A 54,803-nucleotide genomic window follows, 5' to 3' on the forward strand; every position below is an offset into this window, starting at 1 on the left:
ACCTGGCCACCCGCGACCAGGCCAACCCCGGCTCCACGCACGCCATCGGCGACCGCCTGGCCGCCCTCGTCTCCTCGAACACCCGCACCGGCTGACCTCGGCGGGTTCGGTGGGTTCGGCGGGTTCGGTGGGTTCCAGTATGTGGGAGATTTCGCTCGCGTACTGGAACCCCGGTGGGAGCTGTGGCACTATCGGCGCCGTGACTTCTTCCGCCATCATTATCGGCAGGCGCGCCGGGTAGCTGTTCTCGCGAACACCCGGCGCGCGACCTCTCGCATTTTCCTGCGGGAGGTTTTTTGCTGTTCTGGGGCCTTTCACCCCACCACGATCCGAGGAGATCCCGTGAGTCGCACCGAACCGGCCGGAACCGCGCTGGGCGACGAGTTCCACCTCTACGACACCACCCTCCGCGACGGTGCTCAGCGTGAAGGAATTTCGTATTCGGTGACCGACAAGCTCGCCGTGGCGCGGCTGCTGGACGAACTCGGGGTGGGTTTCATCGAAGGCGGCTGGCCGGGAGCGCTGCCGAAGGACACCGAGTTCTTCGCCAAGGCGGCGGCCGAACTCAGCCTCAAGCACGCGGTGCTGGTCGCCTTCGGCGCCACGCGGAAAGCCGGTGCCACCGCGGAAAAGGACCCCCAGGTGCGGGCGCTGCTCGACGCGCAGGCACCCGTGGTGACCCTGGTCGCCAAGTCGGATCTGCGGCACATCGAACGCGCGCTCAAGGTCGAAGTCGCCGAGGCGTGCGAGATGGTCCGCGACACGGTCGCCTTCCTGGTGCGCGAAGGCCGCCGCGTTTTCGTCGACCTGGAGCACTTCTTCGACGGTTACGCGTTCAGCGAGGACACCGCGCTGCGGGTGGCCGACGCCGCGGCCGGGGCCGGCGCCGACGTGGTGGTGCTCTGCGACACCAACGGCGGCCAGTTGCCGCTCGGCCTCGCCGAAACCGTGCGCGAAGTCGGGGACCGCACCGGTTTCCGCCTCGGCATCCACTGCCAGGACGACACTTCCTGCGCGGTGGCGAACAGCATCGCCGCCGTGCAGGCCGGCGCGACGCACGTCCAGTGCACCGCCAACGGTTACGGGGAACGGGCCGGCAACGCCGACCTGTTCGCCGTGACGGGGAACCTGGTGGCCAAGCTCGGCATGGAGGTGCTCCCCACCGGGAACGCCGCCGAGCTGACCCGCGTCTCCCATGCCCTTGCCGAAATCGCGAACATCGCCCCCCACGCCCACCAGGCGTACGTGGGAGCTTCGGCCTTCGCCCACAAGGCGGGGCTGCACGCGAGCGCGATCAAGGTGGATCCGTTGTTGTACAACCACATCGATCCCCCTTCCGTCGGCAACGACATGCGGGTCCTGGTCACCGAGATGGCCGGCAGGGCCAGCCTCGAACTCAAGGGACGTGAGTTGGGGGTCGACCTTGCCGGCCGGCCCGAAGCGCTGACCAGCGCGGTGCGCGAGGTGAAGCGGCTGGAGGCGCTGGGCTGGTCCTTCGAAGCCGCCGACGCCTCACTGGAACTGCTGCTGCGCCGGGAGGCGGGGGAGGACCTCGCCGATCCGCCGTTCGTGCTGGAGTCCTACCGCGTGGTGCTGGACCACCGCGCGGACGGCGAGATCGTCTCGGAGGCCACGGTGAAGGTGCACGTCGGCGGGCAGCGGGTGATCGCCACCGCCGAGGGCAACGGCCCGGTGCACGCGCTCGACGCCGCCCTGCGCGAGGCGCTCACCCCGCACCTGTCCTGGTTGGACAGCGTCGAGCTGGCCGACTACAAGGTGCGCATCCTGCCCGGGCACCCCGGCACCGACGCGGTGACCAGGGTGCTGGTGGAGACCAGCGACGGCGAGCGGGAGTGGACCACGGTCGGGGTGCACGGCAACATCGTCGAAGCCAGCTGGCTCGCGCTGTGCGACGCCCTGGTCCACAAGAGCCTGCGCCGGACCACGTAGGATCGGGGTCGTGCGCCTAGCCCGAATCGCTCATCCCGGTGGTGTCGCCTTCGCTTCGATCGAGGGGGATGGTGAGGACGCCCAGGTCCGGGAGATCGCCGAGCACCCGTTCGGCGACCCGAACTTCACCGGCAAGCGCTGGCCGCTGGCCGACGTGCGGCTGCTCGCGCCGATCCTGCCGTCCAAGATCATCGCCGTCGGCCGCAACTACGCCAAGCACGCCGCCGAGTTCGGCAACGAGGTGCCGCAGGCGCCGATGCTCTTCCTCAAGCCGTCCACCAGCGTGATCGGCCCGAACGCGGCGATCAAGCTGCCACCGGGGGCCGGCCGGGTGGACTTCGAGGGCGAGCTGGCGGTGGTGATCGGCCAGCCGGTCAAGAACGTGCCCGCCGCCCGCGCGGCGAGCGTGGTGCTCGGCTACACCGTGGCCAACGACGTCAGCGCCCGCGACCTGCAGAAGGCCGACGGGCAGTGGGGTCGCGCCAAGGGCTACGACACCTTCTGCCCGCTCGGCCCGTGGATCGAGACCAAGCTGCCCGAACCGGGCAACCTGGCGCTGAAGTCCGAGGTGGACGGTCAGCTCAAGCAGGACGGCAGCACCGCGGACCTGGTCCACAAGATCCCGGAGCTGGTGGAGTTCGTCTCCTCGGTGATGACGCTGCTGCCCGGCGACGTGATCCTCACCGGCACCCCGGAGGGCGTCGGCCCGATCACCGACGGGCAGCAGGTGTCGATCACCGTCGAGGGCATCGGCACGCTCACGAACCCCGTGGTCCAGGGCTGACTCCCGCCCGCCGGCCCACCACCACCCTCAACGGTGGCGCTGCGCGCCCCTGTCTTGTCGGCGGGCGAACCCCGGAGCGTGCTCGGGCCGCAGGCCGATCCCGATCAGGTAGGCCGGGACCACCGACAGCGCCGGGAACCGGCTGAGCAGCGCGATCACCGGCTTCGGCGGCCCGTCGCGGCGGCCCTCCATCACCGGCCGCATCACCGCGCGGTGCAGCAGCCGCTGCAGCAGCTGCACCGCCACGGTCGGCAGCCAGCGCCGGCGCCGCACCCCGGCCAGCTCCTTCGGCCCCGGCCTGCCCCGGCGCAGCGAGCCGGCCAGCAGTTCCGCGGTGGCCACCGCGTCCTGCACGGCCAGGTTGATGCCGACACCGCCGATCGGTGACATCGCGTGCGCGGCGTCACCGATGCACAGCAGGCCGTCGGTGTGCCAGCGGTGCAGCCGGTTCAGCTTCACGTCGAGGAACTTGACGTCGTCCATCGTCCGCAGCGCGCCGAGCCGGTCGGTGAAGTCCGGGTAGACGTCGGCGACGTCGGCCCGGAACCGCTCGATGCCCGCCTGCCGCACGTCCCCGTCCGAACCCTTCGGCGCCAGGTAGGCGACCTGGAAGTAACCCTCGCGGGGCAGTGCCGCGGCGAACTTCCGGTTGCGCATCTGCGGGCTGATGGTGTCCCCGCGCTCGCCGTCGTGCCGCGGCAGCCGGAACCACCAGGCGTCGAACGGCACGCCGAACTCCTTCGGCCGCAAGCCCGCCTGCCGCCGCGCCAGTGACCAGCGGCCGTCGGCGGCCACGGTCAGGTCGGCGCGGAGTTCGCCGGTGGTGCCGTCGGCGGTGCGGTAGCGGACCCCGTCGACGCGGTCGCCCTCGGCGATCAGCCCGGTGACCTCGGTGTTCATCCGCAGGTCGAACGCCGGTTCGTCGCGACCGGCGTCGGCGAGCAGGTCGAGGAAGTCCCACTGCGGCACCATCGCGATGTACGGGTAGCGGGCGTTCAGCCGCGACAGGTCGGCGAAGGTGAGCATCCGGTCGCGGCCCACCGGGAAGCCGATCTGGCGGATCTCGCTGTGCGGCAGGGCGTGGAAGCGCTCGCCGAGCCCCAGTTCGTCGAGCAGTTGCAGGGTCGACGGGTGCACCGTGTCCCCGCGGAAGTCACGCAGGAAGTCGGCGTGCTTCTCCAGCACGGTCACCTCGACGCCGGCCCTGGCCAGCAGCAGTCCCAGCACCATGCCCGCCGGGCCGCCGCCGATGACCGCGCAGGTCGTGCGCTCGGTCATCACCACCACCTCTTTTCATCACCTGTTGAATAAATCGAGCATGCACCCGGGACCACCGGTGCGTCAAGGCTTCGGGCACTGGATACGCTGGTCGGGCTATGACTGAGACCACGCCTGTACGCGCCCGCTTCTGCCCGTCGCCCACCGGCACCCCGCACGTGGGGTTGATCAGGACGGCGCTGTTCAACTGGGCCTTCGCCCGGCACCACGGCGGCAAGCTGGTGTTCCGCATCGAGGACACCGACGCCGCCCGCGACTCCGAGGAGTCCTACGAAGCGCTGCTCGACGGGCTGCGCTGGCTGGGGCTGGACTGGGACGAGGGGCCCGAGGTCGGCGGCGAGCACGGCCCGTACCGGCAGAGCCTGCGGCGGGAGATCTACGCCGACGTGGCGGCGAAGCTGCTCGAAGCCGGTGAGCTGTACGAGGCGTTCTCGACCAACGAGGAGGTCGAGCAGCGGCGCAAGGCGGCCGGTCAGGACCCGAAGCTCGGCTACGACAACTTCGACCGCGACCTGACCGGCGAGCAGCGCGAGGCGTTCCGCGCCGAGGGCCGCAAGCCGGTGCTGCGGCTGCGCATGCCCGAGCGCGACCTCGGCTGGACCGACCTGGTGCGCGGCGAGATCAGCTTCCCGGCGGGCACCATCCCCGACCCGGTGCTGGTGCGCAACAACGGCGAGCCGCTGTACACGCTGACCAACCCGGTCGACGACGCGCTGATGAAGATCACGCACGTGCTGCGCGGGGAGGACCTGCTGCCGTCGACGCCGCGCCAGATCGCGCTGTACGCGGCGCTGGAGCGCATCGGCGTGGCCGAGCGGACCCCCGAGTTCGGGCACCTCCCGTACGTGATGGGGGAGGGCAGCAAAAAACTGTCCAAACGCGACCCCTCGTCGAACCTGTTCAACTACCGCGACCGCGGGTTCATCCCGGAGGGCCTGCTCAACTACCTGGCCCTGCTCGGCTGGTCCATCGCCGACGACCGGGACATCTTCAGCGTGGCCGAACTGGTCGAGGCGTTCGAGATCGGCAAGGTCAGCGCGAACCCGGCGCGGTTCGACCTGAAGAAGGCCGAGGCGATCAACGGCACGCACGTGCGGGCGCTCGACGTGGACGACTTCACCGCGCGCGTGGTGCCGTACCTGCGGGCGGCGAACGTGCTTTCGCCGGAACCGTCCGAAAGCGAGCTGATCCGGCTGCGCACCATCGCGCCGCTGGTGCAGGAGCGGGTGACCGTGCTCTCGGACACTGTGGACATGGTTCGTTTCCTCTTTGTGTCCGAAGAGGAATTCGCGCCGGAGGAGGCCGCGGCCACCAAGGTGCTCGGCCCGGACGCCGAACCCGTACTACGGGCCGCTATCGAGGCGCTCGAGGGACTGTCCACCTGGGAGACTCCGGCCATCGAGGAGGCGTTGAAGGACGCACTCGTGGAGAAGCTGGGTCTCAAGCCCCGCAAGGCTTTCGCACCGGTTCGCGTGGGGATTACCGGTCGTACGGTTTCCCCGCCGCTGTACGAATCGATGGAGCTGCTCGGCCGTGAGGTCTCCCTCGGACGGTTGCGGCGCGCGCTCGAAGGTGCCGGGCTGTAACTGCTTGACCGTGTCAGTTTTTTCTTAGTTCACCTCGTTGGTCGAATCGGTGAAGCCGTGGCTACCCCTAGCCTCTCTGGGTGGAATTTGCTCTCGCGCCCCCGAGACAGCGGCGGACGACCCCGGCTTCACCGGCTGACCCCTGGGCGGCCCCGGCCCTGCGCCTGGTCTGCCTGGACATCGACGACACCCTGGTCGACTTCACCGCGTCCAGCAGCGGCGCGCTGGCCGCCGTGCTCGGCCGCGACGACCTCTGGCCGCTGTGGGAGTCGGTGACCGATCGGCACGTCGCCATGGTGGTCGCCGGTGACCTCGACTACGCGGCGATGCACCGCACGCGCACGCAGAGCTTCCTCGCCGAGGTCGGGCGGCCGGTGTGCGTGGAGGAGGCCGCCTCGTTCGAACGGCGGCGGCTGGAGCTGCTGCGGCGCTCCTGGCGGCTGTTCGACGACGTGCTGCCGTGCCTGGAGTGGCTGCGGGCGGCCGGGGTGCACCTCGCCGCGGTGACCAACGCCTCGGGCGCGCACCAGCGCACGAAGTTGGCCGACCTCGGCCTCGCCCGGTTCTTCGACCACATCGCCATCGCCGGCGAGATGGGCGTCGCCAAACCCGATCCGGTGATGTTTCACACAGTCTGCCTGGCACTGGGCTGCGACCCCGGTGAGGCCGTCCACGTCGGCGACAAACTGGACACCGACGCCCTCGGCGCGGCCGGCGCCGGCCTGGGTGCGGTCTGGCTCGACCGCTCGGCCTCCGGCGCCGAGGTCCCCCGCGGGGTGCACGTCGTCGAGGGTCTGGCGGAGCTCCCTGAACTGCTGGTTTGCGAGTTCGCCAGGGTCGGCGTGCCCGCCCCGAGGTGAGTGGCTGGCCCCCGCGTGCGGGCCGCCGGGAGCCGTGGTCTATATTTCTTCCCGGCGGTGCGGAGCCGGTCAAGATCGGAAACGCACCCCAATGGGGTATGGTGTAATTGGCAGCACGACTGATTCTGGTTCAGTTAGTCTAGGTTCGAGTCCTGGTACCCCAGCTGCAAGAGGGAAAAACCGGTCTGGTAAGTTCTCTCTCGCAACAAGAGAAGAAGTTCCTGGCCCCCGTCGTCTAGCGGCCTAGGACGCCGGCCTCTCACGCCGGTAGCGTGGGTTCGAATCCCATCGGGGGTACGTTTCAGATCCAGCCCGTCACCTTTCGAGGTGACGGGCTGGTTTTTTGTTGGTTCTTCTGGTGGCGCCGTGTCAGGGGTGCGTCAGGGCGGTGGCGGTCCGGTGTCCGGGCGGCAGGCGAATGTGGTTTCCGTGATCGGGGCACCGATCGCACCGGAGCCTTCGTCAGCGGGGGTTTCCGGCCGAAACCTTCAGGAGAGCGCGATGCAGGAGATCGACACCCGCGCAGGACCGTCCGGAGTTGCAGCAGGCCGTGCAGGCGTTCGCCGGTGCGGGGCTGGCGGGGGCGGAGGTGCGGGTGCACGACGAGCGGGGGTGACTGGGCCGGCCGGACCGGGGTGCGTGGGCTGGGCCAGGACGCCGAGCCGCCCGTGGACGGGCAGGCGGCGTGCTGAAGACCTTCACCGCGACCCTGGTGCTGCAGCTGGTGGCCGAGGGCCGTCTCGAGCTGGACAGCCCGGTGGCCACCCACCTGCCCGAGCTCGGGCTGGACGCGCGGATCACGGTGCGGATGCTGCTGCAGCACACCAGCGGGCCGGCCAACCACACCGGCGACCTCGGCCCCGACGGCACGTTCGAGATGGGGGCTGCCCTCGATGGGCAAGGCGTGGGTGGACCACCGCTTCCACACCCACCGGCCCGAGGAGCTGGTGCGCTACGCGCTGGCCGAGCCGGCGCTGTTCGAGCCGGGCACCGATCAGAGCTACGCCAACACCAACTACACCCTGGCCCTGCTGCTGATCGAAAAGCTCACCGGCGCCTCCTACGCCGAGCAGGCGCAGCAGCGGATCCTGGGACCGCTCGGGCTCTCGGGCACCGTGGTGGCGGCCACCGCACCGGAGCTGGCCGGGGCCGGTGACCTGATCTCCACCGCCAAGGACCTGGCCACCTTCATCCGCGCGCTGCTGGGCGCTGAGTTGCTGCCCGCTCCGCTGCTGACCGAAATGCTGGCGCCGGAGGGCAGGTTCAACCTCGGTTCGGGCCTGTGGGTGCCGGACCTCGGGCCCAGACCCTGACCGCCACGCCGACCACCGGTGAGGTCGACCCGGCGAGCGTGTTCGCCAAGGCCCTGGAGGGGCTCATCAAGGCGGTGTTCGCCGACGGGCAGACGGGCCCCACGGACTGAGCGTTCGGGGCGGCGCCGTGCTCGCGGACGGCATCGGAAGCGGGGGTCCGCCACCAGGCGAACCGCGGCATCCTCGTCGCGGACCTGGTCGACCGGATGGAACACACGCCTTCGCCCGCGGTGGCGTGGCCGCTGCGCTCGATGGTGCCGGTTGACCTCACATCAGCAGCAGCGGGAGGGTGTTGACGGCGCTGTGCACGGCGACCTGGGCCCAGAGGTTGCGGTAGCGCGACCACAGGTAGCCGAGGAACAACCCGTGCACGCCCTGGAAGGCGAGGATCGCGCCCAGCGTCAGCGGGAGTCCCGCCCAGGGTGATCCCGCCTGGCCGTGGGTCGGCAGGTGCAGCCAGGCGAACAGCAGCGCCGTCAGCAGGATTCCCGCCCAGCGACCGAAAAGCGCCTCCAGCCGGGTTTGCAGCATTCCGCGGAAGAAGACCTCTTCGAGCACGTTGGCGGTGAAGAACGTCAGCGTCGCGACGACGAGGAGGTAGACCGGGTCCGGGTAGTCGGCGGCGCTGGGGAGAGCCGAGGAGAACGGGCCCAGCACGTGGAGCCAGCCGAACACCAGTACCGCCGGGATCGGGGCGAGCCAACGCCAGCCCTCCCGCGGCCACCAAGTGGACCGCAGCCGGAACGGGTCCGGTTCTTCCCGTGGGCGCAGCACCTTCACGAGCACCAGCGGCACCACCAGGTACACCAGCGGTTTCGTGAGGCCCCAGAGGTCGCGGATCGACTGCGCCAGATCACCCACGGCGGCGACGGCGAAAAGCGTCAGTGGCCACAGGAAAGCGACGAGCGCCAGGGCCGTCGCCTGACGGCTCAGGACGCGCCGGTCGTCCACACCGGGGAGCAACGCCGGCGCACGGGGCGGGAGCACGCGGACCAGCGCGAGGCCCGCCAGCGCGGGGAGCGCCGCGCCCCAGAGGGAAAGCCGCCGGTCCGAGTCCGTGGACGGCTTGATCGCGTCGTGCCCGGTCACCAGCAGCAGAGCGGGCGCGGCCACGAAAACCACGAGCCCGCCGACGAGGATCACCCTGGCGGCACCGGGACGGGTGCGAGTCCGATTCGTCACCGGAGAAGGATCGTCGACCTGGCGCGGGATCGCGTCATCACTTCGTAGGACCCGGCACGGCGGAAGCGGTCGATCGACTACCCGCCTGCCTGCGGGCAGCCGACAGGGTGTTTCGGGCCTGGGTGAAACCGTGGGAGCGGGTCCGGGCGGCCGGTTACCGTCGCCGCATTCGGGACCTTCTGGAGGGAAGAACATGCGCAAGCGCATGCGTGCGGGTGCGGCCGTCGTCCTGCTGGGGCTGGCGGGGGCGGCACCGGCGATCGCGGAGCCGGCGCCCGGTGCGCCGGGGGTCGGTGACCCGATCTACCCGCGGGCGGGCAACGGCGGGTACGACGTCCAGCACTACGACATCAACCTGCACTACCAGCCCGCCACGGACGAACTGTCCGGGCAGACCGCCATCCACGCGGTGGCCACGCAGGACCTTTCGCAGTTCAACCTGGACTTCGCACTCAAGGTCAACTCGGTGCGGGTGGGCGGTCAGCCGGCGGGCTTCCGGGTCGACGCCCAGGACAGGACCGAGCTGATCGTGACGCCGAGCGCGCCGGTGGCCGAGGGGCAGCCGCTGCACGTGGTCGTCGACTACGCCGACATCCCGTCGCAGGTGCTGGTGGACAACATCCAGGTCTGGCACCGCACCGAAACCGGCGGCGTGTCGTTCGGCCAGCCCCGCAGCTCCGAGGTCTGGTACCCGGCCAACGACCACCCCTCGGACAAGGCCACCTACAGCGTTTCGGCGACCGTGCCCGCCGGGACCACCGCGTTGTCCAACGGGGTGCTGACCGCCCGCTCCAACCCGGTGCCCGGCTGGAGCAAGTGGAGCTGGCGCGCCGAGGAACCGATGGTCAGCTACCTGCCGTTCATCGCGCTCGGCAAGTACGAGTTGAACCAGGGCGTGGCCGGGGACCTGCCGTACTACACCGCCTACGACGAGTCGCTGCGCGAGGTGCTGCCCACGGCCAAGGCGGCCATCGAGCGCACCCCGGAGATCACCGGCTTCCTCGCCTCGAAGTTCGGCCCGTACCCGTTCAGCTCGCTCGGCGGGGTGGCCACCACCGGCTGGAACTCGGCCATCGAGAACCAGACCACCCCGGTGTACGGCACCGTGTTCGAGCCGGGGAAGGACGGCACCTGGGTGGTCGCCCACGAACTGGCCCACCAGTGGTTCGGCGATTCGGTCGCGCTCGCCGACTGGTCCAACATGTGGCTCAACGAAGGCTTCGCCACCTACGGCGAGTGGCTGTGGTCGGAACACCGCGGCAGCGCCACCGCGGCCGAACTGGCTGACGCCTTCTACGCGAAGTACCCGGCGGAGCACGCGTTCTGGCGGCTGAAGCTGTGGCCGGGTACGCGGTTGTTCGACAGCGCGGTCTACGAGCGCGGCGCGATGGCGTTGCACGCCCTGCGCACCGAGGTCGGCGACGACACGTTCTTCCGGATCCTGGAGGGCTACCACACGAAGCACCGCGGCGGGCACGCCACGACGCCGGAGTTCATCCAGTTCGCCGAACTGCTCGCCGGCCGTCAGCTCGACGCCCTGTTCACCACCTGGCTGGCCGAGCCGGTCAAGCCCGCGACCGGGCCGAACGGCACCGTGGTCACCACGGCCCGCCACCTGCCGGTGATGGACGAGATGGCCCACGCGCACGAACACCTCGCCGCGCACCCGCACTGAGCCCCCAGCCGCTCACCCCACGCGAGGGGGCTCGACCAGGTCGTCGAACCGCCCGATCGCGGCCGAGGTTCGCCGATGCGGGCACGGCCGGGTCCGGCTGGACGGTCGTACCCGGCAACTGTTCGGCGCTGGGGCACTTCCCTGACAGCTCGGGCGCTTCCGTGGTGGGCCGATTCACGGCCTGCGGTCGCGGAAGGTGCGGCGCAGGTCGCCGATCCAGGCGCCGGGGTTCTCCCACGGGATGAAGTGCCCGCCGCGGTCGTGCGCGTTGACGTTGACGTGGTTGAACCAATCGGACTGCGGGCCGGTCTTGAACGCTTCGACGCGGTCCCGGGCGGTGTGGATGCCCGGCGGGTTCTCGTAGGTGACGAAGGTGAGGCCGACCGGCGCCTGCACGACCGGGGTGCGGTCGTGGGCGGGGGTCCACGGGTAGCGGTTGGCGTTGGCGTAGTACCGCATCGAGGTGGCGATGGAGTTGTTCACCCAGTAGATCGTGGCGTGGGTGAGCAGGTCGTCCTTGGTGAACACGGATTCGACGGCACCGCCGTTGTCGCTCCAGGCGGTCCAGCGTTCCAGCAGCCAGGCGAGCAGTCCGGCGGGTGAGTCGCTCAGCCCGTGGGCCAGGGTGGCGCCGTCGAGCACGTGCACGGCCAGGTGGGCGGCCGAGCGGTGGTCCAGTTCGACGGTGCGGGCGCGGACGTCGGCGGGCTGGTCGTCGGTGAGGGGCCGGTTCCTGGCGAAGTCCCAGGCGCGGGGGCCGTTGAAGAAGTCGAGCGGCAGCCCCGAGCCGATGTGGATGCCGTACAGCTCGTCGGCGTACTTGTGGCCGAGCTGGCTGGAGACGATGCCGCCGATGTCGCAGCCACCGGCGGCGTACCGGGGATATCCCAGCGTCTCGGTCATCAGGGTGTGCCAGAGGTCGGCGACCTTCCAGAAGTTGACGTCCGGGAAACCGGTGAGCGGCCCGGGAAAGCCGAAACCGGGCAGGGACGGCACGATCACGTCGAAGGCGTCGGCGGGGTCACCGCCGTGCGCGGCCGGGTCGGCGAGCGGGTCGATCACCTTCGACCAGTGCCAGAACGTCCACGGCCAGCCGTGGGTGAGGATCAGCGGGATCGGGCGGGGACCGCGGCCGGCTTTGCGCAGGAAGTGCACCGGAACACCGTCGACGCTCACCTGGTGGTGCTCGTAGGCGTTCATGGCCGCTTCGGCCTTGCGCCAGTCGTAACCGTCCCGCCAGTGGGCGACCAGTTCGCGCAGGTAACCGGCCGGGACGCCGTAGGACCAGTCCTCGTTCCCTTCGTCCAGCGGGTGGCGGGTCAGGGCGAGCCGGGTGCGCAGGTCGTCGAGCACCTCCTCGGGCACGTCGATCGGGGTGGGCTCCAGCGGGAAGGCGGTCATGGCGGTGGGTCCTCGCTCGGCTGTGTTTTCCGCGGAAAACTGCCATCGTGGTGGGGTGATCGACATTTCTTACCGTGGTTCGGGGCCGTACTGCTACACCAATTGCCTGATCATGGTGATGGGGGAGGAGGCGCCCGAGGCGGCGGTGGTGGAAACCGTGACCGGCAGTGCGTTCGGCATGCAGTTGCTGGGTGGGACGCTGCCGTTCTTCGACGCGTACGGCTGGCACCCGGAGATCGGCGTGGAGGCCGCGCTGGCCGCGCTCGGGTGGACCGCGGACACCACCAGCCCGGAGCACCCCGTCGAAACCCTCGCGGCTCGCCTGGCTGACGGGCCGGTCATGGTCGGGCCGGTGGAAATGGGGCACCTGCGGTACCAGCCCGGCATGACCGGGCCGATCGGAGCCGACCACTACCTCGTCGTCCTCGCCGTGGACGAGGAACACGTGACGGTCCACGATCCGCAGGGGTATCCGTACGCGCGGCTCCCGCTGGCCGAATTCACCGCCGCCTGGGGAACGCGCCTCGACTACGGGCGGCCGTACACGATGCGCACGAACTTCCGCCGTCACCAGCGGATCGATCCCGAGGAAGCCATCGTCGACTCCCTGCCGAAGGCGATCGGCCGGCTCGGCGGCGAGGAAGCCGACGGCCTGCCGCCGGGCAGCCTCGGCAACGGGGACGCGGCGCTGGCGCTGGCGGAACTGGTCGAAGCCGGAGTCGGTTCGCAGCTCCGCGAGCACCTCGTCCACTTCGCCGTCCGGGTCGGCGCACGACGGCTGGCCGACGCCGCGGTGTGCCTGCGCCGGGTGGGCCACCGCGCCGCGGCGGATCTCGCCTCCAAGCAGGCGCGGCTGGTCGGCTCGCTGCAGCACCCGCTGGTCACCGGCGACGACGCCGCCGCCGGTGCCCTCCTCCGCGCGCTGGCCCCGACCTACGACGGGCTGCGAGCGGCCCTGCGCCACCGGTCATAGCGCCAGGTCGAACCGGGCGAGCCGGTCGGGGTCGGCCAGGATGTCGATGGCGGCGATCCGCTCGTTGACGATGGTGAAGCTGATGATCGAGAACAGGGCGCCGTCGACGGTGTTGACCAGCCCGGCGTTGCCGTTGACCAGTGCGGTCCGGGTGGTCGTGGTGGTGGCCATGCGCTGGAAGGTGGCGAGCTGACCGGCCACCGCCTCGGCCCCGCGGAGGGTCCGCATCCCGCCGGGCAGGGTGCCGCTGTCGGCGCGCAGCACGATGCCGGGGTCGAGGATGGCCAGCAGGCCATCGAGGTCGCCACCGCGGGCGGCGGTGAGGAAGGCGTCGACCACCCGGCGCTGGGTGTGCCGGTCCGGGTCCGGCTTCGGCGCGGTGCCCCGGACCTGCCGCCGGGCGCGGCTGGCGAGCTTCCTGGCCGCGGCCGGGGTGCGGTCGACGATCGGCGCGATCTCGTCGAACGGCATGCCGAACAGGTCGTGCAGCACGAAGGCGAGCCGTTCGGCCGGGTTGAGCGATTCCAGCACCACCAGCAGCGCCAGGCCGACGGAGTCGGCGATCAGCGCCTCCGCCTCCGGGTCGGTGCCGTCCTCGGGGCTGACCACGGGGTCGGGCAGGCGGGACTCCAGCGGGTCCTCGCGACGCTGCCGCCGTGAGCGGAGCTGGTCCAGGCACACCCGCCCGACGACGGTGGTGAGCCAGCCGCCGAGGTTGTCGATCTCGTCGGCCTCGGACCGGGCGAGCCGGAGCCAGGCCTCCTGCACGGCGTCGTCGGCCTCGGCCAGGGAGCCGAGCATCCGGTAGGCCACCGCCTTCAGGTGGGGGCGGTGCTCCTCGAACCGCTGGGCCAGGAAGTCGTTCATGGTCGTCCTCTCGCGTGGGTGGTCCACCGGCTTGACGCACCCACCTCCCGGAATGTGACCGCGCGAGCCCCGGTCACATCCTCGCCGATCCGCGCGTCAAGCCCTCGCAGCTGACGGAAACGGAGCGGAGCGGATGAACGAGATCGACGTACACGGCACGGTGGCGAGCGGGTTCGAAGCGGTGCGCGAGGTGTTCGCCACCGCGGCGCCGGGGGACGGGGCCCGGGTCACGGCGTATGTGCACGGCAGGCAGGTGGTCGACCTGTGGACCGCGGGCGGTGACGGGCTGACCGGCGTCTACTCCTCGACCAAGGGGGCCGCCACCCTGGTGGTGGCGCTGCTGGTGCAGGACGGGCGGCTGGCGCTGGACGAGCCCGTCGCGCGGCACTGGCCGGAGTTCGCCGCGGCCGGCAAGGACGGGATCACCCTGCGGGAGGTGCTCACCCACCGCTCGGGTGTGATCGGGGTCGACGGCGGGTTCAGCGCCGCCGAACTGGCCGACGACCGGGTGATCGCCGCTCGCCTCGCCGGGCAGCGGCCGTACTGGCGACCGGGTTCGGCCTACGGCTACGGCGGATTCGTGACCTTCGCGATCGTGGCCGAAGTGGTCCGCCGGGTCACCGGCCGTTCGCTCCAGGAACTGTTCGAGGAGCGCATCCGGGCGCCGTACGGATTGGACCTCCACCTGGGGTTGCCCGCGGAACTGGAGGACCGCTACCGGGAGGTCCTGCCGGGCTTGGCCGCTCCCGAAGAACTCGCGGCGTTCTGGGCGTCGGTGCCCGGACCGCACAGCCTGACCGGGATCGGGTACGGCCTGAACTCCACGCCACCCCTGGACCAGGTGGCCTTCGCCAACACCCGGCGGGTGCGGGCGCTCGGCCAGGCGTCCGCCGGAGGCGTGGGCAACGCCCGCGGCCTCGCGGGGATGTACGCGGCTGCTCTGCCCGGTTCGGACGGACGGCCGCCGCTGCTGGAACCGGGCGTCCTCGGTGAGTTCGCCATGCCGCACTCCACCGGCCGCGACCTGGTCACCGGGGAGGCGGGGCAGTACGCCATCGGGTTCCAGGCGAAGGGCTTCCGCTACCCGTTCCTGAGCGCGAACGCCTTCGGGCACAACGGATCGGCTGGTTCGGAAGCCTTCGCCGACCCGGTCAGCGGCCTCGCGTTCGGGTACACCCGCCGCCGGTTCTCGTTCAACTGGTCCTACCCGGAACACGACCTGCTCGCCGACGCCGTGCACCACGCGGCCACGACCGCCGGGGGCCTCGGATGACCCCGCCCACTCGACTCCGCTCGCGCAACGGCCTGGCCCTGCTGGTGATCGCGGCCGCGCAACTGCTGATCGTGATGGACGGCACCATCGTCACCGTCGGCCTGCCCAGCATCGGCGCCGGGCTGGGCATCGCCGAGGCCGAACTGGACTGGGTGCTCACCGCCTACGCGCTGGCCTTCGGCGGGCTGCTGCTGGCCGGTGGCCGCGCCGGTGACCTGTTCGGCCGCCGCCGGCTGCTGCGGGCCGGGCTCGTGGTGTTCCTGCTCGCCTCCCTGCTGGGTGGTGTGGCACCGGACGGTGCGGTGCTGATCGCCGCGCGGGTGCTGCAGGGCGTCGGTGGCGCGATCATCGCCCCGGCCGCGTTGTCCCTGCTCGCCGACACCTTCCCCGCCGGGCCGGAGCGCAACCGGGCGCTCGGGGTGTACGGCGCGATGGGCGGGCTCGGCGCGGTGGCCGGCTTGCTGCTCGGCGGTGTGCTGACCGAGTACCTGGGGTGGCGGTGGATCATGTTCGTCAACCTCCCGGTTGTCGTCCTGCTGCTCGCCGGCACCCGCGCGGTGGTGCCCGGCACCCGTGAACGCGGTGGTCTGGACCTGCCCGGCGCCCTCACGGCCACCCTCGCCCTCGGCTGCTTCGTCTACGCCGTCAACCGAGCCGGAACCGGCCCCGGCTTCGCCTTCGGCGCGGTCGCCGTCGTGCTGGCCGTCGTGTTCGCGGTCATCCAGCGCCGGGCGCGGCACCCGATGCTGCCGCCACGGGTGCTGGCCGATCGCGGCAGGCTCGGCGCCAACCTGGTCCTGCTGCTCATGGGCGCGGGTCAGCTGGCCACGTTCTACTTCCTCACCCTCTACCTGCAGTCGATCAAGCAGTACTCGCCCGTGCTCACCGGGCTGGCCTACCTGCCGTTCGCGATCGGCATCGGCCTCGGCTCGGGGGTCGCCGGTCCGCGGCTGCAGGCGCGGCTGTCCCCGCGCGGTGTGCTGACGACCGGGCTGCTGCTCGCCGCCGTGGCGATGGGCTGGTTCAGCCTGCTCACCCCGGACCAGCACCCGCTGGTCACCCTGCTGCCCGCCCAGCTGGTCGCCGGGACCGGCCTGGGCATCGGTTTCGTCGCGGCGACGATCGGCGGGGTGCGCGGGGTGGCCGCGCAGGACTCCGGCATCGCTTCCGGCCTGGTCAACACCAGCCAGCAGGTCGGCGGGGCGCTGGGCTTGGCGGTCCTGGCCACCACCGCGGTCACGGTCACCGCGGGCCAGCCCGGGGGCACCCCGGTGCCGGAGGCGCTGACCAGCGGGTACACCACCGGTCTGCTCGGCGCGGGGGTCTGCTACCTGGCCGCGCTCCTCGCCGTCGCCGCCTTCCCGCGGGCACCGGTCACATCCGCCGCACCCGGTTCGTCAAGGCAGTGAAACAAGCACAACGAAAGGGAGAACCCACCATGAGCACCACCACCACGCCCCAGCAGGACACCCTCCGCTCGCGCCTGCCCAACCCGGCCACCCTCGTCCCCGAACTGGGCGAGGTCGGCGCGGCCCTGTTCAAGGCGGTGGGCAACGGGGCGATCCCCCAGGTCACGATCAGCCTGGTGCAGCTGCGGGCCGGTCAGCTCGCCGGCAACACCTACCTGACCACCCTGCACACCGGCAACCTCCGCAAGGCCGGGACGGCCGAGGAACGCATCACCGCCGTGGCGTCCTGGCGGGACGCACCCTGCTTCACCGACGCCGAACGCGCGGCGCTGGCGCTGGTCGAAGCCGTGCTCACGCCGAACCCGCACGGCGAGCGGGTTTCCGACGACCTGTACGCCCAGGCGTCGCGGCACTACGAGGACAAGGCGATCGCCACGCTCGCCATGGCGATCGGCCAGGTCTGCTTCTTCCTCCCCCTGGCCCTGATCGGCAAGCCGCTCCCCGGGGTGTCGCCCGCGGAGCAGTGGCGGCAGTAGCGGTTCAACCCGGCCTGAAAGGTTTTGTCACCGCGTTACGGGCGAGTCAGTCTTCTCCAGGAAGACCAAGCCGATCTGGGGGTCGAAATGAAGAAGTCACTGGCGCTGGGCGCCGTCGCCGGAGCCCTGCTGACCACGGTGGTCACCGGAGCGGGCACGGCGGGTGCGGCACCGCTGCCCCGCACCTGCGCCTGGGAAACGTCCTGTTCGCTCGGCATCGGCGCACCGCGCGCCTTCGTCAACATCAGCGTCGATGCCATCGCGGGGGTCGACGAGACCTTCGGCTGGACGTTGTCCCCGACCGTCGCGGGCTGCTCGGGTTACGCGACGGTCTACGACCCGCCGTCGAACAAGGGGTGCAACCTGACCGACGGCCGGTCGTACTCGATCATCGCGTGGAGCCCCGGCAACCACTACCACGCCTGGGACCTCGGCTGGAACCACTGACCCCGCCTTCCCCGCAGGGGGGCGGCTGACCGACGATGTCCGGGTCACCCGGCTCGGACACGGAGGTCTCGATGGGCAACGCCGAGCTGCGGCGGCGTCGCGGGCACTACGGTGTGGACGGTGATTTCCGGCTGGTCCCGGCCGGGTGGCAGGCGGCGGCCATCGTCACGGTGTTCCTGGTGCTGCCGGGGTTCGTCGTGTTCGACGCCGTCGCGGGGCGCATCGGTGCCGCTGTCGCGGGTGGCCTGATCACCGCCCTGCTGGCGGTCACCGCCGCCTCGTTCGCCTACACCACCCGGGTGGGAAAGTTCGAGGTGTGGGCGCGGCTGCTCGCCGACCTCGGCCTGCGTGGGGACGAGCGCCTGCTCGACCTCGGCTGCGGCCGGGGAGCGGTCCTGCTCGCGGCGGCGGAGCTGCTGCCGTCGGGCCACGCGGCCGGCGTCGACCTGTGGCGGCCCGACCAGACGGGCAACTCGCCGGGGGCCACGCGCCGCAACGCCGAACTGGAAGGCGTTGCGGCGCGGGTCTCCCTGCACACCGCCGACATCACCGGCCTGCCGTTCGCGGACGGCAGCTTCGACGTGGTCGTCAGCAGTTTCGTGCTCCACCACGTGCCGACCGACGCCGGCCGCCGGGCGGCGCTCGACGAGGCGGTGCGGGTGCTGCGCCCGGGTGGGCGCCTGGTCATCGCCGATCTCGGGCACACCCGGAAGTACGCCGCCCACCTGCGGGCCAGGGGCGTCCACACGCCGGGACGCCGTCGCCTCGGCTGGCGCGTCTGGTGGGGCGGGCCGTGGTTCCCGAGCCACCTGGTGACCGGCACGAAACCCGGACCGGCTGGTGAGCCGGGGACCGGTCCGGAAACCGCTGGCTAGCGTCTTCCCGGTGAGGATTCTGCTGACCGAGGACGAAGCGGACCTGCGGGTGGCGGTGCAGTCGGCGTTGCGCGGCGCGGGGCTGGCCGTCGACACGGCCTTCGACCTGCCGGACGCCGACCTGGCGCTGGCGGTGAACACCTACGACTGCGCGGTCTTCGACCGGATGCTGCCCGCGGGTGACGCCCTGCGCTACGTCGAGCACCGCAGGCGGTCGGGCTGGGACCTGCCGGTCCTGTTCACCACCGCGCGGGACGCGGTGCGCGACCGGGTCGAAGGTCTCGCTTCGGGGGACGACTACCTGGTCAAACCGTTCGCCGTCGCGGAACTGGTGGCCAGGGTGCGCAGGCTGTGCCGGCTCGGGAACCCACCGGCCGCCACCGTGCTGCGGTGGCGGGACGTCGAACTGGACCCCACCCGCCACGACGCGTGGCGCGGTGGTGTCCCGCTGCGGTTGACGCCCAAGGAGTTCCTCGTGCTGCAACGGCTCCTCGCCGCCGCGGGGGCCGCGGTGAGCCGGGCCGAGCTGACCGCCGCCGCGTGGGACGAGTACGTGCCGCCCGCCTCCAACGTGCTGCACGTGCTGATCACCCAGCTGCGGCGGAAACTCGGCCAGCCGGGGGTGCTGCACACCGTGCGCGGGATCGGTTACCTGCTGGGCGAACCAGGGGTGCCGGTCCGGTGACGGCGGCGCGGGTGCTGGTGGTCGAGGACAACGAGGACCTGCGGGTGGCGGTGACCGCCGAACTCGCCGCGAACGGGCTGTTCGTCGGCCAGGCCGCCGACCTGGCCTCGGCCGATGCCGTGCTCGCCCGCGGTGCCTGCGACTGCGTCGTGTTCGACCGGATGCTGCCCGACGGCGACGCGATGGCCTACGTGCACCGGCGCAGGCAGCGGGGCTGGTCGGTGCCGGTGCTGTTCCTCACCGCCAGGGACACGGTCGCCGACCGGGTGGCGGGGTTCGAGCACGGTGGCGACGACTACCTGGTGAAACCGTTCGCGGTGGCCGAGTTGACGGCCAGGGTGCTGGTGCTGTGCCGTCCCGGCAGGCGGCGCCCCTCGGTGCTGCGCTGCGCCGACCTGGAACTGGACAGCGGCCGCGGCCGGGTCCGGCGGCGATCGGTGCTGCTGACCTTGAGCCACAAGGAGTTCGCCGTGCTGGAGTACCTGATGACCCGGCCGGAGCAGGTCGTGTCCAGGACCGAGCTGATCGAGCACTGCTGGGACACCGGCACCGATCCGAGGTCCAACGTGGTCGACGTGGTGGTGCGCCGGCTGCGGGCGAAACTGGCCGCGCCCGACCTGGTGCACACCGTGCGCGGGGTCGGCTACCGGTTGGGCAGGTCGTGAGGTGCTAGGCCGTTCGGCTGGTGTGCCACCCCCGATCGGGCGGTCGGCCGGTGTGGTGCTGGCTTCGCCACCGGAAGCTGGTTTAGCTCGAACGGAGATCGGAACGAGCGGGAACGAGGGACCGGAATGATCGACATGGCCGCGGTGGAAGCGCTGAAGCACCGGGGTGATCCGCTCGCCGACGCGGTGATCGCCGACCTCGTGGGAGCCGGGCGGGTGGCCGAGGTCAACGAGGTGCTCCGCCACTTCCGCGACAACGACCAGCCCATTCCGGAGGTGCTGCCCGATTCGGTGCGCGACTACCTGGTCGCCACCGACAACCCGCCGTCGTGGGCGGACCTCGACCGGGTGGCGAGCGCCTTCGAGTTCTTCGTCGACGACGGGGTGCACGTCGCGTCCGTGTTGTCCTTCGGCGCGATGGTCAACTGCTACGCCCAGCCGCGCCCGTCCCGGGTGCTGTCGTTGACCCACCGGCTGAACCAGCCGCACCGGAGATTGTCCGAGACCTCGCAGTTCGTGCTGAACATGATGGGCCGCGAGCCGTTCGGGTCCGGTGGCGCGTTCGTGCCCACCATCCAGAAGACGCGGCTGATCCACGCCGCGGTGCGGTACTTCATCACGCGCTCGGGTCAGTGGGACGTCGAGGCCGACGGGGTGCCGGTGTGCCAGCAGGACCTGCTCGGGGCCCTGCTGATCTTCTCGGTCCAGGTGATCGACGGCATGCGGCGCATCGGGATCGCGGTGACCGAGGCCGAAGCCGAGAGCTACTACTACGTCTGGCGGGTGACCGGCGCGATGCTCGGCATCCCGGCCGAGGCCATGCCGGAAACCCTCGACGGCGCCAGGGAACTCAACGCGGCGATCGTCGACGCCACCTACGGGCCCTCCGCCGAAGGTGTGGCGCTCACCCGCGACCTGATCGAACTCTACGAGGCCATGGTGCCCGGCAAGGCGTTCGACGGTGTGGTGGCCGCGATGATCCGCCAGACGGTCGAACCCCGCGTCGCCGACTGGATGGAGGTGCCGGACTCGCGGGGGTGGACCCGCGCGGTGCGGGCCGGCACCCGGCTGATGCGGGCCTTCGAGCGTTCCGAGGACCGCAGCGGGCTGGCCACCACGGTGCTCGACAAGGCGGGCAACCTGCTGCTCGGCACCAGCGTCCGCACCCTGACCGACGGTCAGCCGACCGAGCTCAACATCCCGGCGGAGCTGCGGGAGAAGTGGCTGGCCACCGGTCCCTGCCCGGTCAAGCCCACCACGATGGCCTGAAGGGGACGGTTTGGCGGCCCGCTCAGCGGGAACGGCCAAGGGGGAGCGAGAGGAGACCCCCGATGCCGCGACCCCACGTCGACCCCGGCCGGATCGTGATCTACACCGACGTCGCCTGCGCCTGGTCGACGGTGACCATCGTGCGGTTGCTGCGGGCCAGGGACGAACTGGGCCTGGCCGACCGGGTCCGGCTCGACCACCGCTGCTTCCTGCTCGAGGACGTCAACTCCTTCCCGATCCCCAAGCGCTTCCTCGACTCCGAGATCCCCGTGGCCGGGGCGCTCGAACCGGGGCTGGGCTGGAAGAACTGGCAGGGCGATCCGGCGGACTGGCCGGTGACCACCGCGCCGGCCAACGAGGCCGTGCACGCGGCGAAGACGCAGTCACCGCTGGCGGCCGAGCAGCTGGACCTGGCGCTGCGGCTGGCGTTGTTCCGGGACAGCCGGTGCATCTCGCTGCGGCACGAGATCCTGGCCATCGCCGGTGACTGCCCGGCGGTGGACGCCGGGGAACTGGCGCGGGCCCTGGACGACGGGCGTGCCCGCGCGCACATGATGGCCGACTACCACGCCAACCGCGAGCTGGTGCAGGGCAGCCCGCACCTGTTCTTCGCCGACGGCCACGACGTGCACAACCCGGGGATCGAGCTGCACTGGGAAGGCGAGCCCGGCGCCGGTTTCCCGGTGGTGGACAAGGATGATCCCGAGGTGTTCACCCAGCTCGTCCAGCGCGCGGCGCGGTGGTGAACGGTCGCCGGGGTCACCAGGGCGAAGCAGGGCGCCGTCCTGGGATGATCCGCGGATGGAGCTGCGTCAGTTCAGGTACTTCCAGGCGGTGGCCGAGGAACAGCACCTGACTCGCGCCGCCGACCGGCTGGGGTTGCGCGCGACTTCGCTGAGCCAGCAGATCCTGGCGCTGGAGAAGGAGGTCGGCGTGCCGCTGTTCACCCGCCACCCCGGCGGGATGACGCCGACCGCGGCCGGCCGGGCCCTGTTGCCGAAGGCGCGGGCGGTGCTGGCGGCGGTCGACGACGCGGTGTTCGCCGCCCGGTCGGCGGAACAGCCGGTGCCGCGCATCGGGGTCACCCCTGGTGCGCCGCCCGCGGTGTCGGCCGCGCTCGGCGGCCTGGTGCGGCGGTGCTCCGCGGAGTTGTGCGACCTGCCCGTTGCCGCCCAGCTCAGCCGGTTGCGGGCGGGCGGTCTCGACGCCGGGGTGGTGGTGCTCCCGGCCGGCACCGACGGCCTGACCTGTCGCGAGATCAGCGCCGCGCCGTTGGGCGTGGTCGTCGGGGCCGGGCACCCGCTCGCCGCCGAGCCGGTGCTCGACTGGTCGCGGCTGGCCGGGCAGGACCTGCTCTGGTTCGACCGGGACCTGGCGCCCGGCTACCACGACGCGGTGCTTTCGGCGCTGGGCTGGCAACCGCGGCGGATCCGGCGTGGTGAGCCGCGGCGGGGGCTGTTCACCGCGGAACTGTCCGGTGACGACGGCGTGGTGGCGCTGCGCCCGCGGTGGGCGGCGGAGGGCCCGCTGGTCTGGCGTCCGCTGCGGGCGGCGCCGGTGGTGCGGCACGCCCTGGTGTGGCGCACGGCTCAGCACGACCGGCTGTTCGGCGAACTGGCCGCCGACCTGGCGGATGAGGCGGTACCGGACGAGCGTCCGGTACCGCCTCGTGGACGGCGCTGACGGGCCCGGTTTCACTGGGCCCCACCGACTGATGGGAGTGCCACCATGCCGCTCGTCCACTGGGGATTCGCCTACACCGCCGCCGGTGCCGACCCCGCCCGCGATGTGTCCGTTGTGGACACCGGCGCCTGCCGCACGGTGCTGGTCGGCATGGCCGACCCCGCCCAGGTGCTCGACGTCGCCCGGCGCCTGGTCGACGACGGGGCGCAGCTGATCGAGCTGTGCGGCGGGTTCGGCCCGGAGTGGACCGCACGCGTGCTGGCGGCGATCGAACACCGGGTGCCGGTCGGTTCGGTCGCCTACGGCCCGGAGTCGGTCTCGGGGGTGCACCGCATCTTCGCCTGATTCAGGACGCCGGGGCCTCGCTCACGTAGAGCACGTTGCCGTCGGGGTCGCGGAAGTCGAACATCGGCGGAACGCCTTCCCAGCGCACGAGTTCGTCGACGCCGACCCCGCTTTCCCGGAGCCGGGTGTGCAGCGCGGCCGCGTCGCCGGTGGTGAAGCGAATGCCGGTGTCGACCCCGGCGGGCCCCTTGGCGGGCGTCAGCGCGACGGTCACCGCCCCCTGCGGCAACGCGAGTTCGATCCAGCGCCCGCCGAACTGGTCGATGGGGGTGTCCAGCACCTTCTCGAAGCCGAGGGTGGTGGTGTAGAACTCCAGCGCCCGGTCCTGATCGGTGACGGGGATGCCGACGGCACGGATTCCGCTGAGCTGGGCAGTCATGGTCGATCTCCTCGTTTCGTTCGTGAGCTTCCGAGGAGACGTAGCAACCACGTCACCGATTTCGACACCGGCTCGCCAGGAGTTCTTCGGCGAGGTGAGGCCGTCGAGCACCCGGGTGAGGCCGTCGCGGAACCAGGTGTCGAGGTCGGTGAATTCCGGCGGGCCGCCCACCCCGGCGAGCCAGGTGTGCCGGTTCAGGCGGGCGGCCGCCCCCGCCCACCAGGTCCCGAAGCCGATGCCCGAAGCGGCGGCCTCCTGGTGTTCGGCGAGCAGCAGCAAAGCCATGCCCTGCACGTAGGCGTCCAGCGCCAGGTAGCGGCCGAGCGCCGCCGGCTGGTCCAGGCCAAGGGCGGCGAACGCCTCGACGGCCGCCTTCGCGGTGTCCAGTACGGCGGGCACCAAGGGCGGCCGCGTGCTGGCGAGCACGCTGACCAGCCACGGGTGCGCCCGGTACACCGACCACTGGGCTTCGGTGAGCTGGGTGAGCCGGGTGAGCGTGTCGAGCGGGGCGCCCGCGGGCGGGCGGCGGGTGAACAGGCGCTGCACCATCGTCGCGACGAGCTTGTCCCGGCTGCCGAACGTGCGTTGCACCACCACCAGGGAGACCCCCGCGTGGTGCGCGACCGCGCGCAGGGTGACGGCGGCGATCCCGTCGGCGTCCGCCAGTGCGACGGCCGTTCCGAGCAGGTCACCGGTGCTCTCGGCGGTCCTCGGGGCGGCGGCGAGCCTGCCGAGGTCACGCCGTCGCCGGTAGGACCGGGACTGGCAGGACCGCGAGCAGTAGCGCCGCGGCCGTCCGGTGCCGGCGGGCGCGCCGAGTTCCCGGCCGCAGTCGAGGCAGGTGTTTCGTCTCGGCTCCATGTGCGACGAAAGTACTTCCTCGCGGGCGGGTGCGTGGGCGAACGTCGGAACCATGACACTGACCGTTCGCCCCGCCGAGCCGCCGGAGTTCGACACCGTGTTCCCGGTGTGCGTGGAAGCGTTCTCCGAAGAAGCCGTTTCGGCGTGGGTCGTTCCCGATCCCGAGGTGCGGCGGGCCCGCACCCGGGAGATGTTCGAAACCGCGCTGGAGGCGATGATCGACGCCGGGCAACTCGTCGTCGCGTGGGACGACGGCGGAGCTGTCGCCGCGTCGATCTGGCTGGACCGGTTCGAACCGACTCCCGTGGGCGAGGGGCGAATGGCCCTCGTCAAGGCGGCCACCGCGGCCCGGCACCCCGGCGAGCCCCACGTCTACCTGGCCGCCATGGCCGCGCTGCCGCACCGGCGCGGGAAGGGCGCCGGAACGGCCATGCTGCGCCACGGCATCGAGCACGCCGGTGGCCTGCCGGTCTACCTGGAGGCGTCGACCGCCCGGAGCCGGGAGTTGTACGCCCGCCACGGTTTCACCGACCACGGCCCCCCGATCCACCTTCCCGACGGGGGGCCGGTCCTCCAGCCGATGTGGCGGGCCTAGATCCGTTCGATCCAGACGTTGCGGAACCTCGGGTTGTCCCCGGGGTCACCGTGGTCCTGCAGCCGGATCGAGCCCGGTGACGGGTCCTCCGGCTGCCCGTTCCCGGTCTTGCCGTCGATCGCCACGTCGTCGTGCACCAGTTTCCCGTTCCACCACAGGCTCACCCTGGCGTCGGCGATCTTCGTGCCGTTGGCGTCGAAGCGGGCCGCGCGGAAGACGATGTCGTAGCTCTGCCAGGTGCCCGGTGCCGTCGCGGCGTTGACGTCCGGTGCCTTCTTCGTGTAGATCGCGCCGGCGTCGTTGTTCTTCGGCGGGTTGATCCCGAACGAATCCAGCACCTGGATCTCGTAGCGCTCCTGGATGTACACGCCGCTGTTGCCGCGCGCCTGCCCGGTCTGCTCCGGCGGGTAGGCGGGCTGGTACCACTCGGCGTGCATCCGGAAGTCGCCGAACCTGTCCTTGGTGCGGATGTCGCCGCCGGACGATTCCATCGAACCGTTCGCCACCGGCCACTTCGCCGGGCCACCGCCGGTCGACTCCCAGGCGTCGAGGTTCGTCCCGTCGAACAGGGTGATCCGCTTCGACGGGGTGACGGTGAGCTTGTCGAGGTTGACGTGGCCGTCGTCCTCCGGCTCGTAGACGAAGGCGACGGTGTTCGCGCCGGTCCGCAGCAGCGCGGATTCGACGTGCGTGGCCCACTGGCTCCAGCTGCCGGTGCTGGCCAGCCAGACCTGCTTCTGCTTGCGCCCGTTGACGTAGAGGCTCATCGACTTGGTCACCGGGTTCGGGCTGGGGTTCAGGCCGTTCGCGTACCGCAGGGCGAGGTCGTACCGCCCGCCCCTGTCGACGTCGACGGCGAAGGTGGTGCTGGTGCCCGGTTCCCAGTTGCGGTCGACGAACCCGGCACCGGAGTAACCGCTGTGGTTGGTGTTGAACCCGGTGCCACCGGCCAGCCGGGCGGATTCCGCCTCGTACTCCGGCGGCGGGGTCGTCCCGTCGGGCAGCGTGTTGAGCGTGTACCACGCCTCGGTGCTCCACAGCTCTTCACCGGATTCCGCGGCGAACGGGCGCGGGGACTGGACGTGCACCACGCGGCCCGGCTTCAAGCCCGCTACCGCGAGCGTCACCTTCTTGCGGTCCGCGGACAGCGATGCCGAGGTCACCTGCAGGGTTTCCTCGTCCACCTTCGGGCCGCCGTACTGCGGGGTCGCCACGTACCGCCACTGCTCGGCCCGGTACTTCGACGCCAGGTCCTGCGCGGTCTGCTCGGCCAGCGGCTGGGTGTACTCGATCTCGAACCCGCCGTCGACCGCGCGCATGGCCAGTACGTCGAACCCGCTCCTGCCGTTCAGCGACAGCTTCTGCAGGCCGTGCTTGAGCTTCCCGGCCTGGCCCCAGTTGCCCTCCGAGCCGATGCCGCCGGTGTAGATGGCGCCGTCCGGGCCCAGGCTGATCCGGCTGACGCCGGACTCCAGTCCCTGCGTCATCCGGAACACCGCACCCTGGTACTCGTCGCCGACCTTCTCCAGGTACGCCCGCTGCAGGCCGCCGTAGGTCACGTCGCCGAAGACCAGCTGCCCGGCGAACACGCCCTCGGGCAGCACGATCGGATTGCTCGGCGAGTTCGAGATCTCCCCGTGCGGCAACCACAGCACCGGCTCGGTCACCGGCTGGTCGTCGTACACGCCGTCGGGATTGGTGTGGTGGTTGAAGAACCGGCCCTGCTTGATCCGCACCAGCTTCGACGTGGGCAGGTAGGCACCCTGGTTGTCGGTGACGAAGATGTCGCCCTCCGGGCCCCACCCGATGCCGTTCGGCGTGCGCAGCCCACCGGCCACGTAGGACACCTGACCGGTGGCCTTGTCGACCCGCAGCGTGGAGCCGCGGTTGGGCACCGGCTGCGGGTCGAGGCTGGCGCCACCGGGCACCATGGCGATGCCGGTGGACAGGTAGAAGTAGCCGTTCCGGTAGAGCAGGCCGAAGGCGAACTCGTGGTAGTTGCCGCCGAACGGCCAGGTGGCGATCTTGCGGTACTGGTCGGTGACCTCGTCGCCGTCGGTGTCGGTCAGCTCGGTCAGGCCGTCCTTTTCGGACACGTAGAGCTTGCCGTCGACGTACTTGATGCCCATCGGCTCGCGGAGCTTCTCGGCGATCTTCTTGGGCTGCACCTGCGCGGCGTCGGCGTCGCCGGTGACGTTGTCGATCAGGTACACCTCACCGCTGACCGATTCGCGCGAGCCGCCCCAGGTGGAGATGGCCAGCCTGCCGTCCGGCAGCCAGTCCATGCCGGTGACCTGCGGTTCGAACCCGTCCGGGCGGAGGTCGGTCAGCGTGTAGGCGGGGTGCACGCCGGTCAGCGGCAGGCCGTCGCCGGGGGATTCGGTGACGCCCTCGCACTCCTTGCGACCGGGGGAGGTGACCCGCGTGACGCCGGCGTCGGTGCTCAGCACCGAGTTGGGCACCAGGGTGAACGCGCTCGCGCCCGGCGGCTTCCACTCCAGCTTGAGCCGCTGGTCGTAGTCGGCGTCGAAGTGCTCGATGTGCAGCGCCTGGTAGCCGGTGGTCAGCTCGACCGAGCCGTCCTTCGGGGTGGCGCCGTGCCTGCCGCCGTGGTCGATCACCTCGGTGCCGCCGACGTGCAGCCGGGCGCCGTCGTCACTGGTGAGCCGGAAGTCGTAGCGACCGGCGGTGGTGATGTTCAGGTTACCGACGACCTCGGTGACGAACCGGTCGGCGATGCCGAACTGCTCGTTGGTGGTCCAGTCGATGGTCGGCATCAGCCGGTCGATGTTGGGCGTCTGGCTGGGTTTGAGCGTGCAGTACTCCTCCAGCGGGACCTGCACGTCGAACACGCGCATGGTCACCCCCGGTTCCTGCGGCGGGATCTCCTCCTGGGCGGCGGCCGGAACGGGGGATCCGACGACCGGGACGAGCACCGCCGCGGCGAGCAGGGCGACGAACGACCGCATGGGCCTTCCTCCTCGGAGCAGGGAGGTGCGGTCCGCGCCGCACGGTGCTCACCCAACGCCATCTTTTGCGCAAGGTCAACAAAAGATGGCGGAAACGTTGCGAAAGTGCCGGAGTGGAGTAAGCGCTTACTGCGTTCGCCACCGGGCTCAAGCACGGTGGTGCGCCAGCACGTTGACCACCGTTCCACCCGGGTCCGCCACGAAGAACCGGCGCACGCCCCACGGCTCGTCGGTCAGCGGGTAGACGATCCGCAGCCCGCGGCGCACGGCTTCGGCGTGCGCCGCGTCGACCGCCGCCGGTTCGCCGACGTCGATGCCGAAGCGCGGCGGCGGGTCCTCGTGGCCGGGTGGGGGGATGAGCAGCTGCGCGGTGGGTTCGTCCGGCGAGCGCAGGCAGACGACCGGCTCTTCCATGGCGAGTTCGAGCCCGAACACCTCGGTGTAGAACTCCCGGGACGCGGCGAGGTCGGTGCCCTCGGCGTAGGGGTGGATCCTCCTGATCATCCGCCCATGGTCGCCGCCACCCACCCGGGTGGCTTGGAGAAAGGGGAGGTGCGCCGACTGCCGCGGCGGAATCTGGGTACTCCCCGGCCACGAAGCGAATCGAAGGGTGGAGCCCGATGCCTTCCTACCGCCACACCGGCACCGTCGACGTGCCGGCGGCAGACCTCTTCGGCTACCTCGCCGAGCCGGGCAACCTGCCGGACTTCCTGCCCGCGATGACCGAGGTGCACCGCGAGGGCGGTGGCCAGGTGCACGTCGAGGCCGAAGTGGGCGGCAAGCACGTCGAGGGTGAGGCGTGGCTGCGGGTGGACGAAGCCGCCAGGACCCTGCGCTGGGGCTCGCCCGGCGAGGACGACTACCACGGCGAGCTGAGCGTGGCCGAGCGCGAGCCGGGCACCAGCGAGGTCGAGATCCAGCTGCACACCGAACGCGCCGGTGGTGAGGAAATCCAGCGTGGGCTGGAGGAAGCGGTGGCCACGCTGGCGCAGCGGGCCGCGGCGGAGACCGACCGGGCGGCGGCCGAGCACCAGGAGGGCTGGTCCTGACCCGGCCTGGCAGCTAGCGGACAACCTCCCGCCGCGGCGGTTCCGGCGCCATAGGGTCGAGCTCATTCGAGTTCGGACGCTGGGGGTTTCGATGCCGGGAACGTTGCGGTGGGCTTCGCCCCTGCTCGCCTCGACCGCGGTGGTCTGGGGCCTGCTGGCACTGGTCGGCTCGGTGGTCACGCCCACCGAACCCCGGTACCGTCTGGTCGAAGTGGACCAGGGCTGGAGCGTGCCGGAGCTGGCCGTGGTGGCGGTGGGGCAGGTGGTGCTGTGCGTGCTGGTGCGCCTCGGCAGGCAGTGGGCGCGGGTGTGCCTGACCCTCACCGCGGTTCCGCTGGGGCTGCTGGCTTTCTGGATGATCGCCGACTTCGACGGCGGGGACAGCCTCGTCGTCCTGCTGGCCATGTGGCTCCTCCTCGGCGTCAGCGTGCTCGGCGTGGTCCTGCTGTACTCGCCGTCGACCAACGCCTACTTCGCCCGGGTGCGGCGGCTGCGGGCGGCGGCGAGGCCGCCACTGCCGGGCTGACGCACCGCGCTTCCCGCGCTCGTGGTGTCATCGCCTCATGAGTCAGCCGGAAACGGACGAGGTCCAGTTGGACGCCGTTCGCCGCGGGGACTTCGGGGCCTGCGACGAGTTGTTCCGCCGTCACGCCGCCGTCGCGAGGCGCGCCGCGTCGCGCTGGGTGCAGGATTCCGCCGAACGCGACGACCTGGTGGCCGAAGCGTTCGTGCGGGTGCTGATCGCCGTGCGCTCGGGTTCGGGGCCGCGGCGGGAACTGCGGCCGTACCTGCTGACCACGATGCGGAACCTGGCGGTCAGCTGGCAGCGGCGGCACGCCATGGTCGAGCTGCCGGGGGAGGTGCCGGACCGCCCGGTCGCCGGCACCGGGGCCGACGAGCTGACCCTGCGCCGGTGGCAGGCGGGCCTGGCCTGGCGGGCGTTCTGCCGGTTGCCCGGCCGGTGGCGGACGGTGTTGTGGCACACCGAGGTCGAAGGCACCCCGGCGGTCGAACTGGCGCCGCTGCTGGGGGTTTCGCCGAACGGCGTCGCCGTGCTCGCGGTGCGGGCCAGGGAAGGGCTGCGCCGGGCGTACCTGCAGGCGCAGGTGCCGGAGAGCAGCAAGCCCGAATGCGGCGAGGTCCGCGCGGACATGGGTTCCTGGGTGCGCGACGGGTTGTCGCCGCGCCGCGCCGGCCGGATCGCCACGCACGTCGACCGGTGCGCCGGTTGCCGGGCGGTGGTCGCCGGGCTGACCGAGACCAACCGGGAACTGCGGCCGGCCATGGCCCGGCGGCACGCCGGTGCGGTGGTGGTACCACTGTCCGCCGGAGTGGCGACCGGGGGTGGCAAGGTCGCGGCCGTGGTGGCCGCCGCGGTGGTCGCGGTGGCGGGCGGTGGGGTGCCGATCCCCCCACCGGCCCCCGTTGCGCCGTCCGCCCCACCGGCGGCCCTCGCCGAACCGCTGCCGGGGCCGAGGCCGTCGGTGGAACCGAGACCGGTGGTGGAGCCGGGACCGGTGGTGGAGCCGGGGCCGGTGGTGGCCGAGCCGCCCGGCTCCCGGCGGACTTCCGCCCCCGCACCGGCGACCGCCGTTCCGCGGACCGGCGGGGTCACGGTTCACCCGGGTGAGCGGTCTGTCCCCGCCGAGTCGGCGTGCTCGGGCCGGGGATGCGGTAATGCGAAGGCGGACAAGGCGAAGAGCGGAGGGAACAAATGGGGAGGGAAGCCGGCCCCGCCGGGTCTTTCGAAATCGGGCGCGAAGTCGTCTACCACCCCGCCGGGACAGCTGAAGAAGCACGGCGGGGGCTGATCGCCGGCCCCGCGGTGGTCGACAGCTACACCGAAACCACCTGGATTCCCGTCCGCGGCAACGAACAGGCCGACGACCGCGAACCGCAGTGGGTGCGGGCGGCCAACATCATCGACGTGCTGGTTCCCTGAGGCAGACCCTCGCCAGCTGGGTGGTTCGCCGGTAATGTCCAGCTGGTGGTGTGGTCGTGAGCGGAACCGGAGCCCGTGAAGTCGCCAGGAGCGCACCGTTCCAGCTGGCCGCGCGGCTCGGCATCGTGGCCTACGGCGTGGTGCACCTGCTCGTCGCGTGGCTGTCGGTGCAGGTGGTGCTGGGCCAGGGCGCGGGCAAGACCGACAAAACCGGGGCGCTGCAATCGATTTCCGGCGGTGCCTGGGGCGACCTGCTGCTCTGGCTGATCACCGGCGGCCTCGCCGTCACGGCGTTGTGGCAGGCGTTCACCGCGGCGACCGGCAGCTGGCGCACCGGTGCCGAGCGCTGGGTGCGGGTGATGAACCTCGGTGAAGTGGTGCTGTTCGGCTACCTGGCCTTCCTCGCGGGCAAGCTCGCGGCCGGTTCCCCGGCGTCGTCCACCGACAGCGCCCAGTTCGGCCTGATCGACACCCTGCTGCGCCAGTCCTGGGGCAAGCCGGTGGTGGTGGTGCTCGGTGTGGCGGTCATCGCGGCCGGGGCGTTCATCGCCCGCCACGGCATCGCGCGGCGGTTCAGCCGGGAACACGACCTCGGCGGGGCGAGCCGGTGGACCAGGACGGCCGTGGCCCGCCTCGGCCAGATCGGCTACACCGCGCTCGGCACGGTGTACGCGGTGGTCGGCGCGCTGGTGGTGCTCGCCGCGGTGCAGCACAAGCCGGAGCAGGCCACCGGGATCGACGTGGCGCTGAAGAACCTGGCGGGCCGCCCGTACGGCGCGGTGCTGCTGGTGGCGATCGCCGTCGGACTGGCCGCCTTCGCCGTGTTCACCTTCTTCGACGCGCGGTTCCGCCGCGCCGAATAGGTACGGATCCAGTGCGGGGGTGTCACGCGCCCCGGTTTTTATTGTGACTACGGCGAAGACCTCGCCCTGTTCTTGGCTGGGGGCCGGGGCGGGGTGGGGGGTCTGGGCGGTGGCTCCTGTTCGTGCGCCCGGCTGCGCGTTGGGTGGGTGGGGTGGGGCTGGGCGACCACTCACAAAACCGGTTCGATGAGCGCCCCCACCAGCCTGGGGAGCACCTCGCTCAGATAGCGCCGCCCCGCATCGGGAGCCGTGTCGAGCAGGGTGCGTTCCAGCATCGCCTCGTACAGGGCGGTGATCGTGACGACCGCGCTGCGTGGCTCGACGGTCAGCCGGGCGCCGAGCCGGTCGAGCAGGCCGAGCAGGATCTCGGCGAACGCCGCGTGGAAGCGGTTCTCGGCGGCCGCCGCGGCTTCGCGCAGTTCGGGCAATCGCAGCGCCTGGGCCCGGAACTCGGTGTAGAGCAGGTACCAGGTGGTGTCCGAGGTGATCGAATCGGCGAACAGCGCGCTGGCCTTCCCGGCGATCTCGGCGACGTCCGCCATGGACGGTGAGGTGGTGGCCGCGGCCGCCGCGGTCACCGCGCGGCGGAACCGCTCCGCCCGCTGATCCATCTGCACCTCGTACAGGGCCAGGAACAGCTCCTCCTTGCTGGCGAAGTTCGAGTAGAACGCGCCGCGGGTGAACCCGGCCCGCTCGCAGATCTCCTCGACCGGGGCATCGCGGATGCCGGTCTCGCTGAACACCTGGTAGGCCGCGTCGATCAGCCGCCGCCGCGTCTCGGCCCGTCGCCGCGACAGGCCACCCGTTCTGGTCATCAACCTTTGTCATCCCGCTCGTTGAGGTACCCGTCACCCGAACTCGAACGATACACGGTGCATCGGATACATTGTGTATCGCGATACACCGTGTATCCATTGCGGAAGGGAGCCGCTTCGTGTCGTCGTTCCTCTACCGCCTCGGCCGGGGCGCCGCGCGGGCTCGCGGGCTGGTCCTGGTGCTGTGGGTGGTGGTGCTCGGCGTCACGGGCGGCGCGGCGGCGCTGCTGAACCAGGGCACGGACGACAACTTCGCCATCCCCGGTTCCGAATCGCAGGAGGCGCTCGACCACCTCGGCCGGGTGTTCCCCGAGGTCAGCGGCACCTCGGCGCAACTGGTGCTGGTGGTCGAGGAAGGCGCACGGGTCGACACCACCCGCGAAGCGGTGGCCGAGGCGGTCACCCGGATCAACGCGGTGGACCAGGTCGCCACCGCGGTCGACCCGTTCGGCGGCAACGTCTCCGGTGCACTGTCCGAGGACGGCCGGGCCGCGTTGATCGCCGTGCCGCTGGAGGTCGGACTGGCCGACGTGACCCCCGGGACGAGGACCGCGTTGTCGGCGATCGCCGCCGATCTCGCCACGGCGACCGGGGGCCGGGTCCACACCGGCGGCGACGCCTTCTCCGACCGCGTGCCCGAGCTCAGCCCGACCGAGGGCATCGGCCTGGTGATCGCGCTGCTGGTGCTGGTGCTGGTGTTCCGCTCGCTGATCGCGTCGGTGATGCCGCTGCTCACCGCCGTGCTCGGGGTGGGCGTTTCGATGGGCCTGGTCTACCTGGCCACCCTGGTCACGCCGATCTCGTCGACCGCGCCGATGCTGGCGGTGATGCTCGGGCTGGCGGTCGGCATCGACTACGCGCTGTTCCTGCTTTCGCGGCACCGCGACCAGCTCGCCGAAGGCATGGCCGTGGCGGAGTCCATCGCCAGGGCCACCGCGACGGCCGGTTCCGCGGTCATCTTCGCCGGGCTCACCGTGGTGATCGCGTTGCTCGGCCTGTCGGTCGCGGGCATCCCGTTCCTGACCACGATGGGCATCGCCGCCGCGGTGGCCGTCGCGCTGGCGGTGGGCATCGCGATCACCCTGGTGCCCGCCCTGCTTTCCTTCGCGGGCAAGCGTTTGCGCCCACGCCGACCACGCGGTCGGCGCAGGCGCCGCCGCAAGCCGCAGGTGGCCCGCTGGTGGGTGCGCGCGGTGACGCGGGTGCCGCTGGTGACCGTGCTGGTGGTGGTCGCCGGACTGGCCGTGTGCGCGATCCCCGCCGTGGACCTGCGGCTGGCGTTGCCGGACAACGGGACCGAAGCCGAAGGCACCCCGGCCCGCGAGACCTACGACGTGCTCAGCGAGCACTTCGGCCCGGGGTTCAACGGGCCGCTGATCGTCACCGCCGACATCATCACCAGCACCGATCCGATCGGCCTGGTCAACCGGCTCGCCGACGAGATCCGCACGCTGCCCGGGGTCGAGTCGGTCCCGCTGGCCACCCCGAACCCGAAGGGCGACACCGGCATCATCCAGGTGGTCCCGGCCACCGCCCCGGATTCCCCGCAGACCGACGAGCTGGTGGAACGCCTGCGCGGGCAGGAGCAGCACTTCCTCGACGCCTACGGCACGCAGACCGCGGTCACCGGCATCACCGCCGTGGGCATCGACGTCTCCGCGCAGCTGGGCAGTGCGCTGCTGCCGTTCGGGGTGCTGGTGGTCGGGCTGTCGCTGGTGTTGCTGGCCATGGTGTTCCGGTCGATCTGGGTGCCGGTCAAGGCCACCGCCGGTTACCTGCTCTCGGTCGGCGCGGCCTTCGGCGCCACGTCGTTCGTCTTCGGCCAGGGGCACTTCGCCGAGCTGCTGCGGGTCAGCCACACCGGCAGCGTGATCAGCTTCCTGCCGATCATCCTGATGGGTGTCCTCTTCGGACTCGCCATGGACTACGAGGTGTTCCTGGTTTCCCGCATCCGCGAGGACTACGTGCACCGCGGCGACCCGCACCACGCCATCGAAACCGGGTTCGTCTCGGCGTCGCGGGTGGTGGTCGCGGCGGCGGTGATCATGTTCGCGGTGTTCGCCGCGTTCGTGCCCGAGGGCAGCGCCACCATCAAGCCGATCGCGTTCAGCCTGGCGGTCGGTGTGTTCGTGGACGCCTTCCTGGTGCGGATGACGCTGGTGCCCGCCGTGCTGGCCCTGCTCGGGCACCGCGCGTGGGGGCTGCCGCCGAAGCTCGACCGCGCGCTGCCGGTGTTCGACGCGGAAGGCGACGCGCTGGTGCGTGAACTGCGCCTGGCGGACTGGCAGGGGCGCGACGAGGCGATCAGCGCCCGCGGCCTGCGCGTGGAGGACGACCGCGGCCGCCCGGTGTTCCGCGAACTCGACCTGCACCTGGCGCGCGGGGGAGTGCTGGTGCCGCACGGCACCGGGGCCACCGGCAAGACCGCCCTGCTGTACGCCCTCGGCGGCCGGATCACCAAGCTGCACGGGGATCTGAAGGTGCTCGGCCGGGTGCTGCCGCAGCACACGCACGCGTTGCGCCGCGACGTCACGGTGATCCCGTGCCGCGACACCGCCGAACCCGATCGCGAAGTGGCCGGTGCGCTCGACGACGGCGTCGAACTGGTCCTCATCGACGACGTGGACCTGGTGCTGCGCACCGATTCCCGTGACCGCCTGCGGGAACTGCTGGCGCGGCGGCACACCCGCTCCGGGCGGCCGGTCTCGTTCGTGCTGACCTGCCAGGACCCCGAGCGCATCCGGGACCTGCTGCCCGCCACCGCCCAGCCGCTCGCCCTCCGCACGCCCGTCGAGGTCCCGTGATGCTCAAACCGTTCGCCAACTCCGCCCGCGCCCTGGCTGCCGGGCCGCTGACCTGGAAGAGCTGGGCCGGGCTGATCGCCGTGCCGGTACTGGTGATGGGGCTGCTCACCTGGGCGTTCTGGTCGCCGGTCACCGATCACGGCACGGCCACCGCCGCGGTGGTGAACAACGACGAGCCGGTCACCGTCAACGGCCAGACCATTCCGCTGGGACGGCAGCTGGCCGGGAACCTCACGCACCACACCGAATCCGCGTACGACTGGGTGCTCACCGACGCCGAGGACGCGGCGAGCGGCCTGGCCGACGGCACCTACACCGCGGTGGTCACCATTCCGCGGGAGTTCTCCGCCCGCGGCACGTCCACCGCCACCGCCCAGCCGCTCGACACCACCAAGGCCGTGCTCGACGTGAAGACCGCGTCGGCGGCGGGGGTGGTGGACCCGGCGCTGGCCGAGCAGGTCGGGCAGGCCACCCGGCAGGCGCTCAACCAGCAGGTGGTGGAGACCTACCTGGACAACGTCTACGTCGGGTTCACCACCATCCACGGGCAGGTCAACCAGGCCGCCGACGGCGCGGGCCAGCTGGCCGACGGCTCCGGCCGGTTGCGTGACGCCGCGGGCCGACTCGCCGAAGGCGCGGGCGAACTCGCCGGCGGCACCACCGAACTCGCCGCCGGTTCGGCCAAGCTGTCCGAGGGCCTCACCCGGGCCGAACGCGACACCGCCCGACTGCCCGAGCTGACCAGGAAACTGGCCGACGGCGCCGAGCAGGTGGCGCAGGGCAACCAGCAGCTCGCGGACACGGTGGTGCCGCTGGCCGACCGCATCATCGCGGCGATCGACGCGCTGCCGTCGGCCGAGCACACCGCCGCGGAGTTCCGCCGGCTCGCGGACGGGTGCACCGCCGCCCCGGAGTTCTGCGGGGACCTGCGGGCCGTCGCCGACCGGTTCACCACCGACGCGCAGGAGATCGACCAGGCCGGGAGCGGCATCCGCGAGGCGGCGGTCCAGGCCCGCGACGCCGTGCGGGCGCTGGCCGGCGGTGCCCGCCAGGTCGCCGACGGCAACGCCGAACTGGCCGGGCGGGCCGGGGAGCTGACCGAGGGCATCGCGTCCGCCGCGCAGGGCGCCCGTGCGCTCGACGACGGTGTGCGGCAGGCGGATTCGGGCGCGGGTGAACTCGCCTCGGGTGCCGGGCAGCTCGACGACGGCGTGACCGAGGTCGACGACGGCGCCCGGCAACTGGCCACCGAACTGGACCGGGGCCGCGACCAGGTGCCCAGCTACACCGACGACGAACGCGCGCACCTGAAGACGATCGCCGCCGACCCGACCGCCGCGACCGTGGACGGCACACCGGTCGGCACGCTCGCGGTCACCCTGTTCGCCGCGCTGGCGTTGTGGGCGCTGGCGCTGGCGACCTACCTCGTCACCTGCGCCGTGCCGGACGCCGTGCTCACCGCGCGGGAGCCGACCTGGCGCATCATCGTGCGGGCCGCCCTGCCGGGGGCCACCGCCGCCGCACTGGCCGCGATCGCCATCAGCGCCATCGCGATCCCGGTGCTGCGCCCCGGTTTCGCCGGCGCGCTCGGCTTCCTGGCCGTCGCCCTGCTGGCGGCGTTCGCCTTCGTCGCGCTGAACCAGGCGGCCACGGCGATCTTCGGCCGGGCCGGTCGCCTCGCTTCGCTGGCGGTGCTGGTGCTCGGCGCGGCCACCGGCATCCTGTCCACCTTGCCGGGGCCGCTGTACGCGCTCGCCGACCACCTGCCCACCCACGGCGCCGTGCTCGCCCTGCGTGCCACCGTCACCGGTGATCCCGGCCTGCTCAGCGGGATCGCGGAGCTGGTGGCCTGGCTGGTGCTCGGCACGCTGGCCACCATCGTGGTCACCGATCGCCGCCGCTACCTCTCCGGCCGCCACCTGCGCCTAAGCTCGCGGAATGGGGCTTGAGCAACGGCAACGGCGGCTGCTGGCGGACTGGCTGCCCGGGGCCGAGGTGGTGCGGGACCACAGCTGGGGGCTGATCGGCACGACGGTGCTGGAGGTGCGGCACGAGGACGCCCGGTACATCGTCAAGGCCGCCGCCGATGGTGAGCACCACCACGTGCGTGAGCTGCGGGCGCACGAGAACTGGCTGGCGCCGTGGACTTCCCGCGGTCTCGCCCCGGAACTGGTGCACGCCGATCCCGTGGCCCGGTTGCTGGTGACGCGGTTCGTGCCGGGGGAGCTGGTGGAGGGGCACGAAGCCGAGCGGGAGCCGGAAACCTACCGGCAGGCGGGGCGGCTGCTGGCGCTGCTGCACGGGCAGTCCGCCGTCGAGGACCCGGATTTCGAAGCACGCGAGCAGGCGAAGGCGTTGCGGCGGCTGGCCGAGGAGCACCGCATCGATCCGGCGACCGCGGACCGGCTGCGGGCGGAGGTGGCGTCGTGGCCGACTCCGCCCGTCCTGCTGGTCCCGACCCACGGTGACTGGCAGCCACGCAACTGGCTGGTGCACGAGGGCGTGGTGCGGGCGATCGACTTCGGCCGCGCGGACCTGCGCCCGGCGGCGAGCGATTTCACCAGGCTCGCCGCCCAGCAGTTCCGCGCGGACGCGGCGCTCGAAGCCGCGTTCCTGGCCGGTTACGGTGGTGATCCGCGTGAGGCGGGTGCCTGGCACCGGGACCGCGTCCGCGAGGCGATCGGCACGGCGGTGTGGGCGTACCGGGTGGGCGACCGGGAGTTCGAGCGGCAGGGGCACCGGATGATCGCCGAGGCGCTCCAGGACTAGGGGCGGCGGAACAGCATCGGCACCAGGCGGCGGTGCACGGCGGACAGCGGTGGCCAGACCACGTGCCCGAGGCGGCGGTCGTACCGCAGCAGGGTGACCAGCGAAACCCGCCCGGGGACCACCTTGAACACCAGGTTCGCGGAGAGGAACCAGGATTCGGTTTCCAGCCGGATCCAGTCGTCGCCGCGGTCGGCGATCCGCCAGCCCGCCACGGTTCCCGGCGACGCCGGTCGCAGCCGCAGGCCGAGGAAACCGCGCCAGATCAGGCGTTCGCCGGGAGTGGGGGCGTCGCCGAAGAGCTTTCTCGCCCATTGCTCCGGGGTGGCGACCACGTCGGTGCCGAGCGTGAACGCGTCGGCGTAGTGGGCGTCCGGCAGGGAGCCGAGCGCGCGGAGTTCCGCGGGGACGTCGCGGGTGCCGGTGATGAGGGCGACCATGTCGGCTCCGTTCTATACGATGGCGTATAGAACGGACTCTATACGCCTGCGTATAAAACGGAAATGGTGAGGTGGGACACGTCGTGCGCACACCGCGGGACAAGTGGGTCGAAGAGGGGCTGGCGGTGCTGGCCAGCGGCGGCGTCGACGCGGTCCGCGTGGAGGCGCTGGCGAAACGCCTCGGCGTCACCAAGGGCGGCTTCTACGGCTACTTCGACGATCGCGGTGCCCTGCTCGAAGCGATGCTGGACACGTGGGAACGCGAGAGCGTCGACGAGGTGCTGGAGCGGGTGGAGCGGGAGGGCGGCAGCCCGAAGGAGAAGGCGCACCGGGCCGGCGTGCTCACCTTCTCCAGTGATCGCCTGCTGCCCATCGACCTCGCCGTGCGGGACTGGGCCCGCCGAGACGCCGCGGTCGCCCAACGCCTGCGACGGGTGGACGACCGGCGAATGGGCCTGCTGCGCGAAATGATCGGCACCTTCTGCGCCGACCCCGACGAGGTGGAGGCTCGCAGCACCATCGCCTTCTGCGTGGCGATCGGTGCGCACTTCCTGGTGGCCGACCACAACGGCCGGAGCCGGGCGGAGGTCCTGGCCCGGGCTGCGGATCTGCTGCTTGACCGCTGACTTCACCAGAACCAGCGCCCGGGCGCCGCACTCCTGCGCGGTCGTTGACCCGGCCGCGAGGCAGGCCCAGGTTCCCTGCTTGGTTGCCAACTCCACCAGGGGGCAGGGCCCGAGCGCTGACCGCTGAGCAGGCGCCCGCCGCCCTTACAGCTCCACCGCGGAAGCTCCCGGTGCCTGGGGCTGTTCGATGAACCCCCGGAACACCTCCAGCGCATCGTTCAGGGACAGGGCAGCACAGTGGGCCTTGAACGTCCGCCCATCCGATTCGGCCCAGACCCACTGCTCCGGCCCCGGTTCGGTCTTCGTCATGGCCAGGAGGCGGTGTTCGAAATCGGTGTCCGCGAGGTCGACCTCGAACCACCAGCCCGGGTTGTCCAGGGTGCCCATCGTGACCCCGAACTCGTGTTCCCAGTCGCCATCGCACTGTGCGGCGTACCAGTCTTGGAGGAACTGCAAAGGGTGCATGCCCACGAGTGTGCTGATCCCGCACACCGCCGTCGCACTATTTTGCTGTCGAGTCCCGTTCAGCGGGTGGATCGTCCATCGCGGTGGTGTCGCGCGGGGGGAGGAAGGGTTCCTGCTCCGGTGGGACGCCCTCCTCGATCCGGCCACCGCGGGTCAACTCGGCGTCGAACTCGGCGCCGAGCAGGACGGCGATGTTGGAGATCCACAGCCAGACCAGGAACACGATCACCCCGGCCAGCGAGCCGTAGGTCTTGTTGTAGGAACCGAAGTTCGCCACGTACAACGCGAACCCGCCGGAGGCCAGCAGCCACAGCACCACGGCCAGCACGCCACCGGGGCTGAGCCACCGGAACCCCGGCTGGCGCACGTTCGGCGCCGCCCAGTACAGCAGGGCGAAGGCCAGGCTGATCAGCAGCGCCAGCACCGGCCACTTGGCGATGTCCCAGACCAGCACCCCGGCCGAACCGACGCCGAGCCAGCGGCCGACGCGGTCGGCGATCCCGCCGGTGGCCACGACGGCGGCCGCGCACACCGCCAGCAGCAGCACCAGCGCCGCGGTCAGGCCGACCCGCAGCGGCAGCGTCTTCCACAGCGGGCGGCCCTCCTCCACCTCGTAGATGCTGTTGGACGCCCGCATGAACGCCCCGATGTACCCGGAAGCCGTCCACAGCGCGCCCAGCAGGCCGATGATCGCCAGCGGACCGGCCAGTCCCCGCGAACCCTGCAGTTCCTTGATCGCGCCGACGAGCAGATCGGTGCCCCCGCCGGGCCCCATCCGCTCGACGGCTTCGATCAGCACCCCGATGGTGTTCGGCCCCAGCAGGCCCAGCACCGCGCTGAGCACGATGATCGCCGGGAACAGCGACAGCACGCTGTAGTAGGTCAGCGCCGCCGCCCAGTCGGTCAGGTTGTCCCGCTGGAACTCCTTGACCGTGCGCCGGAGCACCTGCCACCAGGATCTTCGCGACAGGTCGGTCGGCCCGTCCGCCACCGTGCTCACCGGCCCAGCGCGGAGCGGATGGCGTCCCTGGCGCGGTCCATGATCGCCACCGGCGGCCCGAGCAGCAGGTTGGCGGTGGCGCTCTCCACGCCGGGGTGCGGCCGGGTCGGGGCGATGGCTTCGGCCACCTTCGCGGTCTGGGCCATCGCGCGCAGTCGTTCTTCGGTCAGTTCCTTGCGCAGCAACGGGAATTCCTCCCGCTCCTCGTGCTCGGCGTGTGCCACGACGTCTTCGCGCAGCTGCACCAGCAGCGTGTCGAACCCGTCCGCCTCCGGCCCCATTTTGTCCAATGTGGACAGAAGTTCCTTGGCGCGGTGCTCCTCGGCGATGCGGGCTTCGACCACCGGTTTCCCGGCGGTGAGGTCGCGCACGACCGGGTGCACCACCTCCTCTTCGGCGGTCTCGTGCACGGCCAGCAACCGGACGAGGTCGCGGAACAGGTCCCGGCGCCGGTCATCGGCGGCCGTCTCCAGCTCGGCGAACAACGCCTTGATCTCCTGGTGCTGGCGCTGCAGGAAGTCGACGATGTCTTCGTGGTTGTCGGCAGTCATGCTCCGGAGGTACCCAGCCGCGGCCGAGCCATGCGCGGCAGACGACGATGAGCAAGGCCACTTCGACCGGGATGCCGCCGTAGTACATCCACTGGCTCGCCACCGGGTCTTCGGGGTACAGCGATTTGGCCAGCACGTTGTGCGCGGCGAGGGCGAGCACGAGCACCGCCGCCCGCCTGCCCGGCCGCCACCGGTGCGGCGCGGGATCCGGACCCCCCGTCACGGCGAAGGTGAACAGGTACCCCGCCGCCAGCAGGTGGCCGTGCACCAGCAGGTTCAACCACGGCTGGTGGTGCACCGCGGCGGAGAGCCCGGTCCGGTAGAGCACCCAGAGCCCGCCCACGTTCAGCACCCCCGCCACGACCGGGTTCGTCAGCACGGCGGCCACCGGCGAGGCCAGCAGCCTGGCCACCGGGCGGGCCCGGGGCACCGGCAGCGCCCGCAGCAGCAGGGTGACCGGTGCCGCCGCGACCAGCAGCAGCGGAGCCAGCATCCCGGCCAGCAGGTGTCCCACCAGGTGCGGGAACGAGCCGACCAGCGGAACCGCGACCGCCGTGCAACCGGCGGTCCACAGCAGCAACCGGGACAGCGGCCAGGCGGTTCCCCGGCGCCACAACCGGTTCGCCGCGGCGAGGTAGGCCAGCAACGCGGTGGCGGCCAGCACCAGCGCGACCCAGCGCGGACCGTCGAGCGCACTGGTCCAGTCCGCGTGGTGGTTCACCGGGAGGCGGTCCGCGCGCCCACCACGATCCCGGCCACCAGCAGGACCGCCGCGCTCAGGTTCCACACCAGGTCGTACGCGGTCAGGTCCACCTCGTACCGGATCTGGTGCAGGCCGAACACCTTGTGCTGCACCAGCCCGTCGTACAACTGGAACAGGCCGACCCCGACGAGGAAACCGCCCGTGCACACCGAGCCGCGGAACGCGCCCGTGCGGCGGAGCCCGGCGATCACGAACAACGCGGCCACCGTGGCGAACCAGCTGAACGCGTGGAACAACCCGTCCGAAACCAAGCCGGCCGAGGTGGTCGAGCGGTCGTAGAAGTGGTGCCAGTGCAGCAACTGGTGGAAGACCACCTCGTCGACAAAGGCGATGGTGCCCACGCCCAGCAGGAAACCGGCGAGCAGGTTGCGCCGGTACCGAGCGGTCACGGCTTCGGGTTCGGCAGGTCGAGGTCCCGGTGCCGGGTGGCCAGCGTCTGGGCGAGGTCGGCGAGCTTGGTGTTGAGGTCCTGCGAGGTCTTGCGCAGCATCGCGAACGCCTCGTCCGCATCCATCCCGCGGCGGGCCATCAGAATGCCCTTGGCCTGCCCGATCACGTCCCTGGTCTCGATGGCCTCGCGCAGCTGGGCCTGCTGCAGTTCGGCCCGGGTGACCGCCTGGGTGTGCGCCAGCGCCAGCGCCCCGTGCGTGGCCAGCAGCAACGAGATGCCGTTCACCTCGTCGCCCAGCTTCCCGCCCGAGTAGACGTTCAGCGCCCCGCGGGTGGTGATGAGGTCGCCGGGATCGGGGATCAGCGCGGTGGACAGCACCGAGGTGAACCCCAGGTCGGCGGCGGCGGGGCCGTACTTCGGCCACTTCTCGTCCTGGGCCAGGTCACTGCTGCCCGCCGAGGCCGGGCCTTCCGGGCGCGCGGTGTCCAAGCACGGCCCCTCCTGCAACTGGTTCTGCAGCCGGTCGAGTTCGCCTGCCAGCGGTGGGGTGCCGATCGGGGTGTGCAGCTTGCCGGTCCGGTCCTTCAGGCTGATGCTGACCAGGTCGGCGCCCGGGATCAGCCGTTCGGCGGCGGCCGTGACGTGGCCGAGCACGTCCGCGACGGTGGAGGCGTCCAGCAGTGACCGGGTGAGCACCGCGAACTCCCTGGCGAGCGGCTCGCCGTTCATCGAGGTACCTCCTGGTGGCTGGGTCATCAATCACCCGGGTACCAACGTGCCGCCGGATCTAACCACCGAACGGCGGTTCCGGCACGGCGAAGGCCGGGATGCGCGGGACCGGCGAGGCCGGTGGCGGCCCCGGCTCGCCCGCCACCACGCGCAGCACCGCCGTGCCGTCGCGGACCTCGGCCAGTTGCAGGGCGAGCACCCCGTCCGCGGGCTTCGGGGCTGCTCGCGGGCCGGTGCTGCACGACGACCCGCCGCCGTTCTCGTGGAACGTCGAGATGCAGTCGGTGGACAGGGTCCCGGTGCCGGTACCGGTGTCGAACCGGATCCCGTTGCCCTCCACCGCCTGGACCACCAGCTTGGTGATGCCGCCGGTGCCGCCGAGCGGGATTTCGGCGGGACCGCTGAGCAGCACTTCGCAGTTGCCGTCGGCGCAGGCGGAGTAGTCGCGGGCGTCAGCGGCGGTCGGTGGTGCCGCCGGGGTTCCGGCCGCACCGCAGCCGGTGAGCAGGAGCGTGCCCGCGAGCAGGGCCGGAGTTCTGGTCCGCACGCCGGGCAGCGTAGGCCGGCCACGGCGATCCCCTGGCCACGCGGCAGCTTGCGGCCATTCCGGGAGCCCTCCCGGACCGCGTTCCTACGCTGCGGGAATGGTGAAAGTGGCCCGGGTGGTGCTCGGCTTGCTGTCGGTGTTCGCGGTGCTCGGCGGGGGTGCGCTGGTCACGATGGTGATCATCTACTTCGGTCCGGGCGAATACGTGTTCGAACTGTCGGAGATCGGTGGCTGGGGCGTGCTCGCCGGTCCGGTTGCGCTGGCGCTCTACACCGCGGGGGCACTGGAAGCGCACATCGCCGCGCGGGTGGGCGTCGGCGTGGTGCTGATGTTCGCCGTGTTCATCGGGTGCTACCTGATCGCGTACCTGGTTTCGCTGACCGCGGACCGCGGTGGACCGCGAGGCAACCTGGAGGACGGCACCTTCGGCCTGCTCTGGCTGCTGGCCGGTGCCTTCTTCCTCTGGCGCCTCGCGGTCCGCGGTGCCTGGCCGAAGCCGCTGACGCGGGTCAGTCCCAGCTGACCGGCAGCACGATCGGGCCGCGGGTGGCCAGGCCGTCCTTCCACGCCACCTCGGCTTCGGAACCGGCGAACCGCAGCCCCGGCAGCCGCCGCAGCAGGGTGTCCAGCGCCACCTGCAACTCCATCCTGGCCAGCGGCGCGCCGAGGCAGTGGTGGGCACCGTGCCCGAAGCCGACGTGCGAGGCCCCGCTGCGGTCGAAGTCGATCCGGTCGGGGTCGCGGAAGACCTTCTCGTCCCGGTTCGCCGAGGTCAGCGCGGGCAGCACCGGTTCACCCGCCTTCACCAGCACCCCGCCGAGTTCGACGTCCTCCAGCGCGTAGCGGGGGATCCCGGCACCCAGGCCGAGCGGCACGAACCGCATCAGCTCCTCGACCGCCCGCGGCACCAGGCCGAGGTCGTCCCGCAGGCGCTCCAGCAGTTCGGGCTGGGTCAGCAGCACGTAGACGAAGTTCGGGATCTGCGACGCGGTGGTCTCGTGACCCGCCACCAGCAGGGCCTGCGCCAGCGACAGCAGTTCCTCCTCCGAGAGCCGGTCGTCGTTGTCGCGGGCCAGGGTCAGCGCGCCGAGCAGGTCGTCGGCCGGCTCCTCGCGCCGCTGCGCGACCAGCCCGGCCAGGTAGACCCGCATCTTCTCCACGTACTCCACCACCTGCTCCATCGGGAACTTCGTGGTGGACAGGAAGGCGTCGGACCACAGGCGGAAGTCGGCGCGGTCCTCGAACGGCACGCCCAGCAGCTCGCAGATGACCGTGATCGGCAGCGGCAGGGCGAAGTCGGCGACCAGGTCGGCGGGCGCGCCCCTGGCGTGCATGGCGTCGACCAGCCCGTCGGCGATCTCCTGGGCCCGCGGGCGCAGGCGTTCCACGCTGCGCACGGTGAACGCCTTGGTGACCAGCCGCCGCAGCCTGCTGTGGTCGGGCGGGTCCATGCTCAGGATGTTGCCCGGCGGGGGCAGGTGCGCCCGCATGCGCGGCTCGTCGCGGCCGACCGCCGCGGCCCGGCTGAACCGCGGGTCCCCGAGCACCACCTTGACGTCCTCGTACCGGGTGGCCAGCCACGCCGGCTCGCCGTGGGGCAGCCGGACCCTGGTCAGGGGCTCCTGCTCGCGCAGCGTCCGGAACAGCGGCTCGGTGTCCAGGCGCTCCGGTTCGCTGAAGGGGTAGGACCGCGGTTCCGCGGCCTTCGAGGTGGTCATCAACCGGCTCCTCTCGTGGTAGGTCACATCCTAACCATTAAGTCAGTCGCTTGCTTGATCTGTGATCTTGGTCGGTTTACCGACCAGTTCGGTAGGTAACTCGTTAGCGTGAGCACCGTGGCCCGACCCTTCCGGCAGCACGCGGACGAGGAGATCCTCGACCGCGCCGCCGCCCTGTTCGCCCAGCACGGGTACGCCCAGACGACGCTGAAGTCGGTGGCGGACGCGGTCGGCCTGTCCAAAGCCGGCCTGCTGCACCACTTCCCGAACAAGGAAGCGCTCTACGCGGCCGCGCAGGACGTGGCAAGGGAGCAGGGCAGGCGCGTGCTCGACCGGCTGGCAGCGCTGCCGCCGGGTCCGGAGCGGGACGTGCGCGCGCTCGACCTGCTCACCGACATCGCGCTGGACCGCCCGGGGCTGGTGGCCCTGGCGTTCCGCGCGGTGACCGCTCCCGAGGCCGAGCCCGCGCTCGCCGCGGAGGACATGTTCGTCTCGCAGATCTTCGGCGTCGACCTCAGCGAAGGCACCTCGGCCCGGCCGGAGCGCCTGGTCCGGGTGGTCGGTGCGCTGAGCGCGCTGGCCGTGCTCACCCTGGCCGCCAACCACCGCGAGGAGAAGACCACCTGGCGGCCGCTGATCGTCGCGACCTGCACCGCCGCGCTGGGCCACGGCCCCGCGGACCCCGCTCCTCCCGCTGCTCCCCAACCCCCCGTGGAGGCTTGATCCCGATGGCACGTCTGTTGTACCGGCTCGGCTTCGCCGCCCAGCGGCGACGGCTGGCCGTGGTCCTGCTGTGGCTGGCGGTGCTGCTCGCCTCCGGCGTCGGCGCGCTGACCCTGTCCGGCACCACTTCGAACAACTTCTCCATCCCCGGCCAGGAGTCGACCACGGCGCTGGAGAAGATCAAGAGCGCCGGTGGGGGCGGGGCGACCGCCCAGGTGGTCGTGCAGGCCCCGCCGGGGCAGGTGCTGACCACGCCGGAGAACGCGCAGGTGGTCGGCGGCCTGGTGGCCAGGCTGAACACGCTGCCGGGGGCGGTGGGGGCGACCAACCCGCTGGACCCGGCCGCCCCGGCGATCAACCCCGAGCTGACCACCGCCTACAGCACGGTCAACTACTCGGCGCCGCCGGGCGGGGTGACCGAGGAGCAGCAGTCGGCCCTGTTCGCCGCGGTGGAGCAGGCGCGGGCCGGTGGGTTCACCGCCGAGGTCAAGGGTGAGGCGACCATGGTCGCGCCGCACATCGGCGGGGCCACCGAGGCCGTCGGCGTGGTGCTCGCGCTGGTGATCCTCGCGCTGACCTACGGCTCGCTGGTGGCCGCCGGGATGAACCTGCTCACCGCGGGTGTCGGCGTCGGCATCGGCGTGCTCGGCATCACCATCGCCACCGGGTTCATGGACCTGCAGTCCACCACCTCGGCGCTGGCCGGCATGCTCGGCCTGGCCGTGGGCATCGACTACGCGTTGTTCATCATCAACCGCTACCGGCACGAACTGCGGGAAGGCCGGGACGTGCCCACCGCGATCGCCACGGCGGTCGGCACGGCCGGTTCGGCGGTGGTCACCGCGGGCATCACCGTGGTGATCGCGCTGCTGGGGCTGATCGTGGTCGGCATCCCGTTCCTGACCCAGATGGGCGTGGCCGCGGCCGCCACCATCGTGGTCGCCGTGCTGGTCGCGGTGACGCTGGTCCCGGCGGTGCTCGGTTTCCTCGGCAAGCGCGCGCTGCCGCGCAAGCAGCGGTCCGAGCCGGTCGGCGCGGAGCCGGAGGGCAAGTTCCACGAGGGCTGGATCCGCACCGTCACCGGGCGCCGGGTCGTCGCGCTGCTGCTGGCCATCGTCGGGCTGGGCGCCATCGCGGTGCCGGTCACCTCGATGCGCACCACGCTGGTGCAGATCCCGGCGGCGGACAGCACCCAGGAACGGGCCGAGCAGCTGCTCACCGACGCGTTCGGCGCGGGCGTGAACGGGCCGATCATCGTGTTGTTCGAAGGCCCCGCCGCGGCCGAAGCGGCCACCCGGGCGATGGGCCCGATCGACGCGATCGAGGACACCGCCGTGGTCGCGCCGCCGCGGCCCGGCCCCGGTTTCGCCATGCTGACGGTGATCCCGGAGTCCGGGCCCACCAGCGAAGCCACCGAGCACCTGGTCGACGACCTGCGGGGTTACCTGTCGGGTCTCGACGGTGTGGAAGCTTCGGTCACCGGGGCCACCGCGGTCAGCGTGGACGTGGCCGTCTCGCTCGACGAGGCGCTGCCGATCTACCTGGTGATCGTGGTCGGCCTGGCGTTGCTGCTGCTGGTCCTGGTGTTCCGCTCGCTGCTGGTGCCGCTGGTCGGGGTGCTGGGCTTCCTGCTCACCGTCGGCGCTTCGCTCGGCGCGACGGTCGCGGTGTTCCAGTGGGGCTGGCTCGCCGACGTGGTGAACCTCGACGCGCCGGGCCCGCTGATCAGCCTGACGCCGATCCTGGTCATCGGCATCCTGTTCGGGCTGGCGATGGACTACCAGATCTTCCTGGTGTCGCGGATGCACGAGGCGCACCACCGCGGCGCTTCACCGAAGGACGCCATCACCACCGGCTTCCGGCAGGCCGCCCCGGTGGTCGTCGCGGCGGCGCTGATCATGTTCTTCGTCTTCGCCGGCTTCGTGCCCGCGGGTGAACCGGCGATCAAGTCGATCGCCTTCGCCCTGGCCATCGGCATCCTGGCCGATGCCTTCGTGGTCCGGATGGTGCTGGTGCCAGCCGCCCTGGCGCTGCTCGGGGAACGGGCCTGGTGGCTGCCGAAGTGGCTGCGGTGGCTGCCGGAACTGGACGTCGAAGGCGCGGCGTTGACGGAGGAGCGGAAGCCTGCGGCCGAGGCTCGTCAGAAGGTGGACGCTGGTCGCTGAGTGAAGGGGGGAGTGGGGCGCTTCTCGCGGGGAGCGCCCCACTTCCGCGTTGCGAACGGCGGAGAAGCTCACCTCGGCTGGCCTGCCGGGATGGCTCTGCGAGGTCGGCTCCGCGAAGTAGGTGGTCCGCTTGAGCTGGCCAACGCGCTGGAAGTCGCAGCCGGCGGGTTCGAGACGGCAGCGCGCACACTCGCCGAAGCCGACCCCCGGCACGGCCACCAGCGAGGCGATGCAGGCGAGCGGGATGCCGGCGCTGACCCCGTCATGGGTGGCCGCCGCGCGTAACGACCAGGCGGGCCGCGCCGCGGCGTTGGACCACGCCGACGAACTGGCGCAGCGCACCGGCGAGGGCAACGCCCTGTGATTCGGCTTCGGCCCGTCGAACGTCGGGGTGTGGCGCATGTCGGTGGCCCTGGAGGCCGGTGAGCACGGGGAAGCCGCCGAGCTCGGGCGCACCGTGGACCCCGGTGCGCTGCCGTCACCGACACGACAGGCCGCGTACTGGCGGGAGCACGGGCGTGCCCTGGCCCGCGTGCCGAAGCGCCACGACGAAGCCGTGCTGATGCCGTGCTGTGCCGTGCCGATCTCTCCGGCGCGGATCCACCGGCACCCGTTCATGCGCTCCGTCCTTTCCGAACTGCTCGCGAAGGCGAAGCACGATGCGGTGGGCCGGGAGCTGCGCGGCATGGCGTACCGCGCGGGCCTGCCGGGGTAGCCACCCAGCTGGTCGCGCCGGTGGCAGAGGTTCGCCACCGGACCCGCTTCCTGGTGGCAGGCATCCGCCGGGTGTCGTGCGCGAAACGATGCCGGGTGAGCTGAGCCGTGGGCCGATGTGGTGGCGGCCGAAGACCTGGTGGAAGCCGGAACGCAAGCGGCACGTCGGTCAGTGCGCTCCGCTGGGCGCGGCGGTCGAGCGGCTGGCGGCCGGGTCGTGAGCCGCCGACGTGGTCACACCAGGGGGACCGGTGGGGTGTCGGCGCGCCGCCCGTGTTGGACGGCGGCGAACGCCGCCGCGATGCCCTCGACGCCCGTGGTCATGGCGGTGCGGTCCAAGGAGAACGGCAACCGCACGAACCGTTCGAAAGCGCCCCCCACCCCGAACCGTGGGCCAGCCGCCAGGTGCACGCCGAACTGCGGGGCCACCGCCGCCAGCGCCGAGCTGATCGGGGCGGGGAGCCGCGCCCACACCGACAACCCGCCCATCGAACGGCCGGCCCGCCAATCCGGCAGTCGATCGGCGACCAGGTCCAGCAGCAGCGCCCGCCGGGTGCGCAGTTCCGCCAAGCGATCCGGCAGCAACCGGTCGAGGTCCCCGAGCAGTTCGGCGCAGGCCAGTTGCTCCACCACCGGCGTACCGAGATCGGTGCCGGCGCGGGCCTGCGCCAGGCGCTGCACCAGGTCCCGGTCCGCCCGCAGCCAGCCGACCCGCAGCCCGCCCCAGAAGGTCTTCGACGCCGAGCCGATCGAGATGGCGCCCGGGTGGTGCGCGGCGAGCGGGACCGGCGGATCGGCGTCCAGCGCCAGGTCCGCCATCGTCTCGTCCACCACCACCGGGCAGTCCAGCCGCAGCCGTGAACGGTCCACCTCGGACATCAGCAGCCCGGTCGGGTTGTGGAAGTCCGGGATCAGGAACGCCAGAGCCGCCCCGCGCGCGGCCGCCCGCAGCCCGTCGATGTCCCAGCCGCCGTCCAGGAGGGCCACCGGGGTGATCCGGCACCCCGCCGTCCGCAGCACCTGCAAGGCGTGCGGATAGCTCGGGTGCTCGGTCACCACCCGGTCACGCGGCCGCAGCAGGGTTCGCACGAGCAGGCTGAACGCGTGCTGCGCGCCGTTGGTGACCAGGATCTGCTCCGCCGTCGTCGGCAGGCCGCGGTCGGTGTACCGCCGGGCCACGGCCGCCCGCAGCTCATCCAGCCCGACCCCGGCGTAACCGTGGCGCGGCAGGTAGCGCGGCAGCTGGTCCAGTGCGCGGGTGAACGCCCGGTGCAGCGCCTCTCCGGGGGCGGGGGAGGCCGCGTGCGAGAAGTCGACCAGCTCCGGTCCCGGGGGGCCGGGCTCCGGCTGCCGGTCGCCCGGCGGCACCCTGGTCCGGCTCCGCGCCCGATCGCGGGTGCTGAGGTAACCCTGGTCCCGCAGGGTGGCGTAGGCGGTGGACACGGTGGTGCGGCTGATCCCGAGCACCGCCGCCAGATCGCGTTCGCCGGGCAGCGCGGTGGCCAGCGGCAGGCGGCCGTCGAGGATGAGCAGGCGGATCAGGTCGCTGAGCCGCCGGTGGGCCGGTCCCGGCCCGGCCGAGAAGTCGCCGAGCAGGCGGGCGAGCGCGTGGCTGCTGGTGTGCACCGGGCCAGCGTTGCCGATCTGGCCCTTTCTCTCAAGGCCAGACGGATCGCATGATCACCGGCATGAGCACCGACGCCGTGGCCCGGCGGATGACCGCGGGCGAGCAACTGCGGGCCGGGCGCAAAGCCCGCCGCGTGCCCCAGCTCCTCCTCGGCCTGGTCGGGTACGGCGTTTCCGTCACCTTCCTGGTCGAGTCCGGGTTGGGTGCGTCGAGCTGGAGCGTGCTCGCCGAAGGCGTCTCGGACCGCACAGGGCTGAGCTTCGGCTGGGCGACCAACCTGATCGCGGTGGCCGTGCTGCTCTTCTGGCTCCCGCTCCGCGAACTGCCCGGCCTCGGCACGCTGCTCAACGTGCTGCTGGTCGGGCTTTCGGCGGACTTCGCGGTCTGGTTCCTGCCGCGGCCGGGGTCGCTCGCCGCGCAGTTCGGCTACTACCTGCTGGGCCTGCTCATGCTGAGCTTCTTCGACGCGGTCTACCTGGGCGCCCGGTTCGGTTCCGGGCCGCGTGACGGGCTGATGACCGGGGCCGTGCGGGTCACCGGCAGGCCGATCTGGCTGGTGCGGACGGGAATCGAGGTGGCCGTGCTGACCGCAGGCTGGAGCCTCGGCGGCACGGCCGGGTTCGGCACCCTCGTGATCGCGCTGGCGATGGGCCCGCTGGTGCAGCAGTTCCTGCGGCTCACCACGGTGCGCCTGCCCGGGGACGGCCTGCTTGACAAGCCGGAGAAACCCGGCTGAAAATACCCGACAATCGACAAGAAACAACAAGAGGAAACAGGGGTAGCCGGTGCGCAAGAGCGTTCTCCTCCTGGTCGGGCTGCTCCTGTTCGCGGGCGCGGTACCCGCGACGGCGAAGACGGGCAGGCCCGCCCCCACGTACTTCAACAACGCCGCCACCCCCGGCGCCGATCCGTTCGTCCACTTCGACCGGGCGAGCGGTTACTACTACGCCTACTCCACCGAGGGCGCCGATCCCGGCCACCACTTCGGCATCTACCGCTCACCCGACCTGGCCACCTGGGAGCACCTGCCCGGTGGCGCGCTCGAAGCGGGCGAGGCGGGCACCTGGGCGCACGACTGGTTCTGGGCGCCGGAGCTGTACCACAACGAGCGGACCGGGCTGTACTACCTGTTCTACTCGGGACGGATGAACCAGAACGTCGCCGAGCACTTCAAGTACGCGGACTTCGAGGAACCGTCGAAGGTGGGCGTCGCGGTCTCGAACTCACCCGCCGGCCCGTTCCGCGACGTGGCCCCGGGGCCGCTGGACTACCACCCGTACGACCCGGACTACCACGACGTCAACCTGCTCATGGACGCCGAGCAGAAGAAGCCGCCCGCCACCCTGGCCGAAGGGCAGACGGCGCCGCTGGGCACCTACCTCCCGTTCATCGACCCCAACGTCTTCTTCGACGCGGACGGCCGGATCTACCTCTACTTCTCCCGCAACGCCTACCGGAACTGGGTGTGGGACACCGATCTCGGCAAGTACGTCGAGGAGTCCAACATCTACGCGGTCGAGCTGACCACCGACTGGTGGCACGATCCCAGCGGCAGCACCAAACCGGCGATCGCACCGTCCTACCGCGACACCAACCTGGACCCCGCGGACCCGCCGGGCACCCGCAAGGACGGCTTCACCCCGATCCTGGCCTACGGTTCGGACAAGCAGGCGTGGGAGAACGCGCACGTCGACGACTACGCGAAAACGGGCGGGGCGAAGAAGGACCGCCGCTGGGCCGAAGGTTCGACCACCGTCCGCACCACCGACGAGCACGGCAAACCGGTCTACCGCCTGACGTATTCGGCGAACAACTTCGAGAACGAGCACTACGGCGTCGGTTACGCGACGGCGGACAGCCCGCTCGGGCCGTGGCGCAAGAGCCCGGCGAACCCGGTGCTCGCCCAGGACCCGGCGCAGGGTGTCCATTCGACCGGCCACGGCAGCATCACCGCCTCACCGGACGGCCGGGAGCAGTTCTACGTGCACCACGGCCGTCCGTCCACTACGGACAACCGGCGGCTGTACAGCTCGCGGGTGCGGGTGTCCGGTGCGCTCGCCATCGACCTGACCACCGCCGACCAGCCGATGCCGTCGGGGGTGGGCCCGCTGCGCGTCCGGGCGGGCGAACGCCTGCTGCACCTGCGTCCCGGGGTGCCCGGCGGTACCGAGATCACCGTGCGCAGCGCGCCGGGTGCCGCCTTCGACCTGGCCAATCCGCTGAACCGCCTGCGGGCCGGGCTCATCCCGGCGAACGCGGGCACGGTCACCGTCGACGGCGGCCACGTCACCGTGACCGTGCCGCGTCACGGCGCCGCCGTGCTGGAGGTCGGGTACCAGCGGCTGCGGGCCGACGGTTCGTACACCGATGTGGCGCAGAGCAAAACCCTCATCCCGGTGCTCAGTCACGGCTAAGCTGGGCCGCATGGACTTCGAGGAGATCGTCGTCGAGACCGACCGGCTCGATTTCCCGGCACTGGCCGCGGGGGACGGGCCGGTGGTGGTGTGCTGGCACGGTTTCCCGGACCACCCGGCCACCTTCGAGCCGCTGGCCGAGCGGCTGGTGGCGGCGGGCAGGCGGGTGATCGCGCCGTACCTGCGGGGCTTCCACCCGGACACGGCGGACGCGCTGGACTACGGCGGCAGCATCACCTTCGCCGCCGACGCCGCGGCCGTGGCCAGGGCCATCGACCCCGGCGGCGTCGACATGATCGGGCACGACGTCGGGGCGGGCATGGTCGGCCGGGTGGCCGCCGCCTGGCCGGAAACGCTGCGCCGGGGGGTGACGATGGCGGTGCCGCCGCCGGCCACGCTGAGCGCCGCGCTGTCCGACCCCGCGCAGCAGCAACGGCTGTTCTACATGTGGTTGTTCACCATCGAAGGGCTCGCCGAGATGGTGCTGCAACTGGACCGCAAGCTGATCGACTACCTGTGGGCCACCTGGTCACCGGGGCTGACGCCGACGCCGGAGCACCGCGAGCGCATCCACCGGATGTACGGCGACGAGCGCTTCATCGCGAACTCGCTGAAGATCTACCGCGCCAACTTCGACCCCAGCAGGCACGACCCGGCACTGGCCGAGTTCGGCGGCCGGACCGAGGCCACGGCGGGCAAACCGCTGCTGGTGCTGGCGGGCGCGGACGACGGCTGCATCTCCGCCGAGCACTTCGAGCAGGCGTACCGCGGCCTCGCGCCCGGCTCGGACGTGGCGGTGCTGCGCGACGCCGGCCACTTCCTGCACCTGGAGCAGCCGGACGAGGTGGCCGAGCGGGTGCTGCGCTGGTTCGACTCGATCAGGTGACATCCGGCTGATCCGGGGTCCGCCCAGCGGCACCCGGGTACCCACCCCGTGCTGGAAAGGGGTGCGACGTGGCCGACAACGACTATCTCGTTTTCCTGCTCATCGGCGCGCTGATGGTGTTCGCCGACGGGCAGATCCTGTACCGCAACGGCCGTCGCTACGCGGCCAATTCCGACGGCGGTTCGTCCGCCGACGCCACCATGGCCAGGATGGTGGTGATGGTGTTCCACCTGGTCGGCCTCGGTGTGCTGGCGCTGCTGTCCATCGTGAACATCGGCGAACCCGGCTCGAGCACCGTGCTGATCGGCAAGTTCGGGGTGTTCCTGCTGCTGCTGGCGGCCGCGCACGCGATCACCATCGGCTCGCTGTCGCGGCAGCGAAGGGAGCGCGAGTACCAGCAGCGGCAGGACCTCCCGCGGCAGGAAATGGTCTACCGCAACGAAAACGGTGTGGTGGTGCGGCCCGCCGAGGAATCGTCGGCGGACACCGCCGTCACCCCGGTACCCGGCCAGGCCGGTGCCGATCCGCAGGTGAGCCCCACCCTGGAGCAACGCGGACCGTACACCGCCTGAGGCTCAGGAAGCGGTGGCCACCTTCCACAGGTAGCCGTCGGGATCGCTGAAGTAACCGGAGTAACCGCCCCATTCGGCGGCGGTCGCCTCCTGGACCGCGGTGGCACCCGCCGCCACCGCGGCCCGCATCACCTCGTCCACCTCGTCCCGCGAGCCGGTGAGGTAGTGGAAGGAGGAACCGCGGAATCCGGACCCCTCTGCGGGAACCCCGGCGTCGGCAGCCGCCGCCTCCCATTCGTAGAGCGCCAGCGCCACCGCACCGGCGTTGCACCTGACGAAGCCGGGGTGGTCCTGCTCGACCTCGCAGCCGAGCCCGCCGACGTAGAACTCCTTGGCGCGCGCCACGTCCCTGACACCGAGCATGATGGTGCTG

At 71.6% G+C, this 54,803-nt stretch carries 58 protein-coding genes, 2 tRNA genes and 1 pseudogene (2 of these 61 running past the window's edge); 42 read left to right on the forward strand and 19 right to left on the reverse strand.

The window, feature by feature from the left end; all coding sequences use genetic code 11:
- The 3 genes from AC07EG_RS17860 to AC07EG_RS17870 form a co-directional block, all read left to right on the forward strand.
- Positions 1 to 95, forward strand: the final stretch of a protein-coding gene (locus tag AC07EG_RS17860) for a 3-isopropylmalate dehydrogenase (protein WP_478254207.1). It extends 943 nt beyond the left edge of the window; the window shows 95 of its 1,038 coding nt (coding positions 944–1,038); its start codon lies beyond the left edge, outside the window; its stop codon occupies positions 93 to 95.
- A 247-nt stretch (positions 96 to 342) separates the two neighbouring features.
- Complete coding sequence (gene cimA, locus AC07EG_RS17865; protein ID WP_478254208.1) at positions 343 to 1,950, forward strand: citramalate synthase; 1,608 nt, start codon at positions 343 to 345, stop codon at positions 1,948 to 1,950.
- Positions 1,951 to 1,960: 10 nt separating this feature from the next.
- Positions 1,961 to 2,734 (forward strand): fumarylacetoacetate hydrolase family protein, encoded by a 774-nt coding sequence (locus AC07EG_RS17870; protein WP_478254209.1) that lies wholly within the window; start codon positions 1,961 to 1,963, stop codon positions 2,732 to 2,734.
- A gap of 27 nt (positions 2,735 to 2,761) precedes the next feature.
- Here AC07EG_RS17870 and AC07EG_RS17875 read toward each other — a convergent pair whose 3' ends face one another.
- Positions 2,762 to 4,012: an FAD-dependent oxidoreductase gene (locus AC07EG_RS17875; protein ID WP_478254210.1), complete on the reverse strand. Its 1,251-nt coding sequence runs from the start codon at positions 4,010 to 4,012 to the stop codon at positions 2,762 to 2,764.
- Positions 4,013 to 4,110: 98 nt separating this feature from the next.
- Here AC07EG_RS17875 and gltX point away from each other — a divergent pair, with 98 nt between their 5' ends.
- The 7 genes and pseudogenes from gltX to AC07EG_RS17910 all read left to right on the forward strand — a co-directional run bounded on the left by gltX (position 4,111) and on the right by AC07EG_RS17910 (position 7,881).
- The gene (gene gltX / locus AC07EG_RS17880; RefSeq protein WP_478254211.1) at positions 4,111 to 5,598 is read left to right on the forward strand and encodes a glutamate--tRNA ligase; all 1,488 of its coding nucleotides are present in this window, start codon (positions 4,111 to 4,113) and stop codon (positions 5,596 to 5,598) included.
- 80 nt (positions 5,599 to 5,678) lie between these two features.
- Positions 5,679 to 6,458 (forward strand): HAD family hydrolase, encoded by a 780-nt coding sequence (locus tag AC07EG_RS17885; protein WP_478254212.1) that lies wholly within the window; start codon positions 5,679 to 5,681, stop codon positions 6,456 to 6,458.
- Positions 6,459 to 6,550: 92 nt separating this feature from the next.
- A tRNA-Gln gene (locus AC07EG_RS17890) sits at positions 6,551 to 6,622 on the forward strand.
- A gap of 60 nt (positions 6,623 to 6,682) precedes the next feature.
- A tRNA-Glu gene (locus AC07EG_RS17895) sits at positions 6,683 to 6,755 on the forward strand.
- 427 nt (positions 6,756 to 7,182) lie between these two features.
- Positions 7,183 to 7,251: pseudogene (locus AC07EG_RS17900) on the forward strand (hypothetical protein); the annotation flags it as partial.
- 100 nt (positions 7,252 to 7,351) lie between these two features.
- Entirely contained in the window at positions 7,352 to 7,771 is a 420-nt protein-coding gene (locus AC07EG_RS17905; protein ID WP_478254213.1) for a serine hydrolase domain-containing protein, read from the forward strand.
- On the forward strand, positions 7,741 to 7,881 hold the full coding sequence (locus AC07EG_RS17910; RefSeq protein ID WP_478254214.1) for a hypothetical protein: 141 nt from the start codon (positions 7,741 to 7,743) through the stop codon (positions 7,879 to 7,881). The genes AC07EG_RS17905 and AC07EG_RS17910 overlap by 31 nt, the downstream gene beginning before the upstream one ends.
- 157 nt (positions 7,882 to 8,038) lie before the next feature.
- On the opposite strand, the gene AC07EG_RS17915 is transcribed toward AC07EG_RS17910, so the two are convergent.
- Positions 8,039 to 8,953 carry a lysostaphin resistance A-like protein gene (locus AC07EG_RS17915; protein ID WP_478254215.1) on the reverse strand — a complete coding sequence of 305 codons (915 nt, stop codon included), beginning with the start codon at positions 8,951 to 8,953 and terminating at the stop codon, positions 8,039 to 8,041.
- Between the two features lie 193 nt (positions 8,954 to 9,146).
- Between AC07EG_RS17915 and AC07EG_RS17920 the strand changes: the two genes are divergently transcribed.
- A complete protein-coding gene (locus AC07EG_RS17920) occupies positions 9,147 to 10,628 on the forward strand; it encodes a M1 family metallopeptidase (RefSeq protein WP_478254216.1) in 1,482 nt (493 codons plus the stop codon).
- Positions 10,629 to 10,802: 174 nt separating this feature from the next.
- Here the strand turns inward: AC07EG_RS17920 and AC07EG_RS17925 are convergent, their stop codons facing one another.
- Entirely contained in the window at positions 10,803 to 12,029 is a 1,227-nt protein-coding gene (locus AC07EG_RS17925) for an epoxide hydrolase family protein (RefSeq protein WP_478254217.1), read from the reverse strand.
- 55 nt (positions 12,030 to 12,084) lie between these two features.
- Between AC07EG_RS17925 and AC07EG_RS17930 the strand changes: the two genes are divergently transcribed.
- On the forward strand, positions 12,085 to 13,002 hold the full coding sequence (locus AC07EG_RS17930) for a hypothetical protein (protein ID WP_478254218.1): 918 nt from the start codon (positions 12,085 to 12,087) through the stop codon (positions 13,000 to 13,002).
- On the opposite strand, the gene sigJ is transcribed toward AC07EG_RS17930, so the two are convergent.
- On the reverse strand, positions 12,997 to 13,869 hold the full coding sequence (sigJ, locus tag AC07EG_RS17935; RefSeq protein ID WP_478254219.1) for an RNA polymerase sigma factor SigJ: 873 nt from the start codon (positions 13,867 to 13,869) through the stop codon (positions 12,997 to 12,999). The two genes, AC07EG_RS17930 and sigJ, sit on opposite strands and share 6 nt — an antisense overlap.
- A 133-nt stretch (positions 13,870 to 14,002) precedes the next feature.
- Between sigJ and AC07EG_RS17940 the strand changes: the two genes are divergently transcribed.
- The 11 genes from AC07EG_RS17940 to AC07EG_RS17990 all read left to right on the forward strand — a co-directional run bounded on the left by AC07EG_RS17940 (position 14,003) and on the right by AC07EG_RS17990 (position 23,056).
- Entirely contained in the window at positions 14,003 to 15,142 is a 1,140-nt protein-coding gene (locus AC07EG_RS17940; RefSeq protein ID WP_478254220.1) for a serine hydrolase domain-containing protein, read from the forward strand.
- Positions 15,139 to 16,551 (forward strand): MFS transporter, encoded by a 1,413-nt coding sequence (locus AC07EG_RS17945; protein WP_478254221.1) that lies wholly within the window; start codon positions 15,139 to 15,141, stop codon positions 16,549 to 16,551. Before AC07EG_RS17940 ends, AC07EG_RS17945 begins: the two co-directional genes overlap by 4 nt.
- Positions 16,552 to 16,580: 29 nt before the next feature.
- Positions 16,581 to 17,087, forward strand: coding sequence for a carboxymuconolactone decarboxylase family protein (locus AC07EG_RS17950; RefSeq protein WP_478254222.1), 507 nt, complete (start codon positions 16,581 to 16,583; stop codon positions 17,085 to 17,087).
- A gap of 87 nt (positions 17,088 to 17,174) precedes the next feature.
- On the forward strand, positions 17,175 to 17,534 hold the full coding sequence (locus AC07EG_RS17955; RefSeq protein ID WP_478254223.1) for a hypothetical protein: 360 nt from the start codon (positions 17,175 to 17,177) through the stop codon (positions 17,532 to 17,534).
- Between the two features lie 71 nt (positions 17,535 to 17,605).
- Entirely contained in the window at positions 17,606 to 18,409 is an 804-nt protein-coding gene (locus tag AC07EG_RS17960; protein WP_478254224.1) for a class I SAM-dependent methyltransferase, read from the forward strand.
- A gap of 10 nt (positions 18,410 to 18,419) precedes the next feature.
- Complete coding sequence (locus AC07EG_RS17965) at positions 18,420 to 19,094, forward strand: winged helix-turn-helix domain-containing protein (RefSeq protein ID WP_478254225.1); 675 nt, start codon at positions 18,420 to 18,422, stop codon at positions 19,092 to 19,094.
- Complete coding sequence (locus AC07EG_RS17970) at positions 19,091 to 19,759, forward strand: winged helix-turn-helix transcriptional regulator (RefSeq protein ID WP_478254226.1); 669 nt, start codon at positions 19,091 to 19,093, stop codon at positions 19,757 to 19,759. The genes AC07EG_RS17965 and AC07EG_RS17970 overlap by 4 nt, the downstream gene beginning before the upstream one ends.
- Before the next feature lie 126 nt (positions 19,760 to 19,885).
- The gene (locus AC07EG_RS17975) at positions 19,886 to 21,028 is read left to right on the forward strand and encodes an oxygenase MpaB family protein (RefSeq protein ID WP_478254227.1); all 1,143 of its coding nucleotides are present in this window, start codon (positions 19,886 to 19,888) and stop codon (positions 21,026 to 21,028) included.
- A 62-nt stretch (positions 21,029 to 21,090) separates the two neighbouring features.
- Complete coding sequence (locus tag AC07EG_RS17980) at positions 21,091 to 21,774, forward strand: DsbA family oxidoreductase (RefSeq protein ID WP_478254228.1); 684 nt, start codon at positions 21,091 to 21,093, stop codon at positions 21,772 to 21,774.
- A 55-nt stretch (positions 21,775 to 21,829) separates the two neighbouring features.
- Positions 21,830 to 22,711, forward strand: a complete 882-nt coding sequence (locus AC07EG_RS17985; protein WP_478254229.1) for a LysR family transcriptional regulator — start codon at positions 21,830 to 21,832, stop codon at positions 22,709 to 22,711.
- Between the two features lie 45 nt (positions 22,712 to 22,756).
- Positions 22,757 to 23,056 carry a DUF6506 family protein gene (locus tag AC07EG_RS17990; RefSeq protein ID WP_478254230.1) on the forward strand — a complete coding sequence of 100 codons (300 nt, stop codon included), beginning with the start codon at positions 22,757 to 22,759 and terminating at the stop codon, positions 23,054 to 23,056.
- Between the two features lies 1 nt (position 23,057).
- Here the strand turns inward: AC07EG_RS17990 and AC07EG_RS17995 are convergent, their stop codons facing one another.
- A complete protein-coding gene (locus tag AC07EG_RS17995) occupies positions 23,058 to 24,296 on the reverse strand; it encodes a VOC family protein (RefSeq protein WP_478254231.1) in 1,239 nt (412 codons plus the stop codon).
- Positions 24,297 to 24,348: 52 nt separating this feature from the next.
- On the opposite strand from AC07EG_RS17995, the gene AC07EG_RS18000 reads away from it, so the two are divergent.
- Positions 24,349 to 24,891, forward strand: coding sequence for a GNAT family N-acetyltransferase (locus tag AC07EG_RS18000; protein ID WP_478254232.1), 543 nt, complete (start codon positions 24,349 to 24,351; stop codon positions 24,889 to 24,891).
- On the opposite strand, the gene AC07EG_RS18005 is transcribed toward AC07EG_RS18000, so the two are convergent.
- On the reverse strand, positions 24,888 to 27,860 hold the full coding sequence (locus AC07EG_RS18005) for a 3-keto-alpha-glucoside-1,2-lyase-like domain-containing protein (RefSeq protein ID WP_478254233.1): 2,973 nt from the start codon (positions 27,858 to 27,860) through the stop codon (positions 24,888 to 24,890). The genes AC07EG_RS18000 and AC07EG_RS18005 overlap by 4 nt on opposite strands.
- A 147-nt stretch (positions 27,861 to 28,007) precedes the next feature.
- Positions 28,008 to 28,364, reverse strand: coding sequence for a VOC family protein (locus AC07EG_RS18010; RefSeq protein ID WP_478254234.1), 357 nt, complete (start codon positions 28,362 to 28,364; stop codon positions 28,008 to 28,010).
- Between the two features lie 116 nt (positions 28,365 to 28,480).
- Here AC07EG_RS18010 and AC07EG_RS18015 point away from each other — a divergent pair, with 116 nt between their 5' ends.
- The 4 genes from AC07EG_RS18015 to AC07EG_RS18030 all read left to right on the forward strand — a co-directional run bounded on the left by AC07EG_RS18015 (position 28,481) and on the right by AC07EG_RS18030 (position 31,714).
- On the forward strand, positions 28,481 to 28,909 hold the full coding sequence (locus AC07EG_RS18015; RefSeq protein ID WP_478254235.1) for an SRPBCC family protein: 429 nt from the start codon (positions 28,481 to 28,483) through the stop codon (positions 28,907 to 28,909).
- A gap of 91 nt (positions 28,910 to 29,000) precedes the next feature.
- The gene (locus AC07EG_RS18020; protein WP_478254236.1) at positions 29,001 to 29,435 is read left to right on the forward strand and encodes a hypothetical protein; all 435 of its coding nucleotides are present in this window, start codon (positions 29,001 to 29,003) and stop codon (positions 29,433 to 29,435) included.
- Between the two features lie 37 nt (positions 29,436 to 29,472).
- Entirely contained in the window at positions 29,473 to 30,720 is a 1,248-nt protein-coding gene (locus AC07EG_RS18025) for a sigma-70 family RNA polymerase sigma factor (protein ID WP_478254237.1), read from the forward strand.
- A gap of 187 nt (positions 30,721 to 30,907) precedes the next feature.
- Positions 30,908 to 31,714 carry a DUF1206 domain-containing protein gene (locus tag AC07EG_RS18030; protein ID WP_478254238.1) on the forward strand — a complete coding sequence of 269 codons (807 nt, stop codon included), beginning with the start codon at positions 30,908 to 30,910 and terminating at the stop codon, positions 31,712 to 31,714.
- 170 nt (positions 31,715 to 31,884) lie between these two features.
- On the opposite strand, the gene AC07EG_RS18035 is transcribed toward AC07EG_RS18030, so the two are convergent.
- Positions 31,885 to 32,529, reverse strand: coding sequence for a TetR/AcrR family transcriptional regulator (locus AC07EG_RS18035; protein WP_478254239.1), 645 nt, complete (start codon positions 32,527 to 32,529; stop codon positions 31,885 to 31,887).
- Between the two features lie 119 nt (positions 32,530 to 32,648).
- Here AC07EG_RS18035 and AC07EG_RS18040 point away from each other — a divergent pair, with 119 nt between their 5' ends.
- From AC07EG_RS18040 to AC07EG_RS18050, 3 genes are read left to right on the forward strand one after another with little or no spacing between them, the layout of a single operon-like run.
- The gene (locus tag AC07EG_RS18040) at positions 32,649 to 35,333 is read left to right on the forward strand and encodes an MMPL family transporter (RefSeq protein ID WP_478254240.1); all 2,685 of its coding nucleotides are present in this window, start codon (positions 32,649 to 32,651) and stop codon (positions 35,331 to 35,333) included.
- Positions 35,333 to 37,282, forward strand: coding sequence for a YhgE/Pip family protein (locus AC07EG_RS18045; protein ID WP_478254241.1), 1,950 nt, complete (start codon positions 35,333 to 35,335; stop codon positions 37,280 to 37,282). Before AC07EG_RS18040 ends, AC07EG_RS18045 begins: the two co-directional genes overlap by 1 nt.
- Positions 37,272 to 38,102: a phosphotransferase gene (locus AC07EG_RS18050; protein WP_478254242.1), complete on the forward strand. Its 831-nt coding sequence runs from the start codon at positions 37,272 to 37,274 to the stop codon at positions 38,100 to 38,102. Before AC07EG_RS18045 ends, AC07EG_RS18050 begins: the two co-directional genes overlap by 11 nt.
- Here the strand turns inward: AC07EG_RS18050 and AC07EG_RS18055 are convergent.
- A complete protein-coding gene (locus AC07EG_RS18055; RefSeq protein WP_478254243.1) occupies positions 38,099 to 38,539 on the reverse strand; it encodes a hypothetical protein in 441 nt (146 codons plus the stop codon). The two genes, AC07EG_RS18050 and AC07EG_RS18055, sit on opposite strands and share 4 nt — an antisense overlap.
- Positions 38,540 to 38,622: 83 nt before the next feature.
- Here AC07EG_RS18055 and AC07EG_RS18060 point away from each other — a divergent pair, with 83 nt between their 5' ends.
- Entirely contained in the window at positions 38,623 to 39,165 is a 543-nt protein-coding gene (locus AC07EG_RS18060) for a TetR/AcrR family transcriptional regulator (protein WP_478254244.1), read from the forward strand.
- A gap of 144 nt (positions 39,166 to 39,309) precedes the next feature.
- On the opposite strand, the gene AC07EG_RS18065 is transcribed toward AC07EG_RS18060, so the two are convergent.
- Genes AC07EG_RS18065 through AC07EG_RS18095 form a run of 7 tightly spaced genes read right to left on the reverse strand, consistent with a single transcriptional unit; the run spans position 39,310 to position 43,611 of the window.
- Positions 39,310 to 39,630: an Imm53 family immunity protein gene (locus tag AC07EG_RS18065; RefSeq protein WP_478254245.1), complete on the reverse strand. Its 321-nt coding sequence runs from the start codon at positions 39,628 to 39,630 to the stop codon at positions 39,310 to 39,312.
- Between the two features lie 37 nt (positions 39,631 to 39,667).
- Complete coding sequence (locus tag AC07EG_RS18070) at positions 39,668 to 40,630, reverse strand: YihY/virulence factor BrkB family protein (RefSeq protein ID WP_478254246.1); 963 nt, start codon at positions 40,628 to 40,630, stop codon at positions 39,668 to 39,670.
- Entirely contained in the window at positions 40,627 to 41,181 is a 555-nt protein-coding gene (locus AC07EG_RS18075; protein WP_478254247.1) for a hemerythrin domain-containing protein, read from the reverse strand. Before AC07EG_RS18075 ends, AC07EG_RS18070 begins: the two co-directional genes overlap by 4 nt.
- On the reverse strand, positions 41,084 to 41,902 hold the full coding sequence (locus tag AC07EG_RS18080) for a cytochrome c oxidase assembly protein (protein ID WP_478254248.1): 819 nt from the start codon (positions 41,900 to 41,902) through the stop codon (positions 41,084 to 41,086). The genes AC07EG_RS18075 and AC07EG_RS18080 overlap by 98 nt, the downstream gene beginning before the upstream one ends.
- Positions 41,899 to 42,333, reverse strand: a complete 435-nt coding sequence (locus tag AC07EG_RS18085; RefSeq protein WP_478254249.1) for a DUF2243 domain-containing protein — start codon at positions 42,331 to 42,333, stop codon at positions 41,899 to 41,901. The genes AC07EG_RS18080 and AC07EG_RS18085 overlap by 4 nt, the downstream gene beginning before the upstream one ends.
- A complete protein-coding gene (locus tag AC07EG_RS18090; RefSeq protein WP_478254250.1) occupies positions 42,330 to 43,064 on the reverse strand; it encodes an ANTAR domain-containing response regulator in 735 nt (244 codons plus the stop codon). Before AC07EG_RS18090 ends, AC07EG_RS18085 begins: the two co-directional genes overlap by 4 nt.
- Before the next feature lie 58 nt (positions 43,065 to 43,122).
- Positions 43,123 to 43,611, reverse strand: coding sequence for a hypothetical protein (locus AC07EG_RS18095; RefSeq protein WP_478254251.1), 489 nt, complete (start codon positions 43,609 to 43,611; stop codon positions 43,123 to 43,125).
- Between the two features lie 97 nt (positions 43,612 to 43,708).
- On the opposite strand from AC07EG_RS18095, the gene AC07EG_RS18100 reads away from it, so the two are divergent.
- Positions 43,709 to 44,134, forward strand: a complete 426-nt coding sequence (locus tag AC07EG_RS18100) for a hypothetical protein (protein ID WP_478254252.1) — start codon at positions 43,709 to 43,711, stop codon at positions 44,132 to 44,134.
- Here the strand turns inward: AC07EG_RS18100 and AC07EG_RS18105 are convergent.
- Positions 44,121 to 45,329, reverse strand: a complete 1,209-nt coding sequence (locus AC07EG_RS18105) for a cytochrome P450 (protein ID WP_478254253.1) — start codon at positions 45,327 to 45,329, stop codon at positions 44,121 to 44,123. The two genes, AC07EG_RS18100 and AC07EG_RS18105, sit on opposite strands and share 14 nt — an antisense overlap.
- A 117-nt stretch (positions 45,330 to 45,446) precedes the next feature.
- Between AC07EG_RS18105 and AC07EG_RS18110 the strand changes: the two genes are divergently transcribed.
- The 5 genes from AC07EG_RS18110 to AC07EG_RS18130 all read left to right on the forward strand — a co-directional run bounded on the left by AC07EG_RS18110 (position 45,447) and on the right by AC07EG_RS18130 (position 49,152).
- Positions 45,447 to 46,052 (forward strand): TetR/AcrR family transcriptional regulator, encoded by a 606-nt coding sequence (locus AC07EG_RS18110; RefSeq protein ID WP_478254254.1) that lies wholly within the window; start codon positions 45,447 to 45,449, stop codon positions 46,050 to 46,052.
- A gap of 5 nt (positions 46,053 to 46,057) precedes the next feature.
- Positions 46,058 to 48,217: an MMPL family transporter gene (locus AC07EG_RS18115; protein WP_478254255.1), complete on the forward strand. Its 2,160-nt coding sequence runs from the start codon at positions 46,058 to 46,060 to the stop codon at positions 48,215 to 48,217.
- Positions 48,218 to 48,347: 130 nt separating this feature from the next.
- On the forward strand, positions 48,348 to 48,581 hold the full coding sequence (locus AC07EG_RS18120; protein ID WP_478254256.1) for a hypothetical protein: 234 nt from the start codon (positions 48,348 to 48,350) through the stop codon (positions 48,579 to 48,581).
- Positions 48,582 to 48,617: 36 nt separating this feature from the next.
- Complete coding sequence (locus AC07EG_RS18125) at positions 48,618 to 48,932, forward strand: hypothetical protein (protein WP_478254257.1); 315 nt, start codon at positions 48,618 to 48,620, stop codon at positions 48,930 to 48,932.
- Positions 48,933 to 49,008: 76 nt separating this feature from the next.
- Complete coding sequence (locus AC07EG_RS18130; RefSeq protein ID WP_478254258.1) at positions 49,009 to 49,152, forward strand: hypothetical protein; 144 nt, start codon at positions 49,009 to 49,011, stop codon at positions 49,150 to 49,152.
- 13 nt (positions 49,153 to 49,165) lie between these two features.
- Here the strand turns inward: AC07EG_RS18130 and yczR are convergent, their stop codons facing one another.
- Complete coding sequence (gene yczR / locus AC07EG_RS18135) at positions 49,166 to 50,557, reverse strand: MocR-like transcription factor YczR (protein WP_478254259.1); 1,392 nt, start codon at positions 50,555 to 50,557, stop codon at positions 49,166 to 49,168.
- A gap of 62 nt (positions 50,558 to 50,619) precedes the next feature.
- Here yczR and yczE point away from each other — a divergent pair, with 62 nt between their 5' ends.
- The 4 genes from yczE to AC07EG_RS18155 all read left to right on the forward strand — a co-directional run bounded on the left by yczE (position 50,620) and on the right by AC07EG_RS18155 (position 54,430).
- Positions 50,620 to 51,294, forward strand: a complete 675-nt coding sequence (gene yczE, locus AC07EG_RS18140; RefSeq protein WP_478254260.1) for a membrane protein YczE — start codon at positions 50,620 to 50,622, stop codon at positions 51,292 to 51,294.
- Between the two features lie 49 nt (positions 51,295 to 51,343).
- A complete protein-coding gene (locus tag AC07EG_RS18145) occupies positions 51,344 to 52,972 on the forward strand; it encodes a family 43 glycosylhydrolase (protein ID WP_478254261.1) in 1,629 nt (542 codons plus the stop codon).
- Between the two features lie 10 nt (positions 52,973 to 52,982).
- Entirely contained in the window at positions 52,983 to 53,858 is an 876-nt protein-coding gene (locus tag AC07EG_RS18150) for an alpha/beta fold hydrolase (RefSeq protein ID WP_478254262.1), read from the forward strand.
- Positions 53,859 to 53,926: 68 nt separating this feature from the next.
- Positions 53,927 to 54,430 (forward strand): hypothetical protein, encoded by a 504-nt coding sequence (locus AC07EG_RS18155; protein WP_478254263.1) that lies wholly within the window; start codon positions 53,927 to 53,929, stop codon positions 54,428 to 54,430.
- A gap of 3 nt (positions 54,431 to 54,433) precedes the next feature.
- Here AC07EG_RS18155 and AC07EG_RS18160 read toward each other — a convergent pair whose 3' ends face one another.
- On the reverse strand, positions 54,434 to 54,803 hold the 3' portion of the coding sequence (locus AC07EG_RS18160; RefSeq protein ID WP_478254264.1) for a VOC family protein. 20 nt of this gene lie beyond the right edge of the window; the window shows 370 of its 390 coding nt (coding positions 21–390); the start codon falls outside the window, past its right edge — the gene reads right to left on this strand; its stop codon occupies positions 54,434 to 54,436.

It is taken from the genome of Amycolatopsis sp. NPDC045836 (assembly GCF_056431745.1).

Bases quoted from the DNA above. Each gene is read 5' to 3' on its own strand.
- yczE (WP_478254260.1), top strand. From the start codon at position 50,620: ATGAGCACCGACGCCGTGGCCCGGCGGATGACCGCGGGCGAGCAACTG.
- AC07EG_RS17905 (WP_478254213.1), top strand. From the start codon at position 7,352: ATGGGCAAGGCGTGGGTGGACCACCGCTTCCACACCCACCGGCCCGAG.
- AC07EG_RS18065 (WP_478254245.1), bottom strand. From the start codon at position 39,630: ATGCACCCTTTGCAGTTCCTCCAAGACTGGTACGCCGCACAGTGCGAT.
- AC07EG_RS18105 (WP_478254253.1), bottom strand. From the start codon at position 45,329: ATGACCACCTCGAAGGCCGCGGAACCGCGGTCCTACCCCTTCAGCGAA.
- AC07EG_RS17980 (WP_478254228.1), top strand. From the start codon at position 21,091: ATGCCGCGACCCCACGTCGACCCCGGCCGGATCGTGATCTACACCGAC.
- AC07EG_RS17990 (WP_478254230.1), top strand. From the start codon at position 22,757: ATGCCGCTCGTCCACTGGGGATTCGCCTACACCGCCGCCGGTGCCGAC.
- AC07EG_RS17925 (WP_478254217.1), bottom strand. From the start codon at position 12,029: ATGACCGCCTTCCCGCTGGAGCCCACCCCGATCGACGTGCCCGAGGAG.
- AC07EG_RS18090 (WP_478254250.1), bottom strand. From the start codon at position 43,064: ATGAACGGCGAGCCGCTCGCCAGGGAGTTCGCGGTGCTCACCCGGTCA.
- AC07EG_RS17995 (WP_478254231.1), bottom strand. From the start codon at position 24,296: ATGGAGCCGAGACGAAACACCTGCCTCGACTGCGGCCGGGAACTCGGC.
- AC07EG_RS17920 (WP_478254216.1), top strand. From the start codon at position 9,147: ATGCGCAAGCGCATGCGTGCGGGTGCGGCCGTCGTCCTGCTGGGGCTG.
- AC07EG_RS18075 (WP_478254247.1), bottom strand. From the start codon at position 41,181: ATGACTGCCGACAACCACGAAGACATCGTCGACTTCCTGCAGCGCCAG.
- AC07EG_RS18000 (WP_478254232.1), top strand. From the start codon at position 24,349: ATGACACTGACCGTTCGCCCCGCCGAGCCGCCGGAGTTCGACACCGTG.
- AC07EG_RS17945 (WP_478254221.1), top strand. From the start codon at position 15,139: ATGACCCCGCCCACTCGACTCCGCTCGCGCAACGGCCTGGCCCTGCTG.
- AC07EG_RS18055 (WP_478254243.1), bottom strand. From the start codon at position 38,539: ATGGTCGCCCTCATCACCGGCACCCGCGACGTCCCCGCGGAACTCCGC.
- AC07EG_RS18150 (WP_478254262.1), top strand. From the start codon at position 52,983: ATGGACTTCGAGGAGATCGTCGTCGAGACCGACCGGCTCGATTTCCCG.
- AC07EG_RS18015 (WP_478254235.1), top strand. From the start codon at position 28,481: ATGCCTTCCTACCGCCACACCGGCACCGTCGACGTGCCGGCGGCAGAC.
- AC07EG_RS18025 (WP_478254237.1), top strand. From the start codon at position 29,473: ATGAGTCAGCCGGAAACGGACGAGGTCCAGTTGGACGCCGTTCGCCGC.
- AC07EG_RS18045 (WP_478254241.1), top strand. From the start codon at position 35,333: ATGCTCAAACCGTTCGCCAACTCCGCCCGCGCCCTGGCTGCCGGGCCG.
- sigJ (WP_478254219.1), bottom strand. From the start codon at position 13,869: ATGAACGACTTCCTGGCCCAGCGGTTCGAGGAGCACCGCCCCCACCTG.
- AC07EG_RS18035 (WP_478254239.1), bottom strand. From the start codon at position 32,529: ATGACCAGAACGGGTGGCCTGTCGCGGCGACGGGCCGAGACGCGGCGG.
- AC07EG_RS17975 (WP_478254227.1), top strand. From the start codon at position 19,886: ATGATCGACATGGCCGCGGTGGAAGCGCTGAAGCACCGGGGTGATCCG.
- AC07EG_RS17960 (WP_478254224.1), top strand. From the start codon at position 17,606: ATGGGCAACGCCGAGCTGCGGCGGCGTCGCGGGCACTACGGTGTGGAC.
- AC07EG_RS17985 (WP_478254229.1), top strand. From the start codon at position 21,830: ATGGAGCTGCGTCAGTTCAGGTACTTCCAGGCGGTGGCCGAGGAACAG.
- AC07EG_RS18010 (WP_478254234.1), bottom strand. From the start codon at position 28,364: ATGATCAGGAGGATCCACCCCTACGCCGAGGGCACCGACCTCGCCGCG.
- AC07EG_RS17955 (WP_478254223.1), top strand. From the start codon at position 17,175: ATGAAGAAGTCACTGGCGCTGGGCGCCGTCGCCGGAGCCCTGCTGACC.
- AC07EG_RS17940 (WP_478254220.1), top strand. From the start codon at position 14,003: ATGAACGAGATCGACGTACACGGCACGGTGGCGAGCGGGTTCGAAGCG.
- AC07EG_RS18125 (WP_478254257.1), top strand. From the start codon at position 48,618: ATGTCGGTGGCCCTGGAGGCCGGTGAGCACGGGGAAGCCGCCGAGCTC.
- gltX (WP_478254211.1), top strand. From the start codon at position 4,111: ATGACTGAGACCACGCCTGTACGCGCCCGCTTCTGCCCGTCGCCCACC.
- AC07EG_RS18100 (WP_478254252.1), top strand. From the start codon at position 43,709: ATGGTGAAAGTGGCCCGGGTGGTGCTCGGCTTGCTGTCGGTGTTCGCG.
- AC07EG_RS17950 (WP_478254222.1), top strand. From the start codon at position 16,581: ATGAGCACCACCACCACGCCCCAGCAGGACACCCTCCGCTCGCGCCTG.
- AC07EG_RS18115 (WP_478254255.1), top strand. From the start codon at position 46,058: ATGGCACGTCTGTTGTACCGGCTCGGCTTCGCCGCCCAGCGGCGACGG.
- AC07EG_RS18005 (WP_478254233.1), bottom strand. From the start codon at position 27,860: ATGCGGTCGTTCGTCGCCCTGCTCGCCGCGGCGGTGCTCGTCCCGGTC.
- AC07EG_RS18050 (WP_478254242.1), top strand. From the start codon at position 37,272: ATGGGGCTTGAGCAACGGCAACGGCGGCTGCTGGCGGACTGGCTGCCC.
- AC07EG_RS17875 (WP_478254210.1), bottom strand. From the start codon at position 4,012: ATGACCGAGCGCACGACCTGCGCGGTCATCGGCGGCGGCCCGGCGGGC.
- AC07EG_RS18020 (WP_478254236.1), top strand. From the start codon at position 29,001: ATGCCGGGAACGTTGCGGTGGGCTTCGCCCCTGCTCGCCTCGACCGCG.